A 56,591-nucleotide genomic window follows, 5' to 3' on the forward strand; every position below is an offset into this window, starting at 1 on the left:
AACCCAACCAGCGGCACGACAACCAACCTCGCACCAGCCGCTTGACATAGGAGAAACCATGATCCGGGTACTGCTCGCCGATGACCAGGCGCTGGTGCGCGCCGGGTTCCGCTCGCTGCTGAACGCCGAGGACGACATCACCGTGATCGGTGAGGTGTCCGACGGCGCCGAGGCGGTCGCGGTCGCCCGGGCCGAGAAGCCGGACGTCGTGCTGATGGACATCCGGATGCCCGGCACCGACGGGCTGGAGGCGACTCGGCAGATCGGCGCCGACAAAACCCTCTGCGACGTCCACGTGGTGATCCTGACGACGTTCGACCTGGACGAGTACGTCTTCGAGGCGCTCCGGGTCGGCGCCAGTGGGTTCCTGGTGAAGGACACCGAGCCGGTCGAGTTGCTCCAGGCTGTGCGAGTGGTCGCGCGCGGTGATGCGCTGCTGTCGCCGGGAGTGACTCGGCGGCTGGTCGCCGAGTTCGCCAGCCGTAGCCGGCAACCGCATGCGAGCAACGAACTCGACGTGCTGACCGAGCGCGAGCGGGAGATCGTCGCGCTGGTCGGCGAGGGCCTGTCGAACGACGAGATCGCCGAGCGCCTCGTGCTCAGCCCCGCGACGGCCAAGACTCACGTCAGCCGCGCGATGGTGAAGCTCGGCGTCCGCGACCGCGCCCAACTGGTCGTCCTCGCCTACCAAACCGGCCTCGTCCGCCCAGGCTGGCTCGGCTGACCCACCCCGTACTCCGCCCGCCCGGGCTCGCTCGGCTGACCCACCCCGCACTCCGTCCGCCCAGGCTGGCTCGGCTGACCAACCCCGTACTACGCCCGCCCGGGCTGAGGTCGGCTCTACTCTCGTCGGCGGCGCACCTGGACGCAGGGGCCGCCCGGATACTCCCCTGGCGGTAGCCCGGGTCACTCCCCCGAGCCGACGCGGTGAGGGGGGCCCAGGCGGCAAGGTCTGGGGTATGAACCGAACTGCTGCCCCGCTGGTCGAGGTCACCGGCCTGACCAAACGCTATGGCGACACCCTGGCTGTCGACGGTGTCGATCTGATGGTCCAGCCCGGTGAGGTCTACGGGTTCCTCGGGCCGAACGGAGCCGGCAAGACCACCACGCTGAGGATCCTGACCGGCCTGATCGCGCCGACCAGCGGCACCGTTCGCGTGCTCGGTGGAGCACCCGGCCAGGCGCAGGTGCTGGCCCGGACCGGTTCGATGATCGAGTCGCCGGCCTTCTACCCGTACCTGTCCGGTCTGGACAACCTGCGGCTGCTCGCGGAGTACGCCGAGGTGCCGCGCGCGCGGATCCAGCAGGTTCTCGAGCTGGTGGATCTCGCCGACCGCGCGCGGGACCGCTTCTCGACGTACTCGCTGGGCATGAAGCAGCGGCTCGGGGTCGCGGCGGCGTTGCTGAAGGATCCCGAGCTGGTGATCCTCGACGAGCCGACCAACGGGCTGGACCCGGCCGGCATGCGGGACATGCGACGGCTGATCCGCGAGCTCGGGGCCGACGGCCGGACGGTGTTGCTGTCCAGCCACCTGCTCGGCGAGGTGCAGCAGATCTGCGACCGGGTCGGCATCATCAACGAAGGCAAGATGGTTGCCGAGCACAACGTCGACGAGTTGCGCGCCGAGCAGGAACTGGTGATCCGCGCGGTGCCACGAGAGAGCGCTCGCTCGGTGCTCCAGCAGGCGGTCGGCGCCGACGCCGTCCACCTGTACGACGACACGCTGCGGGTGAAGGCGGCACCCGACCGCGCGGCCGAACTGAACCGCCTGCTGGTCGAGGCGGGGATCGCGGTCTCCGAGCTGCACAGCACGGAACGGGCCTTGGAGGACGTCTTCTTCGAGCTCACCAGCACCGGAACGGAGAAGGCCGATGTTGGGTAGTTACCGCGCCGAGTTGCTCAAGCTCCGCAAGCGATCCGCCGTCTGGGTGCTGTTCGCAAGTGGGCTCGTGCTGAGCCTGATCTTCGGCTACCTGCTGCCCTATCTCGGCTATGCGACCGGCGACGGCAACCAGCAGACCGACGGCATCCCCCGCTCCGAAGTACTGCGTGGGCTGCTGCCGGAACGCGTGCTGGACAACACCATCGGCGGCTTCCCCGTGTTCGCGGGAGCGCTCGCTCTGGTGCTCGGCGCGATCGTGGTCGGCGGCGAGTACACCTGGGGAACGCTGAAGACGATCCTCACCCAGCGCCCCGGCCGCGCCGCCATCCTCGGCGCGCAACTGCTCGGCCTCTTCACGATGCTCGCCGTCTGGGTGATCGGAATCTTCGCCGCCTGCGCCGCGTCCAGCATCGCGATCGCCGCGGCCGAGAACGCCCCGATGAACTGGCCGGGACCGCTCGACCTGCTGACAGGCCTGGCCGGCGGCTGGCTCGTCCTGGCGATGTGGTGCCTGGCCGGCGCCGTACTGGCCGTTGCCTTCCGCAACGTCGCACTGCCGATCGGGCTGGGCGTCGTGTGGGTCCTCGGCATCGAGGCGCTGCTCGCCGGGGTCGTGAGCAGCCTGCTGCCCGACCTGGAGTTCCTGTCCGACGCGATGCCCGGCGCGAACGCGGGCGCGCTCGTCTTCAGCATCACCGGCATGACCGCGGCCGACGCCCCGCCCGGAGTACGCGACGCCGTCAGCGGAGATCGCGCTCTCCTGACGATGCTCGCCTACGCCCTGATCTTCGCCGTACTGGCCGCGGTCACCACCCGCCGCCGCGACGTCATCTGAGCGTGCGCCCCGCGTGGGCGAGGCAGAGTTCGCAGAACATCGCGTTGGCCCAGGAGAACCACTCGCGGGTGAAGACGGTCGGGTCGTCGGTGTGGAAGGACTCGTGCATCTGGCCGGTGCCGCCGGTCGTGTCCCGCAGCAGTTCGAGCAGGCGTTGCCGCTCCTCCGCCGAAGTACTGGTCAACCCCTGTACCGCGAGCGCGATCGGCCACACGTGGTCCGGCGGAGTATGCGGGCTCCCGATCCCTTCCGCGTGCGTGCCGCTGTAGTAGTACGGGTTCTCGGGGCTGAGCAGCAGCGAACGAGTCGCCAGGTACGTCGGGTCGTCGGCCGCGGCGAATCCGGTCATCGGCACGGACAGCAGGCTCGGCATGTTCGCGTCGTCCATCAGCAGCCGCTCTCCGGTGCCGTCCACCTCGTACGCGTAGACCTGCCCGAGCGTCGGGTGGCCGACCGTGCCGTACTGCGCGATGCCGTCCTCGATGCCGGCCTTCAACTCCTTGGCCCGGGCGGCCAGGGCCGCGTCGCCGAGCACCTCGGTGGCGATCGCCTCCAGGTAGCCGAGCACGACCGCGGCGAACATGTTGCCGGGCACGTTGAACCCGTGCTCGGTGGCGTCGTCGCTGGGCCGGAAAGCGCTCCACGACATCCCGGTCGGCCGGGTCAGCCGGCCCCGCCCGTCCCGGACCAGCGTGTCGGTCGGCGCCTCGCCATGCCGCTGGAACCGGTACTGCGACCGCGCCTCGTGGTCCAGTTCGGTGGTCCAGAGGTCGAGGATCGCCACCGCCGCGACCCGGAACCGGTCGTCGATCACGTCGGCGCGGCCGGTGATCCGCCAGAGCCGGTAGGCCAGCTCGACCGGGTAGCAGAGCGAGTCGATCTCGTACTTGCGCTCCCACACCCACGGCGACATCTCGGTCTCGTCGGTGGTGTGCCCGGCGCCGTTCGGCTCGCGGTTGAACGCGTTCGCGTACGGGTCGAGCGCGATGTACTCGAGCTGCCGGTGCAGGACGCCGATCAAGATGTCCTGCAGGGCAGGGTCCTCGGCGCAGAGCACCAGGTACGGCCGCAACTGCGCGGCCGAGTCGCGCAGCCACATCGCCGGGATGTCCCCGGTCAGCACGAAGGTGGTCCCGTCCGGCAACCGCTCCGCGACCGCGGGGAGGTTCTGCGCCATCGAGGCCTGGAACATGTCCGCGATCACCTGGTCGCCGGTCGCCCGCCGTACCTCGTCGGTGGCGCGGGCCAGCACCTCGGGATCAATTCCGGTCATCAGGACATCACCTTTCAGCAGACCCGGTCGCAGTCGCAGGGGCGCTCTCCGCGGGTCCGAGCAGGAGCACTGAGGGGTTGGGCGAGAAGGTGTGGTCGAGCACCAGGCTGGCGGCGCCGACCGCGCCGACGTCCGCGCCGAGCGCGGTACCGGCGACGACGAAGGGATGCACGGACCGGACCAGGAAGCGCTCTTCCAGCGCCGCTCTGACGGCCTCGTCGAAGAAGGGTGCCAGCTGGTCCCAGTGCGGGCCGCCGAAGACGACGCGTTCGAGGTCCAGCAGGTTCGCGATGTCCTCGACCACCTTGGCGATCCGCTCCGCCAGCGCGGTGACGATCCCGCGCGCGACACCGGGTCCGGCGGCCGCCTCCGCGCACAGTTGGGCGAAAGCGACGTCCACCGCGTGCCGGTCGTCGAGGTCGATGCCTTGAGCAACTACTCCGGCCTGGGCGGCCTGCTGGACCAGATAGCGCGGCTGGCTCGTCTCTCCCACGCAGCCGCGGCGTCCGCAGTAGCAGAGTGGGCCGTCCGGATCGACGATGACGTGACCGATCTCGCCGACGTTGCTGGACGAGCCGCGGACCACCTCGTCGCCGATCACCAGACCGGCGCCGACGCCGGTGCCGAGGTAGAAGAAGACGAAGCTGCCGCGTCCGTTCGGGCCGCCGGCCCACTTCTCCGCCGAGGCGGCCGCCGTCACGTCCTTGTCCAGGAGCACCGGCAGGCCGGTCCGCTCGCGCAAGGCGTCGCGCAGCGGAACCAGGTGCCAGGCGGTGAGGTTCGGAGGATCGACCACGACGCCACGGTCGACGTCGATCGGTCCCGGGGCGGCGATCCCGACGCCGACGACCCGCTCCCGCGGTGCGCCCGCCTCCTCGATGACCTGCTCGACTGTGGCAGCGATTCCCTCGATCAGGACGTCGGGGTCGTCCGAAGCCGGGGTCTCACTGCGCCGGCGCGCGACCACCTCGCCGGTCAGGTCGAGCACGACCACGGTGACGACAGCCGGGTCCAGGTGCACGCCCACGGCGTACTGGCCGGTGGGCTCGAGTTCGAGCAGCGTGCGGGGCTTGCCGAGACCGGCGCCCTTCTGCCGGCCGGCCTCGCGGACCAGGCCCGCGTCCAGCAGCCGGCGGGTGATGTTGGAGATGGCCTGACCCGACAGTCCGGTGGACGCGGCGATCTCGACCCGGCTCAGCCGCTGGTCGGCCCGCCTGATCGCGTCCAGCACCACGGTGTCGTTGAAGCCGCCGACCCGATCGAGATTAGTACCCCGGCGCACCACGGCCGGTGGCTGCTCGGTGCTCACCACTCCCCCTGTCCTCGCTGCCCGGACGATCGTCAGTCCGAGGCCGGGTCAGCGCCCCACGGCCGCGACCAGTCGTAGCGGACCGTCTCCGTGCCGGTACGCCAGACGGCCGGTGCCGTGGTCGCCAGCCAGTCCAGCGGCTCGATCCCACCATCCGCGGCGTCACCACCACTGAGCGCCAACCGTATACCGTGGCCAAGATCGCGATCCGACTGCTCCGTCCGGGCGGCGGGGTCGATCGAGACGAAGAGGGCGGTCCCTGACCGCGCCACCAGGTCGAGGAACTGCCGGTTGAGCTCCCACGGCGTCTGCGGGGTGCACGGCACGCAGTCCGCGTCGAGGGTGAAGAGCCGGTTGTGCTGCGGCAGCCGGAAGGCGAGTGAGTTGACGCCCATCTTCCGGGTCCGCTCCCAGTCGCGCCCGGACGTGTCGTCACCGGTCCGCTGGACGTCGACCAGGCCGGCTGCCAGGTGCCCGACGGTGTTGCACCCGATCAATACGACATCCTCGGCCGCCGCCCGGATCTCGGTGTAGAGCGCGAGCACGATCTCGGCCGTAGTACGGGTCGGGTCGTGGAACTGCCAGCCGGAGTCCGTCAGCCGGGCGCCCATCGCCGGGCCGAACCGGCCGAACACGTCGTACGTGCTGAAGTCGTGCTTGACCAGTTCGAAACCCCAGTCCTTGAAGCGATGCAGGTCTGCCCGGACCAGGTCGAGCACCTCCGGGTACGACAGGTCGAGGGCCTGGCCGTACCCGTCGGTCTGCCCGGCGTGACCCCAGGGACCGCTCTCTCGGGACAGCAACGGGCGGAACCACAGGCCCGGCCGGGCGCCGATCTCCTTGACCGCGGCGGCGGTGCCGGCCATGTCGTCGAACAGCCCGGGGATACCGCTGTCCCACGGACCTCCCGACGCGTTGCCACCGGGGTTCCAGCCGTCGTCGACGACGCTGAACGGCTTCACCGGATGACCATCGGCCAACTCGACCACGATCGCCGCGTCCTGGAGAACCGCCTTCTCGTCGAAGCCCTCGCCGTACGCGTAGTACCAGTTGTTCGCCCCGACTACCGGCGCGGGCTCAGGTCGCGCCGGTAGCCGGGAAGCCATTGCCTCGACCGCCGCGTGCAGCGTGAGCCACGGCGTACCGGCGTCCTCGAACCGCCGCACCACCGCGGCCGTCAGCCGACGTCCTCCGAGTTGCGTGGGGCCGCCGCCGTTGCGGAGATCGAGCCAGAGCGTGAAGCCTCCGGCATCGACGGTCCAGGAACAGAAAGCGCCAGGCTGTACGTCGACGCCTGCGCCGGTCGTCGTACCGGTCTTCGGGTCGTGCGCCAGCCAGTACCACGGCAGCAGCCGCTCGGGCTGAAGATGCCGCCACTGGAGATCGCCGTACGAGCGCTCCCAGGCGTCTCCAAGGATCAGGCTCTCGGCAGGAACGGCCTCATCCCATCGCAGCGCGACCCGCGAGACACCATCCGAGGCGGCGACGACCACCTCACCGCCAGCCGACCACTCCACGTCGATCCCGGCCGCGGTCCACCCGCTGCCGCCGGCTTGCGCGGGGCTCAGGGCATCCGTCGGACCTACCTGGACGAAGACCTTGCTGGGTTCTCTCACGCACTGGGCCCCTTCTCGGCTATTTACCCCACAGACTTTACTTAGTCGCTTCGCCCGCTAGCAAGACCCGTTGACGATGACTTCCGGCGTCCGGTAGACAGGTGCCCGGCAGATGTTGGAAAACGCTTCCCGTCCTGGAGGACCGATGCGACCGTACCGCGCTGTGATCGTAGGGACCGGCGGCATCGCCCACGCCCACGCCGAGGCCCTGACGAGTCTGGGCTCTTCGCGGGTGCAGTTGGTCGGGGCGGTCGACGTGGACGCCGGCCGGGCCGAGGAGTTCGCGAAGAAGTGGGAGATTCCGCAGGCGGCCACCGCGTTGGCGGACGTGCTGGCGGACGGCGTCGACCTGGTGCACGTCTGTACTCCGCCGGGATCCCACGTCGAACTGGCCACTCAGGCCCTGGAAGCCGGGGCCACGGTGGTGGTCGAGAAGCCGATCGCCGTATCCCTCGCGTCAGTGGACGAACTGCTGGCGGCTGAGGCTTCGTCGAGCGGATCGGTGGCCGTGGTGTCGCAGCACCGGTTCGGGTCGGGCGCGCGGAAACTGCGCGGGATCGTCGAGTCCGGCTCATTCGGGCGGCCGCTGATCGCGACGTGCCACACCCAGTGGTACCGGGACGCCGCGTACTTCACCGTGCCGTGGCGCGGCTCGTTCGAGATCGAGGGCGGCGGACCCACGATGGGCCACGGCATCCACCAGATGGACCTCCTGCTCGCCACTCTCGGCGAATGGGACCAGGTGACCGCTGTCGCCGCCCGCACCTCGCGCGACACCGACACGGAGGACGTGTCGATGGCACTCGTCACGTTCGATTCCGGCGTACTGGCGAGCGTGGTCAACTCGGTGGTCTCGCCGCGGCAGACGTCGACCCTTCGCTTCGACTTCGAGAACGCCACGGTCGACCTGGAACACCTCTACGGCTACACGGACGACGACTTCACGGTCACCGCCGCACCCGGTTTCGAGGACGAGGTCGCCGCCGCTTGGTCGAAGGGCCCGACCGGTCAGCCGAGCAATCACCTTGCCCAGTTGAGCGCAGTACTGGACGGGCTGGATGCCGGCACGACTCCTCCGGTTCCTCTGCGCACCGCCCGCGCCACGCTCGAACTGGTTGCCGCGATCTACAAGTCGGCCTTCCTGGCGCGACCGGTCCACCGCGGCGAGATCACTCCTCAGGACCCCTTCGCCAGCCGCATGAACGGCACCGGCGCTCCGTGGTCAGGAAGCTAGGCCTTCTACTGCCTCGAGGAGGCGGTTGATGTCGGAGCGGTTCGTGCACGGCGCGAGGCCTGCTCGGATCGCGCCGGCGTCGCCCAGGCCGAGGTGGCGAGATGCCTCCAGGGCGTAGAACGAGCCGGCTGGAGCGTTGACGCCTGCTTCTGCGAGCCTGGCCGCGACCGCGCGGGACTCCCAGCCCGCCACGGAGAACAGCAGCGTCGGCGTACGCCGCTGCGCGCGTCCGTACAAGGTGACGCCCGAGATCGCGGCGAGCCCTGATTCCAGCTCAGCGCGCAACTCGTCCTCGTAGCTCTCCAGCAGTTCCAGAGAGCTCAGCAAGCGCTCTCTCCGGCTCTCTCCCGTTCCGCCGAGACCGGCCAGGAAGTCCACCGTCGCCGTGGTTCCGGCGAGCAACTCGTACGGCAAGGTGCCGAACTCGAACCGCTCCGGTACCACATCAGTTGCTGGGAGCAACTTGTCCGGGTGGAGCCCATCGAGCAGCGCCGGTGACGCCGAGAGCACCCCGCAGTGCGGCCCGAAGAACTTGTACGGCGAACACGCGTAGAAGTCCGCGAACGACGCGTCCACCGGCGCGTGCGGCGTCAGGTGGACGCCATCGACGTACAGGAGCGCGCCGGCCTCGTGAACGAGTGCGGCGATGCCTTCGAGGTCGGGCCGCGTCCCGATCAGGTTGGAAGCCCCGGTCACGGCCACCAGCCGAGTCCGCGCCGAGAGCAACGGCTGGATCTCGTCGAGTTCGGTCGTCGACGGGTCGAACGCGAGCCACCGCACGGTGGCGCCGACGGCCTCGGCGGCCTGCACCCACGGCCGCACGTTCGCGTCGTGATCCAGCCGGGTCACGATCACCTCGTCCCCCGGCCCCCAGCCCTTGGCCAGCGTGCGGGCGAAGTCATAGGTCAGTTGCGTCATGCTCCGGCCGAAGACGATCCCACCCGGGTCCGTCCCCAGCAGATCCGCCATCGCCTGCCGAGCCCCGACCACCACCTCATCGGCCCGCCGCTCGGCCGGCGTCAACTGCCCCCGGTTGGCCAACGCCGAGACCATCGTCCGCGCCACCGCATCGGCCACCACCTGCGGCGTCTGCGACCCACCCGGCCCGTCGAAGTGCGCGGCCCCCTCACCCAACGCCGGAAACTGCTTACGGACAGCATCAACCTCAAAGTCACCCATGTCGCCATCCTGCCCGGACAAACCTGGTCGGAGCAGAGGGGGCAGCGTGTTGAGGCGCCGGACTGCGCACGAGTGCCCAATTCCGGGCAGAAAGCGGAAAATGTCCGGGCCATGCTGCAGGATGTCAGGAGTGAGCACCCTGACGACTCCTGACAAGCCGGCGGTTCGGGCTTGGCTTCCGACCATGCTGGTCCTCGCTGCGATCTGGGGATGCAGCTTCTTGTTCATCTCGATCGGGGTGCGGGAGTTGCATCCGGCGTACCTGGCCCTCGGGCGGGTGATCGCCGGGTCGCTGGTGCTGGTCGCGATCCTGGTGATCAAGCGGGAGTCGTTGCCCCGCTCGCCGCGGATCTGGGCGCACAACTTCGTCGCCGGGGCGATCGGATCGGCGGTGCCCTGGACACTGTTCGGGTACGGCGAGCAGCGGATCCCCTCGCTGCTGGCCGGGATCTGGAACGGGATCACCCCGCTGGTGGTTCTTCCGGTCGCGGTCCTGGTCTTCCGGACCGAGAAGTTCACCCTGCAGCGGGTGGTCGGGCTGACGATCGGCTTCCTCGGCATGATGGTCGTGCTCGGCGCCTGGCAGTTGCAGGGCGGCGCTGACCTGGTCGGTCAACTGTTCTGCATGGCAGCGGCGCTGGCCTACGGCATCGCCATCCCGTACCAGAAGCGATTCATCGCGGGCAGCAAGCTGTCCGGTACCGCGCTGTCGGCGACCCTGCTGCTCTGCGCCAGCGTGCAACTCGCGGTCATCGCCCCGATCCTCGCGGGCCACGCGCCGCCCGCACCGTGGTCACTGTCGATCGAGGTGATCGCCAGCGTGCTCGCCCTGGGCGCCCTCGGCAGCGGGCTGGCCTTCGTGCTCAACCTGCGGGTGATCCGGCTGATCGGCGCCAGCATGACCGCGACGGTCACCTACATCATGCCGATCTTCGCGATCATCGTCGGCGTCCTGGTGCTGGACGAGCACCTCACCTGGTACCAGCCGGTCGGCGCACTCGTCGTCCTCACCGGCGTCGCGGTGTCCCAGGGCCTGATCCGGATCGTCCGCCGCCGGAACGACTCAGTTCTTCCTGAGGTTGGGGAGGGACGCGACCACGACGGCGACGAGAGCCAGTACGGTGCCGGCGACGACCGGGAGCGTCACCTCCTGGTCGGAGGCCGGTACGAACAGGTCGATGAAGAGGCTGGCGATCAACTGGCCGGCGATCGTGCCGAGCCCCAGGACGAACACGCCCACGACCCGGACCACCGAGGCCGCCGCGCTGATGAAGATCACGCCGCACGCACCCCCGAAGTACAGCCAGGGGTCTGAGGGCAGGCTGTTCGGCGTACCGCGGAGGAGCAGGTCGATGGCGAATGCGACCACTAGCGCGCTTGTGCCGATCAGGAAATTGACTACGCCGGCTGCGACGGCGCCGTAGGCGTCCGGCGACGCAGTACGGGCTACTCGTCCATTGATGGCTTGCTGCACCGCCGTACCGACTCCGCCCAGCGCAGGCAGTAGCGCGAGCAGCAGGCCGGACGGGTGGTTCAGCCGATCAGACACAGCCAGTACTACGGCCACCAGCGCCACCACGGCGCCCACTACCCGCAGCGGCGTGTACGGCTGCGGACCAGCCGGCCCGAAGCCAAGGCGGTCCACCACCAAGCTGCTGACGGCCTGTCCGGCGACTACTGCGACGGTGAACACAGCTACACCGATCACTGCGACGGTGGTCGACTGTGTGACGACCAGGAACGCACCGGCGAGACCACCGACGCACTGCCACCATCTGAGTCCACCGGAAGGGCTCCGGATCGTCTGCCAGACCCGTGCGAGCGACCTGCGGATGCGCGGCACCGCAGCACACCCGATCAGCAGAAGGACCAGACCTGACCCGAAGGACACCAGCGCGGCCGCGATCCCGTCGTCGAGGCGATGGCCGAGCTCGCCGTTCAGGCGGGACTGGACGGCGACCAGCATGCCGATCCCGAACGCCGCCGACAGGCCGATGAGCTGGTGCTGTTGTGCGCTGCGGGCCGGACGGGTCGGGCGGGTGTCGGTCGTTGTCACCCCTCCATCATGACCGTTCGACCCAACACACCTGACACCCGGTCCACCTGCTGACCATCAGGTGCGCCTGATCAGCGCCAGATACATCGCATCCGTCCCATGGAGGTGCGGCCACAGCTGCACGTCCGGGCCTCCGTCGAGCGACGGCACCCCGGGAAACAGCGGGCGCGCGTCCTCGAGCACGGCGTCACCGCGCTGAGCCAGTACTGTGTCGACCACCGCGCGCGTCTCCATCGGGTGCGGCGTACACGTCACATACGCGACCACGCCGCCCTTGCGGACAGAGGTGATCGCCGAGTCGAGCAACCGCTCCTGCAGCGGACGCAGCTCCTCCACGTCCTTCGCAGTACGGCGCCAGCGGGCCTCTGGTCGACGGCGCAACGCCCCTAGCCCGCTGCACGGCACATCGGCGAGCACCCGGTCGTACGAGCCCTCCGGCCACGTCGGCTTCGTACCGTCTCCGACCAGGACCCGGTGGTCGCCCGGTACTGCGCGCAGATTCGCCCGCACCAGTTCGGCGCGATGCGGTAGAGGCTCAACCGCCGTCAGGAGCGCGTCGCGTTGACTGCCGATCGCTGCCAGCAGGGCGGACTTGCCACCGGGTCCCGCGCACAGGTCGAGCCACTTGGCGTCCGTGCCCTCCAGTGGTGCCGTCGCGAGAGCAGTAGCAACCAGCTGCGACCCCTCGTCCTGTACTCCGGCCCGCCCCGAGGAGACGGCCGAGATTCGCCCGGGATCACCGCCACCCTGCAGGACAGCGGCGTACGGCGACCAGCGGGCGCGGGTGGCTCCGGCCTCGACCAGGTCGTCCACCTCGGCCAGACCCGGCCGCGCCACCAGCGTCACGCGCGGCGGCTCGTTGTCCGCGTCGAGCAGGTCGTCCAGCTCGTAGCCGTCGGTCTGAAGCGCGTCCGCGAAGGCCTCGACGATCCAGCGGGGATGCGCCTTCGCAATCGAGAGATAGCCGAACAGGTCATCGTCCGAGTGCGGTGCGACCGTGGTGATCCACTGGTCGAACGACTTCTGGCTGACCTTGCGGAGCACGGCGTTCACCAGTCCGCTGCGGCTCTGGCCGACCTCCGAGCGGGTCAGTGTCACCATCTCGTTCACCGCGGCGTACGAGTCGACGCGCATCCGGAGCAGCTGATGGGCTCCCAGGCGCAGGAGGTCGAGCAGCTCGGGGTCCAGGTCGGTCAGTGGGCGGGACACGCTGCGCGCGAGGATGGCGTCGTACGTGCCCTGCCAGCGGAGCGTGCCGTGCACGAGTTCGGTACAGAAGGCTGCGTCGCGGCCGCCGAGTCGCTGGTCGCGCAGGGCTTTGTTGAGGACGAGGTTCGCGTAGCCGTCCTCCGCCGTGACCTGCCGGATCACCTTGTAAGCAACCTGCCGCACCTTGTCCGGCCGCCGCTGCGGCGCCCGATTCCGAGGACTCCGATCGCTCACGCCGAGCTCGACTCTGCGCCGGCGCCGCCGGCGGGCTCGGCCTGGACGGCCTGCTCTGTCTGCGCGGTGGGCGACGCGTCCGGACCCAGGTGGTCCTCGGGGGTGAGGCGGATGCCACGGGCCCAGTCGGCGGCTGCCATCGGCTTTTTACCTTGGGGTTGGACGACTACGAGCCGGATCGCCGTGCTGCCGGTGCCGACTGTCACAGTCGACTTCGTCGCCTGTAGCTCGCCTGGCTTCAAATCCTCGTCGCTCAGCTCGACCTCGAGCACCTTCAGCCGCTCGCCACGGAACGTGGTCCATGCACCGGGCGCCGGGTTGCAGCCGCGGACAAGACGATCGACCCGCTGAGCCGGCGCGGTGAGATCCAACTCGGCGTCCTCGACGTTGATCTTCGGCGCGAGCGTGACCCCATCTGCCGGCTGCTCCCGTGCCTCGAGAACACCCGCCTCGATCCCGTCGAGCGTGTCCACCAGCAGCTTGGCGCCGGACGCCGCCAGCCGGGTGAGGAGATCCCCGGCCGTGTCCTTCGGCCCGATCGGCTCGGTCAGTACGCCGTACACCGGTCCCGCGTCGAGCGCCTTCACGATCCGGAACGTGCTCGCCCCCGTCACGTCGTCGCCGGAGATGATCGAGTGCTGCACCGGCGCGGCACCACGCCAGGCCGGGAGTACGGAGAAGTGCAGGTTGATCCAGCCGTGCGGCGGGATGTCGAGCGCGGCCTGCGGCAGCAATCCGCCGTACGCGACGACCGGGCAGCAGTCCGGCGCGATCTCGGTGAGCCGGGCCAGGAAGTCGGGATCGCGCGGCTTGACCGGCTTGAGCACCTCGACACCGAGCTCCTCGGCGTACTGCGCGACGGGCGACGCCACGAGCTTGCGGCCCCGGCCGGCCGGCGCATCGGGGCGAGTGACCACGGCGACCAACTCGTGGCCGCTGGCGACGATCGCCTCGAGCGCGATGACGGCCACCTCGGGGGTGCCGGCGAAGACGACTCTCACAGACCGAATCCGTTCGTCGGGTGGGGTGAGAGCTTGAGCTGCGGCGGGCCGCCGATCCAGTCCGACTCCCGGATCGCCTTCATCGCGGCCTTGCGGGTCTGGGTGTCCAGCCGATCCACGAACAACACCCCGTCGAGGTGGTCGGTCTCGTGCTGGATGCAGCGGGCCAGCAGGTCCGAGCCCTCGATCACCACCGGTTCGCCGTACATGTTGAAGCCCTTGGCGATCACCGACTGGGCGCGGAGGCAGTCGAAGGTGAGGCCGGGGATCGAGAGGCAGCCTTCGGGGCCGAACTGTTCTTCCGTCGACAGGGTCAGCTCGGGGTTGACCAGGTGGCCCAGCTCGTCCTCCACGAAGTACGTGAAGACGCGCAGGCCGACACCGATCTGCGGCGCGGCCAGGCCCGAACCGGGGGCCGCCTGCATGGTGTCGGTCAGGTCCGAGACCAGGCGGCGCAGCTCGGCGTCGAAGTCGACGACCGGGTCGGCCTTGGTGAGCAGGACGGGATCGCCGAACAGACGGATGGGTTGAACCGACACGCAAACTCCACAGCACTCACCGAAGGGGGGACCGGGCAAGTCTAGTGGGCACGGCGACGTACTGGGTTGTGGCGGTGTGCGTGCGGGCTCGGTGGCTCAGCGCGACGGCGGCACTCCACATTGTTGCCACTAGCACGTACTGTGGTCTCAGGCGTACCTACAGTCACTACCGTCACACGCCCAACGGGAGACCACCATGCCCACAGCGACACGGGGGGCAGCCGGACTGATCCTCCTCGGCGCCTTGCTCGCGCAGGCGCCGTTGGCCGCCGCTTACCGACCGAGCGACCCTGAGACCGCCGGCCGCGCCCGGCCTCAGACCGCCGCACCGACGACCGTATCGACAACCGCCCCAACCACGGCGCTGAGCACCGCGCCGAGCACGGCGCCGACTACTGCGCCGACCGAGACACCGACGATCGCTCCGGAGCCTGATCCGACCGCGCCGCCCGCGGCGCACTCCTGGAGTGAGTTGGTTCAGAACGTCATCGCGACCGCACCGAACTCGTCGATGCTGCGAGCAACCGCTCTCGCGGACCAGAGCAAGCAGGTGATGCGGTGCTTCAAGCTCGAGGCGGAGAACTACTGCCTCGGCCTGGGTTTCGTCGACCACCTGCCGACGGGCGCGGAGATCAGCGCCGCCGCGACGGCTCCTGAGGTCTCCGCCGAGAGCGGGACCGAAGCCGCCAACGGCGAGAGCGAGCAGGCGATCGCGACGGGCGCGCTGACGCCGGGCGAGTTCGTCACCGAGCGCTCGACGCTGTCGGACGGCGCCCGCCTGAAGGCAGAGCTCGACGAGATGCAGAGCGCCTGGGAGGGCCGAGCAAAGGCCAAGGCACTGCGCGAGCTCGATGCGACTCAGCCTTCAGAGCAGCAAGCGGCTCCGGACACCGGACAGACCGCCACCCCGTCGGCAACACCCAAGCCCTCGACCTCACCCAGTACACCGACCCCGCCGACCACCACCCCGCAGCCGCCTGCCTCACCCAAGCCCCCGACCGCGGCACCGGTGCGACTGCCGTCCTCGTCGTACATCATGAAGGGCTTCCAGACCTCGCAGGACCGCGGCTACTGGTGTGGTCCGGCGACCTTCCAGTCGATCGACTGGGCGGATGACAAGCAGAAGGACACCCAGGCGTCCTGGGCCAAGGACCTCGGCGCGACCACCTCCGGGACCGCGATCACCGCGATGGTGAAGCAGACCAACCTGAAGACCAACTGGGACCTGGCCGCCGGCACCTACATCGTGCAGAACGTCGGCCACTGGAACACCCAGAAGTTCTTCACCGTGCACCAGAACCACCTGGGCGACGGCAAGCCCGCGCCGATCATCGAGCACACCCAACTGCTGAAGCGGTACTTCCCGTACCTCGCCTTCAACCACAGCGGGCACTACCAGGTCGGCCGCGGCTACGACGCCAAGAAGGGCACGATCGCGATCTTCGAGGTGTTCAACGAGCGCCGCTTCAACAGCCGCGGCAACGTCACCGACGGCCCGAAGAACATCCCCGCCTCGGCACTGTTCAACGCCACCTTGGCCAACTCGTTCAAGAACATCGGTCTGTAGGTCCATGCGTCGCTCCTCCCTCGTCCTCCCGGTCGCGTCCGCCGCGACGATCGCGCTGCTGCTCAGCTCGTGCTCGTCCGGCGGCCCACCGGAGAGCGCTCCCTCCGCGACCGGCTCCGCACCCGGCTCCCCGTCCGGCTCTGCGTCCACGCCGACTCCCAGCGCCACACCCACCCCCGGTACGCCGACCACCAGTTCTCCGAACACCCCGGCCGGTCCCCCGACGCTGACCAAGATCCTGCGCCAGCCCGTCGACGGCCAGCACGTGGTCACCCAGCAGCGGAAGTACCTGGTCACGCGATCCAGTGACGAAGCCGGGACCACCACCATCACGAACCGCGCGAACCGGAAGATCGTCGTACGGCATGCTCCGCCGGCCGGATTCGTAGCCCAGTCCCCGGTCGTGATCGACGACAAGTGGGCGCTGATCGAGGACATCCGCTCGGACGGCCCGAACCCGGAGATCCGCGCCCTCCGCTACGACCTGACCACCGGCAAGGGCACCGACCTCGCCACGCAGAAAGCGCTCCCTCGCATCTCCGAGCCCGAGATCGGCGCCTACGACGGGACGTTCGCCTACAGCACGACCGATGCCTCCCGCAGGTCATGCCTGATCGTCGCGGACCTGGAAACGCTGAAGCCGCGCACGGTCGCCTGCGTCGCCGACCCGGGGTACATCGCGGACCCGGTGGTCTCGGCTGATTCGGTCACCTTCAGCGAGATCACCGCACCGCAGACCGCCCGCCGCTGCAAGCGGCTGCTGACCGCTGCTCTCAGCGGCGGGGCTGCCCAGCCGGTGAAGGCGGCGAAGAACTGCATCCAGTGGAGCGGCGCCTCCTTGCGCGGAGCAACGGTCTGGTCAGAGGTCGGCGCGTCCGACCCCGACCAGTACCAGAGCACCGGCTACGTCCGGGAGTCCGCCGCCGGGGCGGTTCGTTCGATCGGCCCGATCGTCACCGACACGATCGTGGCCTGCGGCAACTGGATCCACTGGGAGGTGCGCACCGTCACCGAAGGCGTCGAGGCGTACCAGCTCCAGCGCTGGCAACCAGGTCTGGCCCGCCCCCAACGGATCTACGCCACTCCCCCGGAAAGCGCCCTGACCGCACCCACCTGCCAGGACGACACCCTCATCGTGGAAGCAGCCCACCTCGGCGCCGGTTCGAAGTACACCGAGGCCATCGCCGTGACGACAGCCTGACCCTTCGACACGTCACGGACGGAGAGGCAGACCTCGCTCTCTGAGTTGCTTGCGGAGGGTGGCGGGATCCGTGAACTGCTCGGCGTCCAGGCCGACCGCGCGGGCGCCGTCGACGTTGTACTGCATGTCGTCGGTGTAGAAGGTGCGGGCCGGGTCGAGGTCGAAGCGTTCGATCAGGATCCGGAAGATCTTCTCGTGGGGCTTGACGGTCTGCTCGGCGCCGGAGACGACCTCGCCGTCGAACTGGGTCAGGATCGGGAACGACGCCTTCGCCACCTCCCACTTCTCCGCGGAGAAGTTCGTCAGCGCGTACGTCGGGACGCCGAGCTCGCGGAGTTCGGTGAGCACCGCCGCCGTGTCCTCGAAGATGCCCTTGGCCATCTGCAGCCAGCCGGTGTCGTACGCCTCGATCCACTCGGCGTGCTCGGGGTGCAGCGAGCTGAGCTCGGCGACCGCCTCGGCCCAGGTCCGGCCCGCGTCCTGTTGCTGGTTCCAGCTCGGCGTGGCGATCTTGGTGAGGAAGTGCTCTCGCTGCCCGGCGTCCGGGATCAGCTCGCGGTAAAGGTAGTCGGGGCTCCAGTCCAGCAGCACGCCCCCGATATCGAACACCACGACGTCAACGCTGCGCTCACTCATACCCGCAACCCTACGAAACCCCTGGGCGCTGTCCGGGCCGGCATCCGGCCAAGTGAGCATGATCACGACGCGGCGGGGACGGCCGTCTGGCTCTCGTTGGCGCTCGCCCGGGCCTTGAGCGCCGGCGACAACGCGAGCTGACCAGCGAACAAGAGCACTCCGAGCACCGCGCAACCCAGCCAGACGGTGGTAGGGCCGGCGTGTTCCAGCGTGTTGGTTCCCAGCAGCGGCCCGATCACACTGCCGAGCCCGAACGACATGCTCCCGGCCAGTCCCATGTAGCCGCCCCGCAGATCCACCGGCGCCAGGTCGGCGAACACGGCACCGATGACAGCCGCGAACCCGATCTCACCGATCGTCCACACCACCACGGACAGCCCATAGCCCCACCAACTGTGCACGACCGCTCCGAGACCGAACCCGAGACCGACGATCAGCATCGAACCGGCCAGCAGCTTGGGCCGGTCGAGCAGGGACAATCGCCGGTTGACGAACGGCTGCACCAGCACGATCACCACGCCGTTCAGCGCGATCACCAGCCCGTACGTCGACGACGGCAACCCGTCCGCCGCCATCGCCAGCGGCAGCGTCGAGTACCCCTGGAAGTAGATCGTCGCGTAGCCCACCTGGAGCAGGATCATCAGCAGGAACGTGGTGTCGCGCAGCGCCACCGGCAGCAACGGCCGTCGCGGTCCATCGTCGAGCACCGGCCGGGTCTCCGGCACCATCCGCCAGATCACCAACGCCGCGATCACCGACGTGCCGGCGTTGATCCAGAACAGCCAGTTGTAGCCGATGCTCGCGAGCACCCCCGCGCTCACCGTGGAGACCGAGAAGCCGAGGTTGATCGCCCAGAACAACAGCCCGTACGCGCGAACGCGCTCTCTGGGCTGGAGCAGATCGGCGACGGTCGCCTGCACCGCGGGCCGGAACAGGTCGCCCATCAGGCCGACCACGAACGCCGCCACCCAGATCGTCACCATCGAGCGCGCCGAGCCGAGCAGGATCAACGCCGCCGCGGTCCCGAAGAAGCCGAGCAGCATCGTCCGGCGCCGTCCGGTCCGGTCCGACAGCCAGCCGCCGGCCAGCTGGGAGACCACCGATCCGGCGCCGTCCGGTCCGGTCCGACAGCCAGCCGCCGGCCAGCTGGGAGACCACCGATCCGGCACCGACCGCAGCGGCCACGGCACCCGCGGTACCGGCGGACAGGTGGCGGTCCTGGGTCAGGTAGAGGACCAGGAAGGGCTGGACGAAGCTGCCGAGACGGTTGACCAACTGGCAGACCCACAGAGCCCAGAAGGCCCTTGGAAGGCGGGGAGTCTCGTTCATGCCTCTACTGTCGAGGCGTCCGACGGGCCTGTCGAACATTAGGCCCAGGGCTAATCGTCTGCCGGCGGGTTAGAGTGCTGAGGTGATCACTCTCAGGCTGAGCACCGACGACGTGAGCCGGATCAGGTTCGCGTTCTCGCCGGTCTGGGAGACCGTGACCAGCATCCGGGCGCTGAGCAACAGTACGGCGAGCAGCGTGCACGGACCGTGGCTGCGCAGAGTCCGTCCGGTGATCGAGAACGAGGACCTGACGTTGCTGAGGGCATTGATCCCGCCGGTCAGCTACATCCCGGACTTCATCACGCCGGCCCCACCGCGGCGCTCCACCAGCTTCGAGTCCGGCCTCGCCGCCGTCGCGGCCACCCCGCACCACCTCGTCGTCGACGAACTGGCCCAGCTGCACAGCGAGACGCCCCACCCGTTGCTTCCCGAGCTGATCGCCGATCCGGCCGAGGCACTCGACCGAATCACCTCCGCACTGGACCGCTACTGGCGGCTGGCGATCGAGCCCGACTGGCGCCGGATGCGGGCGCTGTTGCAGGAGGACCTCGCGTTCCGGCTGGACGAGTTGGCGAGTGGCGGAGTGGACCGGCTGCTCCGCAACCTGCACCCGTCGGTTCACTTCCGCGGCGACCGGATCGAGATCGACCGACCGTTCAGCTGCGACGGCGAACCCCTGCCGGGTCAGGGCTTGCTGCTCGTCCCCTGCGTCTTCACGTGGCCCGCCGCGCTGCCGGTGACGGCCTCACCCCACGTGCCGACGATCACCTATCCGCCGCGTGGGCTCGGGCGCCTCTGGGAGAGCCAGGAAGACGTCAGCGAATCCCCGCTCGCCGAACTGGTCGGCCGGACCCGCGCCGCGATCGTGAGCCACCTCGACCTGCCGATGTCGACCACCCGCCTGGCCAACCAACTGAGTGTTTCGGCACCGACCCTGAGCGTGCACCTGAGCATCCTCCGTGCGGCCGGCGTCGTCGACTCCCGCCGCGACGGTCGCACCGTGCTGTACTCCCGCACCTCCCTCGGCAACCACCTGCTGGTCGCCTCCCGCCCAGCCGCGCTGGCCTCCGCCTAACCGAAGGACGCCGGGTCGACCTGGACCCGCACGGCTCCGACCAGCTTCTTGGTACTGCGGGCCGCCTGCCCTTCCTTCAACGCCCGAGCAAGACTGGTCCCGGCCGAGCGTGGCGTGCGCACGACCGCCCGCGCTGTCTCGTCATCCACCGCCACCGGCCCGAGAACCTCCAACCCCGCTTGAGGATCCACCAACTCCCGCACCCGAGCCACCAAGTCGGCGACCGCATCCGTCGGCCCGGTGAGCTCGGCCAGTTTCGCCGCCGGAGCCAGCCGCGCCGTCCGCCGTTCCTCCAGTTCGCGCGACGCGAATCCCTCCGGACTCCACCGGACCACCGCCTGCAACGGTGTGGCCGACGGCTCCCCCACCATGATCACGGCGCCACCTTCACGAGCAGGCCGAACCAGCGCCGCCGCGTTGAACCACCGCCGCACCGCTTCCTCCGGCGCCCGCAGATCCGGCCGAGCCAGCAACAACCAGGTGTCCAGCAAGAGCGCCGCGCTGTAACCAACTTCGGCGACGGGTTCAGCTCCCGGCGTGGTGACGATCAACGCCGGCTGATCCGGCACGAAGTCGAGCATGCTGTCGCCACCCGAAGTACGAACCAGTACTCCGGGGAAGGCGCGGCCGAGTTCCTCTGCGGTACGGCGGGCTCCGACGACGGCTGCGCGCATCCGGGTGTCACCGCACTCCGGGCACCGGTGGTCCGCCGCGGGCCGGCCGCAGACGCTGCAACTCGGCGGCCCGGAACCACCAGTACGGCGTAGCGTCCCGCCGCAGGTCGAGCACCGCGATGGCGCCCGGCAGGTCTGGCAGACCAGGCTCGGCAGATACCCGGCACGCGGGACCTGGACCAGTACCGGCCCTGTCTTCAGGCCCTCGCGAGCCACCTCGAATGCCCGGTGTGGAAGCCGAGCGGCCCGCGCCGCAGGGTCCCGTGCCAGATCGGTGTCGGACTCCCCCGCGATGTGCACGGCCGGAGCCGCCGCGCGAATCACCGTGCGATCCGCGATCAACTCCCCCGCCCAGCCGGACTCGAGCAGCGCGGCCGTCTCCGCGGAGCGCGCGAACCCACCCAGCAAGGCGGCGCACTTCTGCCGATGCGCGCGCAGCAGGAGCACCTCTCGGGCATGCGGATACGGCGCGCGCGGCTCGGCGTACGAGTCGTCGCCGTCGTCCCACAGCGCGACGAGCCCCAGGTCGGCCACCGGGGCGAACGCCGCGGCACGTGTCCCGATCACTACTCGCGCGCAACCCCGCAAGGCAGCCAGGAAGGCGCGGTAGCGGGCGGTCGGCCCGAGATCCGCGGAGAGCGTGACGAAGCCGTCGGGCCCGAGGACCGCAGTACAAGCGGCCGCGAGTCGGTCCAGATCACGCGCGTCCGCAGCGAGTAGCAACGCACCACGGCCGGCGGCGGCGCAGACAGCCGCGGCCTGAGCGAAGGCCAGTGCCCAATCAGCCCCCGGTACTGCGGTCCAGATGGCGCGCGGCGCCTCCGAACGGGTCAAAGCGTTCAAGAATCCCCCGGCCAGCGGGTACGGCGCCCACTCGGACCGGGAGGTGGACGCCACCGGTTGGACGGGCTGCGAGCACTTCAGGCCCTCGGCTTCGACCTTGGCGTGGCGAGGTGGCACCGCTAAACGCGTCACGTCGGCGAAGACCCCGGCGTACCGGTCAGCGACCGCTCGGCAGAGATCGGCAACCTCGGGCGTCAGCACCTGCTCGGGCGACACCACCTTGCGGATCCGCGAGAGCTTGCCCTCGTGCTCGGAGGACTCCATCCGCGCCAGCACGAACCCGTCCAGGTCCTTGCCTGCGAACCGCACCTTCACTCGCGTGCCTGGCTGCGCCGCCTCGGCAAGGTCGTCGGGCACCAGGTAGTCGAACGTCCGGTCGAGATGCGGCAGCGAGACGTCCACCGCGATCCGGGCGATCGGCACCGATGAGGTGATCCCGGCCGGCTCCTTGGTCCGCGAACGCCGAACGGTCTCGCGGAGCAACGTCAGCTGCTCAGGTGAGTCCCCGTTCTGTGCCACTGGGGAACTCTAGTCGGGTGGCACGACAACTGTCGGGAGGCCTGGGGACAACAAACCGCCCGCGACCTGCACAGGTCACGGGCGGCTGTGGAGAAACTGCTGAGAACTACTTCGAGACGGCGGCCTTCAGCGCCTCGACCCGGTCGAGGCGCTCCCAGGTGAAGTCCTCGCCGGTACGGCCGAAGTGGCCGTTGCGGGCGGTCTGGGCGTAGATCGGCCGGAGCAGGTCCAGGTCGCGGATGATCGCGGCCGGCCGCAGGTCGAAGACCTCGAGCACCGCGTCGCTGATCTTGTCCACCGGCACGGTCTCGGTGCCGAACGTGTCGACGTAGAAGCCGACCGGAGCGGCCTTGCCGATCGCGTAGGCCACCTGGCACTCGGCCCGCTTCGCCAGCCCCGCGGCGACGATGTTCTTCGCCACCCAGCGCATCGCGTACGCCGCCGAGCGGTCCACCTTCGACGGGTCCTTGCCGGAGAAGGCGCCGCCACCGTGGCGGGCCATGCCGCCGTAGGTGTCGATGATGATCTTGCGACCGGTCACGCCGGCGTCACCCATCGGGCCGCCGATCTCGAACCGGCCGGTCGGGTTCACCAGCAACTGGTAGTCGGCCGAGTCGATCTCGAACTGCTCGAGCACCGGGTCGACGACGTGCTTCTTCACGTCCGGCGTCAGCATCGAGTCCAGGCTGATGTCGGCGGCGTGCTGGCTCGACACCACCACGGTGTGGATCCGGACCGCCCGGTCGCCGTCGTACTCGACCGTGACCTGGGTCTTGCCGTCGGGGCGCAGGTAGGCCATCGTGCCGTCTTTGCGGACCTCGGACAGCCGCGCGGACAGCCGGTGCGCGATGGTGATCGGCAGCGGCATCAGTTCGGGCGTCTCGTCCGAGGCGTAGCCGAACATCAGGCCCTGGTCGCCGGCGCCCTGCAGGTCGAGCGCGTCCGACGAGGCGTCGGCGCGGGTCTCGTAGGCGGTGTTGACGCCCTGGGCGATATCGGGCGACTGGCTCCCGATCGCGACCGTGACGCCGCAGGAGGCCCCGTCGAAGCCCTTCAGCGACGAGTCGTAGCCGATCTCGAGGATCCGGTCCCGGACGATGCCCGGGATGTCCACGTACGCCGTGGTGGTGACCTCGCCGGCGACGACGACCAGGCCGGTCGTCACCAGGGTCTCCACCGCGACGCGGCTCTTGGGGTCCTCGGCCAGCAGGGCATCGAGGATCGAGTCGCTGATCTGGTCAGCGATCTTGTCCGGGTGACCCTCGGTCACCGACTCGGACGTGAACAGGCGCCGTGCCACGGGTTCTCCCTCGATATTTCCTCGTCTGCCGCACGAGTGGAGAAGATCTCCCCCGCCCGTGCACCGCCCCACGCGATGCTGATGGAAGTATGCCAGCAGTTCTGGTCAGGATCTCGGAGGCGAGCCAATACTGACCAATTGGCGAGACGGCCAGCTCATATCCTGGACAGTGAGGCGTAGGCGACCAGGGTAACCCTCACCACATTTAACTAAGGCTGCCCTAACCAACTTGACCCAGGCGAGCACCTGGATGCCGCCGGTTCCCGTTGAGGCTAGGCGTGGGCGCCGACGGTGACCTCGCCGATGGTCAGGTCGGGCTTCGCGTCCAGGATCTCGCCGAGCCTGCTCACCTCGTCGTCGAGCGCGCGCCGGCGGGACTGGTTGAGCTTGCCCAGCGGCTCGACCGTCACCTGGACCTTGCGACCGGACCTCCGCTGGTGCCAGACGCCGCCCACGATCCCGTCGATCAGCAGCAGCGGGAAATTGCCCGCCTGTCCCCTGGCCAGAGCGCGATCCCAGGCCTTGCCCGGGAAGACCATCTCGCGGGGATGGCTGCCGACGCCGTACGCGTCGAAGTACGGGAGAAGGCGTACTCCGCGCGCCGGCTCGTCGGGGAGGTCGGTGTCGCCGCGGAGCAGCCAGGCGGGCTTGCCGTCGAGCGACACTTCCTCCAACTCGTCCGCCAACGACGTGAAGAGCCTCGCTCCGAAGGTCGGCGTGACGTTGAACCACCGCGCGAACTGCTGCGGGGTGGCCGGTCCGTAGGAATGCAGATACTGCTTCAGCACCACAGAGAGCGCGATCTCGGCGCTCTCCGGCTTGAACGGTGTGAACCGGTGCGGGTTGGAGTACGTCACGTTGCGGCCGCGGTTGGCTCCGTAGCAGAGCACGCCCGCGTTCGCCGCGGCCGGGATCAGTTGACGCCAGCGCGGCCAGTAGGTCTGGAACGCGGGCATCACCAGATCTCCCGCCCACGAACCGGTCCGCGCGACAACCTCGTCGGTGAGTTCGTCCACGGTCAGGTCGTTCTCGGCCAGCGCGTCCCCGATCGCGGCGATCACCTGATCGATCTGCTCCGGCGTCATCCGCATGTACTCCGGTACCGCGCCGGGCGTCGTCGGCAGCGCGGACAGAGCGCCGACCCAACTCGCCAGATCCACGGCGGGCAGCAGATGAACGGTCCCCCGCGGCCCGAGGGTCTTCACCAGACTCCGGTCCTCCCACAAGGCGCGCTGCACATCAACCCGCGTCGCACCCTCGATCCGCAGCGCGACGGAAACCTCAGCGGCCGACAGCACCTGCGCATGCGCCCCACACATCGCCCGCACCACGTCCGCCGTCTCACCTGCCGCCGGATCACCCGTCGCCGGCGCGGCCAGTTGATGCCGCGCCATCCGGCGCGCGACGACAGCCTGCCAGGACACCTCGCGAAGACTCATACCCAGAGGCTAGAAGCAGAAGCGGCCAGGACCTGGCCTCTACTGGAAGCTAGTGCCAGCGGTTGGCGACGAGGTTCCAGATGACGCCGGCGAGGGCGTCCTTGCTGCCGGAGGGGACGGGGAGCGCGCCGCCGTCGCGGTCGAGGATGACGGCCTCGTTGGTGTCGCTGCCGAAGACCTTGCCGCCGGACACGTCGTTCACGACCAGCAGGTCGCAGCCCTTGCGCTCGAGCTTGGTGCGGGCCAACTCGATCACGCTGTGCTCGGCGTCGCCCGTCTCCGCGGCGAAGCCGACGATGACCTGGTCCGCGCGGCCACGATCGTGCGAGATGGTGGCCAGGATGTCCGGATTCTGCACCAGGCTCACCGCCGGGACGGCACCGTCGGCGGTCTTCTTGATCTTGTGCTCGGCCACGTCGGCCGGGCGGAAGTCCGCGGGCGCCGCCGCCATCACGATCGCGTCCGCATCCGCCGCACGACCGGTGATCTCGTCGTACAGATCGCGAGTACTGGTGACCGGGACGACCTGGACGCCGGCCGGATCGGCGAGTTCGGAGTTGGCCGCGACCAGCGTGACCTTCGCGCCCCGGGCGGCTGCGATGCGCGCCAGCGCGTAGCCCTGCTTGCCGGAGGAGGAATTGCCCAGGTATCGAACCGGATCGAGGTGTTCGCGAGTGCCGCCGGCGCTGACCAGGACATGCTTGCCTGTCAGATCCGCGACGGACTGGCCCGCGGCACGAGCGGCCTCGTCGGCCAGCATCAACTGGCTGATCGCGAAGATCTCCGACGGCTCGGGCAACCGGCCGCGGCCGGTGTCGGTACCGGTGAGGCGACCGACCGCGGGGTCCAGCACGGTGATACCGCGCGACCGCAGCGTGGCCACGTTCGCCTGGGTGGCCGGGTGCTCCCACATCTCGGTGTGCATCGCGGCCGCGAACAGGATCGGGCAGCGGGCCGTCAGCAACGTGTTGGTGAGCAGGTCGTCGGCCAGCCCGTGGGCGGCCTTCGCGATCAGATTCGCGGTCGCGGGCGCGACGACGACCAGATCGGCGCTTTTGCCGATCCGGACATGTGGCACCTCGTGCACGTCGTCGAACGGATCGGCGGTGACCGGCTGACCCGACAGCGCCGCCCAGGTGGCGGCGCCGACGAACTCCAGGGCGGCCGCGGTCGGCACCACCCGGACACTGTGCCCGGACTCGGTCAACCGGCGGAGCAGATCACAGACCTTGTAAGCCGCGATCCCGCCGCCGACGCCCAGAACTACCGACGGCCGCTGCCCTGTCGCTGTCATCGACGGGTGGTTACTCGGACTTCTCCGCGGCGGCAGCGGCGGCTTCCGCCTCGGCCTCGGGGTCGATGTCGGTGCAGGTCAGGACGCCCTCGTTGATCTCACGCATGGCGATCGAGAGGGGCTTCTCCTGGACGTGGGTCTCGACCAGCGGTCCGACGTACTCCAGCAGGCCCTCGCCGAGCTGGGAGTAGTAGGCGTTGATCTGCCGCGCCCGCTTGGCCGAGTACAGCACCAGCTTGTACTTCGAGTCGGTGCGGGTGAGCAGGTCGTCGATCGGCGGCGAGGTGATGCCGATGGCGACGGGCTGGTTGGCAGACAAGTTCAGCTCTTTCCAGAGATGTTGGGTGATCGAATCAACTTTACCAACTGATCGGCCGCTTCCCGAACCGACGCGTTCACGATCGTGACGTCGAACTCCTTCTCGGCGGCCAGCTCCAGGGTAGCCGTCTCGAGCCGGCGCTCCCGTTCCTCGGCCGTTTCGGTCCCCCGGCCGACCAGCCGGCGGACCAGTTCGTCCCAGCTCGGCGGGGCCAGGAAGACGAAATGCGCCTCCGGCATCGTCTCGCGGACCTGCCGCGCGCCCTGCAGGTCGATCTCCAGCAGCGCGGGGCGTCCCTCGGCCAGCTTGTCCAGCACCGGCTGCCGGGGGGTGCCGTAGCGGGCCGCCTTGTGCACGACGGCCCACTCGAGCAGCTCGTCGGCGGCGATCATCCGGTCGAACTCCTCGTCGGAGACGAACAGGTAGTGGACACCGTGCTCCTCCCCCGGCCGGGCCTTCCGGGTGGTCGCCGAGACCGAGATCCAGATGTCCGGATAGTTCTCCCGGATCTGGGCCGCGACCGTTCCCTTGCCGACCGCGGTCGGGCCGGCCAGTACGGTCAGCCGGGCTCCGCCGGCACCGCCCCGGGTGCCGTCAGCGGAACCGTTCCCCGTGTCCACGCCTGTCTCCAGCTCAGTCGGCATCAGCTCGGTCATGGTCGTCGTCACTCGGCGAACTCGCGCTCGAGCGCGGCGATCTGGTTGCTGCCCAGACCGCGCACCCGGCGGGTCTCCGAGATGCCCGCCCGCTCCATGATCTGCTGCGCGCGAACCTTGCCGACGCCCGGGATGCACTGCAGCAGCGCGCTGACCCGCATCTTGCCGATCACGTCGTTGGTCTGCCCCTCGTGCAGGACCTCCGTAGGAGAAGCCCCCGAGTGCCTGATCCGGTTCTTGATCTCCGCACGCTCACGCCGTGCGGCTGCGGCCTTGTCCAGAGCAGCCGCGCGCTGCTCCGGTGTCAAAGAAGGAAGTGGCACCGTCTCACCTGTCCCGTTGTGTGTCTTCGCAGGTGAACCTACTTAACGACCTGCGTGAACAGCAAACAACCCCCAAACGCTGCGTGGCGGTGGGGGTTGTCTGTACTGCACGAGGTGGTTTGCCGTGGCGCTGTGTAGCGGTTGGGCAACCAGGTGGAGCGTTGCTACTCGACCATTGGCACGTCGACCTTGCAACTGTCCTTGGCGTGGGTGGCGATCGCCTTGTACGCCGTCGTGACGCCGGCTGTCTGCTGGCTCAGCCGGGCCAGCTCGACCCGGTCACTGCCCGCCTTCTGCGCCTTCTCGGCGAACGCCACCACGACGCCCCAGTCGTCCTTCACCTCGGCCGGCGCGGTCTCCTGGACCTTCTTCGCGTCCTGAAGGATCTTCGCGTAGTCGGCCGGCTTCTGCGGGTCCACGTTCACGGCTGAGGCTGCATAGCCGGCCAGATCGACGCAGTACGCCTGCTCCTCGGTGCAGGCGGTCAATCCGGCGGCCGCGGCGATCATCGTCGCGGTCATCAGCACTGTGCGCATCAGGTTCTCATCCTCGGAGGGCCTCGGGGGTCTAGACGGACAAGCTACCGGCCGTGATCAAACGGACCGGAAACCGGCCTTTTCAGCTGCCTTCGACGGTCACCTTGCAGGTGTCCTTGGCGTGCTTGCCGATCGCGGACGACGCGGTGCCCATCTTCTCGCCGTCCTTCTTGTTCAGCTCGGTCAGCTTGCCGGTGTCGCCGTCGGCCTTCTTCGCGTTCTCGATGTAGTCGAGCACGACCTTGTAGTCGTCCTTCAGGTCGTCCGGCGCCGACTTGGACAGCTTCTTGGCCTCGCCCTGCAGTTTGTCGACCGATGCCTTGTCCTTGAGGTCGGCGTTCTTGACCGCCTCGGCGTAGTTCTTCAGCTCGCCGCAGTAGTCGCCGCCGCCCGAGCACGCCGTCAGGGTGCCGACGCTCATTGTCACTACCGCCGCGAGGGCCGCAAGCTTGCGCATTCCAGTCCGATCTGTTGCTCGCGGGAAGGCCGTCCCTCCCCGTCACCGCAACCCTGGCGAACAGTGGGGTCAACGACGGCCATGGCACGCCGTGAGGAAGCTCCCACCGGCCGACTGGAACCGCGCTGTGATCTGCCGCGTCGGCCGGCCGCCGCGGCCGTGACGGCGTTCGCGGCCACGATCACCGTGATGGCGAACCAGGCCGGCCGGTCCAGCCGCTGATCGAGCACGACCAGGCCGACCAGCGCGGCCAGGACCGGGTTCACACTCATGAAGATGCCGAAGAACCGCGCCGGAACCTTGCGCAGGGCAAGCAAATCGACCAGGAACGGTACTGCGGACGACAGCACCCCGGCGGCGAGCGCGTACCAGATCGCGGCGACCGTCGGCGGGTGGTGCCACAACACGAAGACGCCCACCGGCACGTAAGCCAGGCCGGAGACCGCGGCGGCCGCGGCCGTGCCCTGGGCGCCGGGGATCCTGCTGCCCACCGTGCGGTTCAGCAGGATGTAGCACGCCCAGCACGCGGCCGCGAGCAAGGCGAGTCCGACCCCGAGGTAGTCGGTCGACGCCTGCGGCCGAGTCAGTACGACGACCGCCGGCCCCGCCGCGAGCGCACAGATCACGTCCACCTTCCGCCGCGAACCGGCCAGCGCGACCGCCAACGGACCGAGGAACTCCAACGTCACCGCCAGGCCGAGCCCGATCCGATCGATCGCCGTATACAGCGACAGGTTCATCGTCGCGAACACCGCGGCAAGGGCCAGCACCGGCAACCACTGCTGCCGAGTGAACGACCGCAGCCGCGGACGCCCTACCGCCAGCAGGACCACCCCAGCCACCCACTGCCGGACCGCGACAACCCCGACCGGACCGATCACCGGGAAGGCCATCGCACCGAGGGACGCGCCGACCTGGGTGGAGAGCCCGCTGCCGAGCATCATCGCCACCCCGACCGACTGGCCCGGCTTCTTCGCTTCCTCACTCATAGACCGAGATTGCTGCCGCCGCAGCGGTCCGCAAAATGCATCGACGCGGGGATCTATACGCTGGAGTCATGGATCTCGAGTTGCGCCAGTTGCGTTGCCTGGTCGCCATCGTGGACTCCGGCACGTTCACCGACGCGGCGATCGAGCTCGGCATCTCCCAGGCGGCCGTCTCACGAACGTTGCTGAGCCTCGAACAGGTGCTGGGCGTCCGCCTGCTGCATCGGACCAGCCGGACCGTCAGCCCGACCACGGCCGGAGTACAGGTGCTCGCGCGGGCCCGGCATCTGCTCGCCGAGGCGGACGATCTGGTGCGCGAGGCAACAACGGGCCACACCCGGCTGCGGATCGGCCATGCCTGGTCGGCGATGGGCACGCACACCGCCGAGTTCCAGCGGCGCTGGGCCACCCGCTACCCCGACGTCGAACTCCACCTGATCCGGACCAACACGCCGACCGGCGGGCTGGCCGAGGGACTCTGCGATCTGGCGGTGGTCCGGACCGCCATCGACGGCAATCGCTTCGGCTCCGTCACGGTCGCGCAGGAGCGACGGTTCTGCGCGATGGCGGCGGACGATTCGTGGGCGCGGCGCCGCTCGATCACGATGGCCGAACTGGGCACCCGGGTCGTGCTCGTCGATCGCCGGACCGGCACGACCACGAGCGAGCTGTGGACCGAGGACGCCCAGCCCCGGCTGGAGTACACCAATGACATCGACGACTGGCTCGCGGCCATCGCCACCGGGCGGTGCGTCGGACTGACTCCGCAAGCCACCGTCACGCAGTACCGGCGGGACGGGATCGTGTATCGGCCTGTCCGGGACGCACCGCCGGTGGTGGTCCAGTTGGCCTGGCGGCGCCACGACCCCCACCCGGCCACTCAGGCAGCAGTCGGCCTGCTGTCCGAGCTCTACGACGCTCACTAGCCCAGCACGGTCCGGAAGGCGTCGTTCGCGCGGGCAGCGGCGTCCTGGAGTGAGACCGCGTCCGGCCCGGCGCCGAGGATCTCGCGAGAGCTCGACGGTACGACGTTGCGTACTGCGGACCCGAACACCTCGGCGAGGCCGGCGGCGGTACCACCCTGGGCGCCCAGGCCAGGGGCAAGCAGCGGCCCCTTGATGTCGAGGTCCTCCCCGGTCGACTTGATGGTCGCGCCCACCACGGCACCGAAGGAGCCCAGGTCGTCGACCCCGGCGTTGAGCTCACGCAGGCCGTCGAGGACCGCACCCGCGACGGTCGGCCCGTCGGTGGTCCGCGCGGACTGGAACTGCGGGCCTTCCGGATTCGACGTCAGAGCCAGGACGAACAACCCGGCCCCGGCCGCACGCGCCTCGTCGATCGCCGGCTGGAGCGAACCGAAGCCGAGGTACGGGCTGACGGTGAGGGCGTCGCAGGCGAGCGGGCCCTTCTCCGCGAGATAGGCGGACGCGTAACCGGCCATCGTCGAACCGATGTCGCCGCGCTTGGCGTCGATGATCACCAGCGCGCCGGCTTCGCGGAGCCGGATCGTGGCCTGCTCCAGCACCGCGATTCCCGCCGAACCGAAGCGCTCGAAGAAGGCCGACTGCGGCTTGAAGACCGCGACCCGGTCGGCCAGGGCGTCAACGACGCCGTACGTGAAGGTCGCGAGGCCGTCGGCGTCGTCCGGCAGGCCCCAGGAGTCCAGGAGGTGGGCGTGCGGGTCGATGCCGACGCAGAGCGGACCGCGGTCGTTCATCGCGGCGCGGAGGCGGGCTCCGAAGGGCTGGCTGCTCATGGGACGTTCTCGCTCTCTCATCTGATTCCTGCCTGCGCGAGGTGACGGTTGGTGCGGCGGACCAGGCCCGGGCCGCGGTAGATCAGGCCGGTGTAGATCTGGACCAGGCTCGCGCCGGCGTCGACCAGCCGGGCCGCGTCGTCCGGATCGAGGATGCCGCCGACACCGATGATCGGCAGCGCTCCCCCGGTCTCGGCGTGGATGTGGGCAACGGTCTTGGCCGAGGTCTCGGTCAGCGGGCGGCCGGACAGTCCACCCGCCTCCCCCGCCAGCCGCTCGTCGACCGGCGCGAGACCGGACCGGCCGATCGTCGTGTTGGTGGCGATGATCCCGGCCACGCCGACGTCGGTGCAGACGCCGAGCAACTCGTCGATCGCCTGCTCGGTCAGGTCCGGCGCGATCTTGACCAGGATCGGCTTCGGTCCGCGGCCGCCCATGCTGAGCGCCTTCGCCTCGGTGTGCAGGGCGGTCAGCAGTTCGCGCAGGTGGCCCGAGTCCTGCAGCGAGCGCAGTCCCGGGGTGTTCGGCGAGCTCACGTTGACGGCGAAGTAGTCGCCGAAGCGGTAGAGCCGCTGCAGCGAGGTGACGTAGTCGGCGACCGCGTCCTCGAGTTCGGTCACCTTCGACTTTCCGATGCTGATGCCGAGCGGGTAGCCGAGGTCGCCGTACGACGACAGCTTGCCGGCCAGTGCGGCCGAGCCGAGGTTGTTGAAGCCCATCCGGTTGATCACGGCTTCGCTCTCGACCAGCCGGAACAGCCGCGGCTTCGGGTTGCCCGGCTGGGCGTGGGCCGTCACGGTGCCGACCTCGACGAACCCGAACCCGAGCGCCCGCCAGGCCGGCAGGGCGATCCCGTTCTTGTCCATCCCCGCGGCCAGCCCGACCGGGCTGGGGAAGCGCACCCCGAAGACGGTGCGCTCCAGCCCGGCGGGCAGCGAGCCGAAGGTCCGGGAGAGAGCGCTCACCGCACCGGGCACACGACTCAGCCGCCGCAACCCGTGCAACGTCTGCTCATGCGCGACCTCCGCGTCGCCGCGCCCCAGCCGGTAGAGCACCGGCCTGACCACCCGCCGGTACACAGAACTCAACCCTTCACCGGATCGGCGGTGCCGCGGATGCGGGAGGTCCAGTCCTGCAGGGAGCGCACTCCGATATCGCCGGCCTGCTGCGCCTCGATCCCCTGTACTGCGGCCGCGAGCCCCTGCACCGTGGTGATGCAGGGGATGTTGCGGGCGACGGCCGCGCTACGGATCTCGTAGCCGTCCAATCGCGGCGAACCGCCCTTGGTGATCCCGATCGGGGTGTTGACGATCAGGTTCAGGCCGCCGTCCTGGACCATCTGGACGATCGTGGGCTCGCCGTTCGGGCCGGGGCCCTGGCTGCTCTTGCGGACCGTGACCGCCTCCACGCCGTTGCGGCGCAGTACGTCGGCGGTGCCCTCGGTCGCGAAGATCTCGAAGCCCAGATCCGCCAGCCGCTTGACCGGGAAGATCATGTGCCGCTTGTCCCGGTTCGCGACCGAGACGAACACCTTGCCGGCCCCGGGCAACGGCTGGGAGGCGCCGGCCTGGGACTTGGCGAACGCCGTACCGAAGGTGTCGTCGATGCCCATCACCTCGCCGGTGGAGCGCATCTCCGGCCCGAGCACCGTGTCGACCGACGAGCCGTCGATGGTGCGGAACCGGTTGAACGGCATCACGGCCTCCTTCACCGCGATCGGCGCCGTCGGCGGCAGCGTCCCGCCGTCACCGACGGCCGGCAGCATGCCCTCGGCGCGCAGTTCCGCGATCGTCGCTCCGAGCATCACCCGGGCCGCGGCCTTGGCCAGCGGCGTCGCCGTCGCCTTGGACACGAACGGCACCGTCCGCGAGGCCCGCGGGTTCGCCTCGAGCACGTAGAGCACGTCGCCGGCCAGCGCGTACTGCACGTTCAGCAGACCCCGTACTCCGACGCCGCGCGCGATCGCCTCGGTCGACTCGCGGATCTTCTCGATGTCGGCGTTGCCCAGCGTTATCGGCGGCAGCGCGCAGGACGAGTCGCCCGAGTGCACGCCGGCCTCCTCGATGTGCTCCATCACGCCGCCGAGGAACAACTCGTCGCCGTCGAACAGTCCGTCCACGTCGATCTCGACCGCGTCGTCCAGGAACCGGTCGATCAGCACCGGGTGCTCCCAGTCCGCCGCCAGCGCGTCGCCGCTGAGCCGCTGCAGCGCGGCCGTCAACTCGGCCTCGCTGTAGACGATCTCCATCCCGCGACCGCCCAGCACGTACGACGGCCGGACGAGCACCGGGAACCCGATCTCCGCGGCGATCAACTGGGCCTCGTCGAACGACATCGCCGTACCGTGCTTGGGCGCCGGCAGGTTCGCGTCGGACAGCACCTTGCCGAAGGCGCCGCGCTCCTCGGCGAGGTGGATCGCCTCGGGCGAGGTACCGACGATCGGGACGCCCGCGTTGGCCAGCCGCTGGGCCAGGCCGAGCGGAGTCTGCCCGCCGAGTTGCACGATGACGCCGGCGATCGGGCCGGCCTGCATCTCGGCGTACACGATCTCCAGGACGTCCTCGCAGGTGAGCGGCTCGAAGTACAGCCGGTCGGAGGTGTCGTAGTCGGTCGAGACCGTCTCCGGGTTGCAGTTGACCATCACGGTGCAGTACCCGGCCTCGCGCAGCGCCATCGACGCGTGCACACAGGAGTAGTCGAACTCGATCCCCTGCCCGATCCGGTTCGGTCCCGACCCGAGGATCAGTACCGCTGGCTCGGTCCGCGGCGCGACCTCGGTCTCCTCGTCGTACGACGAGTAGTGGTACGGCGTGGCGGCCGCGAACTCGGCGGCGCAGGTGTCCACGGTCTTGAACACCGGCCGGATCCCCAGCGCCTGCCGGACACCCCGGACGACGTCCTCCGTCAGCCCGCGGATCTCCGCCAACTGCAGGTCGGAGAACCCGTGGCGCTTCGCGAGCCTCAGGATCTCCGGGGTCAGCCGCGGCGCCGCCGCGACCTGGCCGGCGGTCTCGTGGATCAGGTACATCTGGTCCACGAACCACGGGTCGATCTTGGTCGCGTCGAAGATCTGCTCCGGGGTGGCCCCCGCGCGGATCGCGTCCATGATCGTCCGCAGCCGCCCGTCGTGCGGCGTCTTGATGGCCTCCAGCAACGGCTCCAGCTCGGTCGACGGCGCGCCGAGCCAGGAGAACCGGGCCTCCGGCTTCTCCAGCGAGCGCAGCGCCTTCTGCAGCGCCTCGGTGTAGTTGCGGCCGATCGCCATCGCCTCGCCGACGCTCTTCATGTGCGTGGTCAGCGTGGCGTCCGCGGCCGGGAACTTCTCGAACGCGAACCGCGGCACCTTCACCACGACGTAGTCCAGCGTCGGCTCGAAGCTGGCCGGGGTCTGCTTGGTGATGTCGTTCGGGATCTCGTCCAGGGTGTAGCCGATCGCGACCTTCGCGGCGATCTTCGCGATCGGGAAGCCGGTCGCCTTCGAGGCCAGCGCCGAGGAGCGCGACACCCGCGGGTTCATCTCGATCACGATCAGCCGGCCGTCGGCCGGGTTCACCGCGAACTGGATGTTGCAGCCGCCGGTGTCCACGCCGACCTCGCGGATGATGCCGATGGCGAGGTCGCGCATCACCTGGTACTCGCGGTCGGTCAGCGTCATCGCCGGGGCGACCGTGACCGAGTCGCCGGTGTGCACGCCCATCGGGTCGACGTTCTCGATCGAGCAGATGATCACCACGTTGTCGGCCTTGTCGCGCATCACCTCCAGCTCGTACTCCTTCCAGCCGACGATGGACTCCTCGATCAGGACCTCCGTCGTCGGGCTGGCGGTCAGGCCGGCCCCGGCGATCCGGCGCAGGTCCGGTTCGTCGTAGGCCATTCCGGAGCCGACGCCGCCCATCGTGAAGGACGGCCGGACCACCAACGGGTAGCCCATCTCGGCGGCCGCGCCGAGCACGTCGTCGATCGTGTGGCAGACCACCGAGCGGGCCACCTCGGCGCCCAGCTTCTCCACGATCGCCTTGAACGACTCGCGGTTCTCGCCGCGCTGGATCGCGTCCACCGAGGCGCCGATCAGCTCGACGCCGTACTTTTCCAGCACGCCGTTCTCGTGCAGCGAGATCGCCGCGTTCAGCGCGGTCTGGCCGCCCAGGGTGGCGAGCAGGACGTTCGGGCGCTCCTTCTCGATCACCTTCTCGACGAACTCCGGCGTGATCGGCTCGACGTAGGTGGCGTCGGCGAACTCCGGGTCCGTCATGATCGTGGCCGGGTTGGAGTTCACCAGGATGACCCGGAAACCCTCTTCCTTGAGCACCCGGCAGGCCTGGGTGCCGGAGTAGTCGAACTCGCAGGCCTGGCCGATCACGATCGGGCCGGAGCCGATCACCAGCACCGAGTCGATGTCTGTACGGCGGGGCATCAGTTGGCCCTCTCAGAAGTCGAAGCCATCAGTTCTACGAAGCGGTCGAAGAGGTAGGCCGAGTCGTGCGGACCCGCGGCTGCCTCGGGGTGGTACTGGACCGAGAAGGCCAGCACCCGGCCGTCCTTGCCGGTCAGGCGGAGCCCTTCGACCACGTTGTCGTTGAGCGAGACATGGCTGACCTCGGCGGTGCCGTACGGCGTCTCGATCCTCTCCTCGATCGGCGCGTCCACCGCACTGTGCTGATTTTCGCTGCCCGGCCAAGCGACAGCGAAGCCGTGGTTCTGCGAGGTGATCTCCACCTTGCCGGTGGCCCGGTCGAGCACCGGCTGGTTGATGCCGCGGTGCCCGTACTTCAGCTTGAAGGTGCCCAGTCCCAGCGCCCGGCCGAAGACCTGGTTGCCGAAGCAGATGCCGAAGTACGGCTTGTTCTGCTCGAGGAGTTGTTTGAGCAGGGTGGTCGGGTGCTCGGTGGTCTCGGGGTCGCCGGGGCCGTTGCTCATGAAGATGCCGTCCGGGTTGACCGCCAGCACCTCCTCCAGCGTGGCGGTCGCGGGCAGCACGTGCACCTCGATGCCGCGCTCGGCCATCCGCTTCGGCGTCATCGACTTGATCCCGAGGTCGAGCGCGACCACGGTGAACCGCTTGTCCCCCTCGGCCGGTACGACGTACGCCTCGGCGGCGGTGACCTCGGCGGCCAGGTCGGCACCGGCCATCCTCGGCTGCTCGAGGACCTTCTCCAGCAGTTCGGCCGGGTCGAGGATCTCGGTCGAGATGCCGGCCCGCATCGCCCCGCGCTCGCGCAGGTGGCGGGTCAGGGCGCGGGTGTCGATGCCGGAGATCCCGACGATGCCCTGGCCCTTCAACTGCTCGTCCAGGCTTCGCTTGGCGCGCCAGTTGGACGGCACCCGGGCGGGGTCGCGGACGACGTACCCGGCGACCCAGATCCGCTGCGACTCGTCGTCCTCGTCGTTCACCCCGGTGTTGCCGATGTGCGGCGCGGTCTGGGTGACGATCTGGCGGTGGTACGACGGGTCGGTCAGCGTCTCCTGGTAGCCGGTCATGCCGGTGGTGAACACCGCCTCGCCGAAGGTCTCGCCGGTCGCCCCGTACGACGTACCGGCGAACGCGCGGCCGTCTTCCAGCACCAGTAGTGCAGCCTTGCTCATTTACTCGGCTCCGATCAGGGTCGAGATGGAATCGGTCAAGGGGGCGGTGTCGGCCTTGCGGCGGGGCCGGAACCCGGTGTCGAGTTCGCGACCGTCGTGGTTCCAGGTGACGACGACCAGGCCGGAGGCCTCGGCGGTCACCTTGCCCGCGATGCCGCGGTCGGTCCGGACGCCGGTCAGACGATCCGCGGGGATGAACACATCCGCCGCCCCTTGCCGGTGGAAGATCAGGCCGGCCTCACTGACGGCCAGGTCCGCGGTACTGCGGACTCCGAGTTCGTGCACGGCGATCCGGTCCATCCAGTCGCCGGCCGTGGTCGTGGCGACGTACACGCCCTCTGTCGACTTGCCTTGCACGTTTTCGGGCACGACCGGGAGCGGCGCGAGATCGGCCTGCCGGTGCTGGCGGTTGCGCCAGCCCCGGTACATGCCGAACCAGCCGGCGCCGATCACCAGCAGCGTGCCGATGATGCCCAGGACGGCTTTCACTTGGTGAGCTTCCCGTCCAGCACGGTCGGTTCGCCGCGCAGGAAGGTCGCGACCACCCGGCCGGGCAACGTCATCCCGTCGAACGGCGTGTTCCGCGACAGCGAAGCCGTCTCACTCGGTACGACGGTGCGCCGGCTCTCCGGGTCGACCAGGGTGAGGTTCGCGGGAGCGCCTACCGCCAGCGGCTGACCGTGCTCGCTGACCTGGCCGATCGCCGCCGGGCGGTAGCTCATCCGGTCGGCGACCTCGGCCCACGTCATCAGCTTGGTGTCCACCATCGCGTGCTGGACCACCGAGAGAGCGGTCTCCAGCCCGGTCATGCCGAACGCGGCCGCGCTCCACTCGCAGTCCTTGTCCTCCACCGGGTGTGGCGCGTGGTCGGTGGCGACGATGTCGATGGTGCCGTCGGCCAGCCCCTCGCGGACCGCCTCGACGTCCTCCTTGGTCCGCAGCGGCGGGTTCACCTTGTAGACCGGGTTGTACGACGCCGCCAGGTCCTCGGTCAGCAGCAGGTGGTGCGGCGTCACCTCGGCGGTGACCTCCAGGCCCCTGCGCTTGGCGGCGCGGACGATCTCGACCGAGCCCTTGGTGGACAGGTGGCAGATGTGCAGCTTCGAGCCGACGTGCGCGTTCAGCAGGATGTCGCGGGCGATGATCGACTCCTCGGCCACGCTCGGCCAGCCGGTCAGACCGAGGACGCCGGAGAGCGCTCCCTCGTTCATCTGCGCGCCCTGCGTCAGCCGCGGCTCCTGCGCGTGCTGCGCGATGGTGCCTCCGAAGGCCTTCACGTACTCGAGTGCGCGCCGCATCAGGGCGGCGTCCCAGACGCAGTCGCCGTCGTCGGAGAACACCCGCACCCGGGCCGCCGAGTCCGCCATCGCGCCCAGTTCCGCGAGTTGCGTTCCCTGCCGGCCGACCGTGACCGCGCCGATCGGGTACACGTCGCAGTACCCGGCTTCGCGGCCCAGCCGCCAGACCTGCTCGACGACACCCGCGGTGTCGGCGACCGGGTCGGTGTTGGCCATCGCGAACACTGCGGTGAACCCGCCCATGGCCGCGGCCCGGGTGCCGGTCAGCACCGTCTCGGCGTCCTCGCGGCCCGGCTCGCGCAGGTGGGTGTGCAGGTCGACCAGGCCGGGGAGCGCGAGCTTGCCGCTGCCGTCGATCGTGGTGACGTCGGCGGGTGCGGTCAGCTCGTTGCCGATGGCCACGATCTCACCGTTGTCGATCAGCAGGTCCGCGACCTCACCGCCGACGATGCTGGCTCCGGTGATCAGGTACGCGCTCACGCGGTGGTCTCCTCGGTTGATGGTGTTTCGGAACTTCCTGAGAGCAGCAGATAGAGCACGGCCATCCGGATCGCCACGCCGTTGGTGACCTGTTCGACGATCACCGACCGGGTGGAGTCGGCGACGTCGGCGCTGATCTCCATGCCGCGGTTCATCGGGCCGGGGTGCAGCACGATCGCCTCGTCGGGCAACTGGGCCATCCGGTGCACGTCCAGGCCGTAGCGCCGGGTGTACTCGCGGGCGCTGGGGAAGAACGCGTCGTTCATCCGCTCGCGCTGCACTCGCAGCATCATCACCGCGTCGCTCTTGGCCAGCGCGCCGTCCAGGTCGTACGACGTCTGGCAGGGCCAGGTGGTCATGTCGACGGGCAGCAGCGTGGGCGGAGCCACCACGGTGACCTCGGCGCCCAGCGTCGACAGCAGCAGCACGTTCGACCGGGCCACCCGGCTGTGCAGGACGTCGCCGACGAGGGTGATCCGGCGGCCGTCGAGCGAGCCGAGGTGTCGGCGCATCGTGAAGGCGTCCAGCAGGGCCTGGGTCGGGTGCTCGTGGGTGCCGTCGCCGGCGTTGATGACGGAACCGTTCAGCCAGCCGGAGTTGGCCAGCAGGTGCGGCGCACCGGAGGCTCCATGGCGGCAGACGACCCCGTCCGCGCCCATCGCCTGCAGGGTGAGCGCGGTGTCCTTGAGGCTCTCCCCCTTGCTGACGCTCGAGCCCTTGGCGGAGAAGTTGATCACGTCGGCGGACAACCGCTTGGCGGCCGCCTCGAACGAGATCCTGGTCCGGGTGGAGTCCTCGAAGAACAGGTTCACCACCGTGCGGCCGCGCAGCGCGGGCAGCTTCTTGATCGGCCGGTCCGCCAGCGAGCGCATCTCCTCGGCGGTGTCCAGGATCAGGGTGGCGTCGTCGCGGCTCAGGTCGCCCGCGCTCAGCAGATGCCGCATCACGCGGAGACTCCCGTCTTGTCGGCGATCAGTACGGCGTCGGCGCCGTCGTACTCGGTGAGGTGGACGGTGACCCGTTCGACCAGCGAGGTGGGCAGGTTTTTGCCGACGTAGTCCGCGCGGATCGGGAGTTCGCGGTGGCCGCGGTCGACCAGGACCGCGAGCTGGACCGCCTTCGGCCGGCCGATGTCGCCGATCGCGTCGAGCGCGGCGCGGATGGTGCGGCCGGAGAACAGCACGTCGTCGACCAGCACGACCACCTTGCCGTCGATTCCGCCCGGCGGGATGTCGGTGTGCTCCAGCGCGCGGGCCGGCTTCAGGCCGATGTCGTCGCGGTACATGGTCACATCGAGTGACCCTGTCGGCACGCTCTGCCCCTCGACCGCCGCGATCCGGTCGGAGATGCGGCGCGCCAGTCCCACCCCGCGGGTGGGGATGCCGAGCAGGACGACGGGGTCGGCACCCCGGTTGCGCTCGAGGATCTCGTGCGCGATCCGGGTCAGTGCCCGGGAAATGTCGGAAGCATCCAGCACTGTGCGCGGTACGGCCTTCGCGACCGAGGCAAACTCTTCCTCGGGCGCCGACCCTGGTACCAAGGCAGGGCTCATCGCTACCGTTCCTCCTTTCCCGCCTCTCTGGACGGGTCTTTAAAGGACGTTCGGACCACTTGACATGCTATCGGAAGTGACACGCCGTCTTGACGCTGGCCTCGCGACCAGAATATTGTTACTCTGTGTAACCGTGGGGGGTTTCACCGAACGGCCCACCCAAATCCGGGCCAAACCTATCCGGGACAACCGGGTACCTGACCAAAAGTCGGAGGGAAGAACCAGCGTGCCTAGCGAATACGCGAAGACACTGGGCGGCAAGTTGCGCGCCATCCGCCAGCAGCAGGGTTTGTCGCTGCATGGCGTGGAAGAGAAGTCCAAGGGTCGCTGGAAGGCGGTCGTCGTCGGCTCGTACGAGCGTGGCGATCGAGCCGTCACGGTGCAGAAGCTCGCGGAGCTCGCCGATTTCTACGGCGTGCCGATCCGTGAACTGCTGCCCGGTTCCGCCAGCGCGGCCGCCGCGGCAGCCGCTCCGCCCAGGTTGATCCTCGACCTGGAGGCCCTGCAGCACCTCGACGCGAGCGAGGCCGGTCCGCTGACGCGGTACGCGGCCACGATCCAGGCTCAGCGCGGGGACTACAACGGCAAGGTGCTGTCGATCCGGCAGGACGACATGCGCACCCTTGCGGTGATCTACGACGAGTCGCCGACGACTCTGACCGAGCGTTTCATCTCCTGGGGCGTACTGAACCCAGAGGCGAAGGGCGACGTCGAGGAGACCGAAGCAGCCGGCTGACGAGGCCGGCTCGCGATGGCGAGACAAGACGGTCGGGGCTCGTAGCAGCTTGCCCACGGCCGCCTGCCCGCCCTCCTTCACGAGGACGGGCCCCACGGAGCCACTGAGGCGCCACGCTCCACCGCAGTACCAGGCCGGGGCCGTTCCCCCCGCGCCGATGAACGGGGACGCTGAGAGGGCCCGGCACCGCACCGTGGCGGTACCGGGCCTGTCGAGCTCCGGGAGGTCTGTCAGACCCCGAGTGTCGGTTTCAGCTGCAACAGCCGGGCCAGCAGCCCGTTGACGAAGGCCGGGGACTCGTCGGTCGACAGGTCCCGGGCCATCGAGACGGCCTCGCTGACCGCGACCACGTCCGGCACCTGCTCGTCGAACAGCAACTCGTAGACGCCGATCCGCAGGATGTTGCGGTCGACGGCCGGCATCCGGTCCAGCGACCAGCCGACCGAGTGCGTGCTGAGTAGGTCGTCGATCGAGTCGATGTGGTCGGAGACACCCTCGACCAGCGCCACGGTGAACTCGTTCACCGGCGGGTCGTTGTCGGCTACCCGGTCGGCCAGGGTGCCGCCGACGGGCAGCCCTCTGACCTCCGACTCGTAGAGCACGTCGAGGGCGCGCTTGCGGGCCTTGCTACGGGCAGACATGTTCTGTTGTCAGCTTTCGGGGCTCAGGACGTGACGCGGCCGAGGTAGTCCCCGGTCCGGGTGTCCACCTTGACCTTCTCGCCGGTGGTCAGGAACAGCGGGACGTTGATCGTGTAGCCGGTCTCCAGCTTGGCCGGCTTGGTGCCACCGGTCGAGCGGTCGCCCTGCAGGCCGGGCTCGGTGTACTCGACGGTGAGCTCGACCGAGGCCGGGAGCTCGACGTACAGCGGTAGGTCGTTGTGCACCGCGACGATGGCGTCCTGGTTCTCCAGCAGGAAGTGCGACGCGTCTCCGACCACCTCGGGGGTGATGCTGACCTGCTCGTAGGTCGAGCTGTCCATGAAGACGTAGGAGCCGCCATCGTTGTACAGGTACGTCATGTCGCGCTTGTCGACGTTGGCCACCTCGACCTTGACGTCGGCGTTGAAGGTCTTGTCGACGACCTTGCCCGACAGCACGTTCTTCAGCTTGGTCCGCATCACGGCACCGCCCTTGCCGGGCTTGTGGTGCTGGAACCAGACGACGGACCACAGCTGCCCATCCAGGTTGAGCACCATGCCGTTCTTGAGGTCGTTCGTCGATGCCACGCGGGGAAACCCTTCGAAAGTGATCAGCGGTACGCCGAATTGTAGCGGTCGCTGTGCGGTTCGACCGATTCGTGGGCAGGCGCGGTGCGAGGCGGTGGTCTGCCGGGGCTTTACGCTGAGGGTCCGGCCCAGCACCTGGAGGTAGCGATGACGACGGTGTTCATCATCTTCGTGGTCTTCATGCTCATCTTCGGGTTCTCCAAGAAGATGGCGAAGATCGACCCGAACAAGCCGAACCCGCGGATGCAGAAGGTGCTGGAGCGACTCGAGGCCCAGCAGGCGGCGAACCGGCCACCGCAGGTCCAGGGGCAGTACACGCAGCCCACGTCGGGTCAGCCGCAGGTGCAGCCGACCGGGCGGGCGCAGACCAGCGCACAGCTTGCGGGGATGCTGCAGCAGCTCCTCCAGGCCGGGCAGCAGCCTGGTCCGGGGCAGTACCCGTCGCCGGGGCAGTACGCGTCACCCGCGCATCAACCGCAGTACGGGGCGCCTGGGCCGTATCCGGCGCCGCAGACCGGGTATGCGCCGGCTGGGCAGTTCCAGCCGGCTCAGCATCCGCCAGCGCAGTACCAGCCGCAGCCGTACCAGCCGCAGTACCAGGCGCAGCCGGTTCAGGGGCAGTTCCAGCAGCCGCCGCAGCACCGGCCGCAGCAGAACCACCTCCCCACCCCTGGGGGCGAGATCGAGAAGCGCGTCCGCGAACTGATGACGACAGGCCACGAGGTCGCCGCGATCCGGCTGCTCTGCGACGAGCAGGACATGGGCATCATCGAGGCCCAGGAGTACGCCCGCGGCCTGGTCGCTCCGGTCGGCAAACCCCGGCAGGGCGAGCAGTCAGAGAGCGCTCCCCACTCCGCGCCCGCCGAGGATGAGACCCGGTACGTCGGTTCGGCCGCCTTCGCAGAGTCCGTCTTCGACCTCGACAAGGACGAGAACGTCTGGGCCAGCGGCTGGGTCGACAAGCCGGAGCCCGAGGACCGCTCGGACATGAACGAGCTCTGGCAGACCGTCCGCAACAACGGCCGCCCCTCCAGCTAATCCACCGGCCAGGTGATGGTGATGATGCTGTGGCGCCGGCGGATGTGGAAGCCCTCGGGCAGCTGATCGGGCGCGGCCTCGGCGGGGTGGATCGTCAGTACCGGATCCGGGCCGTAGCGGTGCTTCTCGTGCCACTGCCAGGTCTGCTCTGCCAGTCGCCCCGTGAACTCTGCGGCCGACAGCCCATGTCCGACCGCTCCGAGCTCGACGAAGTCCGGCTCGGGTGCCGGGCGTGCGGTCACGTAGGCGATCGTGCCGTCCTCGACCATCGCCGAGGCACCCCAGCGCGGAGCAGGTGAGACCAGCTTCTTCTTCAGCGCGGACCGCTCGGCGCGGAGTACGCAGTACCCGGGCAGGGTGGACGCCAGCCACAGGTCCAGGTCGGAGAGCGGCTCCTCGATGTTCACCAGCACCCCGGACCAGGCCACGACCGCCGGCTCCTTCAGTACTCCGTTCAGCGGGTGCGGCTCGTCCAGTTGATCCTCGTCGAAGCTCAGGCTGACCTTGTCCCCGTGCACCGGCAGGAATCGTTCGTAGTTGGCGCCCGCGCCCTGCATGGAGACGAACCCGCACACCGCCATCGACCTGCTCCGCAGTACGCCGTCGACGAGATCGAAGGCGATGGACCTGGTCTGAGACCGCATTCTGAGCGGTACGACGATGCGCCCGCCCTCGGCGAGCTGCTCCAGCCAGGCGGGGGCGATGTCCCAGGCGGTGACCGTGACGACCACCCGGTCGTAGGGAGCGCTCTCCGGCCAGCCGAACTCCCCGTCGGTCTGCACGACCTGGACCTCCGGATACCCCGCGGCCACCAGCCGCCGACGGGCGCGATCGGTGACGTCCGCGTCGATGTCGATCGTGGTGACCTCGCCGTCCGGTCCGACCAACTCCTTGAGCAGGGCCGCGTTGTAGCCGCCCGAGCCGATCTCGAGGACACGGTGGCCGGGCTCGATGCCGGCCTGCTCGAGCATCAGCGCGACCACCGTCGGCTGCGACACCGTACTGATGGCGACCCCGGACTCGTTCGTCTTCATCAGCACGACGTCGTCGGTGTAGGCGACCTCGAGCGACACGTTCGGCACGAACACATGCCGGGCGACGGACCGGAAGGCCGCTTCCACCCGGTGGTCATGGATCACGCCCTGGGTGACCAGCAGATCAGCCAACGCCGACCGCAACACCGGCGCGTACCTGGGCTCGCGCCTGACCCTGGACCAGGGCTCTTGCCCAGGTTCTCGACCGGGCTCTCGCGGGGGTTCGCGGCCGGGCTCTCGCCTGGGCTCTTGCCTTGCTTCTCCCCTGGGCTCTTGCCTCGGCTCGTGTCCGGGGTCGTTGCTCGGGGCGCCCATGTCGTCAGTCCGTCTTGTCGCCGAGCGATTCGAGCAGGGTCCGCAGCGTGTCCGCCAGCGCCTCGCGCTCAGCGCCGGACAGCGCCTCCAGCAGCCGATTCTCCGTCGCCAGATGCGTCGGCAGCACCGCGTCGATCAACTCCAGCCCGGTCGGCGTCAGCGTCACCAGTACACCGCGCCCATCCGTCTCGCTCGGCCGCCGACTCACCAGCCCGCGCGCTTCCAGCCGATCCAGCCGCTGGGTGATCGCCCCGGAGGTGACCATCGACGACCGCATCAGCCCGGCCGGAGTCAGGCTGTGCTCCGGATTGCTGCGGCGCAGCGTCGCGAGAACGTCGAACGAGGCCGAGTCGAGGTCATGGGCGGCGAAGTTCCGGCGGAGCTCGCCGTCGACGACCTGCGCCAGCCGCTTGAGGCGGCCCAGCACCGCCATCGGCGACGCGTCCAGGTCGGGGCGTCGCTCGCTCCACTGCTCGAGCACCAGATCGACATGGTCGGCCATCTCTCCAGCGTAGCCGATCTCTTAGCGGTGAGATAAAGCCTTTGAAGGTTGCTTAGCACTGAGATACATTGTCTTAGTGCTAAGCAACCGAGTCGCCTTGATCCTCACCACAGCCATCGCACCCGCGCTGTGGGGAACCACCTATCTGGTGACCACCGAACTGCTCCCGCCGGACCGCCCGCTGCTGGCCGGTGTCGTCCGCGCGCTCCCGGCCGGACTCCTCCTCGTCGCGATCACCCGGCGGCTACCGCGAGGGATCTGGTGGTGGCGCGCCTTCGTACTCGGCGCACTCAACATCGGGGCGTTCTTCGCGCTGCTCTTCGTCGCGGCGTACCGGTTGCCTGGTGGGGTTGCCGCCACGGTGGGAGCGTTGCAGCCGCTGCTGGTCGCAGTACTGTCCACTGGTCTGCTCGGCGAGAAGATGACGACGCGCACCACGGTTGCCGCCTTCTCTGGCGTCGCCGGCGTCAGTCTCCTCGTACTGCGGGCGGATGCGCGGCTGGATGGCTGGGGTATCGCCGCGGCCCTGGGCGGCGCGATGGTGATGGCGACGGGCGTAGTACTGAGCAAGCGCTGGGCTTCTCCGGCTCCGCTGCTGGCAACGACCGGCTGGCAGTTGGTCGCCGGCGGGCTGCTCCTGCTGCCTACCGCGTGGATCGTCGAGGGAACGCTTCCTGCGTCCTTGACCGCCGCGAACCTGGCCGGCTACGCCTACCTGACGATCATCGGCTCGGCTCTGGCCTACGCGCTGTGGTTCCGCGGGCTGCGCAGCCTCTCCCCCACGAACGTCACCTTCCTCGGCCTGCTGAGCCCGGTGGTAGCGACCCTGCTCGGCTGGCTGGTCGTCGATCAGCGCCTGACCACGGCTCAGGTACTCGGCGGCCTGATCGTCCTCGCCGCACTGATCACCGCCCAGACCAGGAAGAAGAACAACGCCAGTACGCCTCCGCCGCTTGTTCCCGTCGAAAGGGCTGGCCAACGCCCCTGTGTAGCTGCTAGCCGTTGACTAGTGTCCTTAGACGGTGGCCGCTACCGGAGTAGGAGAACGAGATGACGACCATGGGAGAACTGCCGCAGGTGGTGTCACCCGACGAGTGGCTCGCGGCGCGCAAGGAACTGCTGGCCAAGGAGAAGGAGCTCACCCATGCTCGCGACCAGCTGAACGCCGACCGGCGACGGCTGCCGATGGTTCGCATCGACAAGCCGTACACCTTCGAGGGCCCGTCCGGCACGGTGAGCCTGCTCGACCTGTTCGAAGGCCGGCCACAGTTGGTGATGCACCACTTCATGTACGGCCCAGACTGGGACGAGGGCTGTTCGAGCTGCTCGTCTGCCGCCGACGGGATCGGCAACCTGCGACAGTTGCACGTGCGCAACACCACGCTCGTGGCCGTTTCGCGGGCGCCTTACGAGAAGCTCGCCGCCTACCGCGAGCGGATGGGCTGGACGTTCCCCTGGTACTCCTCGTACGGCAGCGATTTCAACTACGACTTCCACGCCACGCTCGACGACCGGGTCGCGCCGGTGCTCCTCTTCCTCCGTTCCGAGGACGAGCTCGCGGCGGCAGGAACACCGTGGACGGAGAGCATGCGCGGCGACGAACTGCCGGGCATCAGCACGTTCCTTCGGGTGGGTGAGGAGGTCTTCCACACCTACTCCACGTACGGCCGCGGCATCGAGGAGTTCCACAACGGCTATCACTACCTCGACCTCACCGCGCTCGGCCGCCAAGAGGCGTGGGAAGAACCGAAGGGCCGCGCCACACCGCTCGGCCTGCAGGTAGGCGGGCCGAACATGCGCCTGCCCGACGAATACGACATCTGACGACGTCGTGCCGTGACCGCGAGGTCAGATCGCCCGAACGAGTTCTCCGGTGGCCAGCGACAGAGGATCGGCATCGCCCGGGCGCTCGCGGTGAGGTCCGGCGCGACATCTCCATGGTCCGCGCGCCTCTTCAGCCGGCCTCCGGCTTCCGGCAGGGTCAGCTGAGGGTGGTGAGGGCGCGAAGGGCCAGCCGGTACGAGTCGAGGCCGAAGCCGGCGATCGTGCCTGTCGCGACGGCGGCGACGACGCTGGTGTGGCGGAACTCCTCGCGGGCGGCCGGGTTGCTGATGTGGATCTCGATCAGCGGGGCGGTCCGCTGGGCGCACGCGTCGCGCAGCGCGTACGAGTAGTGGGTGAAGGCCGCCGGGTTCAGCACCACGGGCGTCTTCGTGTCCGCGGCCTCGTGCAGCCAGCCGACCAGTTCGGCCTCGTCATCGGTCTGCCGGACCTCGACCTCGAGCCCGAGTTCGGCGCCGGTCTTCTCGCAGTCCGCGACCAGATCCGCGAACGTCGTCGCGCCGTACACATCCGGCTCCCGGGAGCCGAGCCGCCCCAGATTCGGGCCGTTCAGCACCAATACCCGCCGCCCACCAGCAACATCAGTCACAACCCCACCCTAGTGCCGCACCACTCGGAACCGGCTGCAGCCCGGGCTGGTTCAGGTTCGGGTCAAGCGGCGGTAGGCGAGCTTCGCCTCGGCGACCGCTGTCGGGTACTGCGCGTCGGCGGTGATGCCGGCGGTCAGAGCGGCGAAGTTCCGGCGGGAGAGGACCTGCTGGGTGGAGATCAGGTCGGCGGCTTGCAACTCCCCCGCCAGGCCGTTGCCCAGGGCCTCGGCCAGTGCAGCCTGATCCGCGGCGATGAACTGATGCAGCCGGGTCGCGAGCGCCGGAGTACCGAAGACTAGGCGGTAGAACGCCAGTACTTCGGGGTGGTCGTTCAGGCCGGTGACCGGGTCACGGCGCTTCAGGCCGGCGAGGAAGTGGTCGCGGAGGGCCTCCACGGGATCGGCCGACGAGGCCAGGACGACGCGGGCCGCTTCCTGCGCGTGGTCGGCGAACCGGTGCAGGGCCAGGTCCTGCTTGGTCGCGAAGTACTTGAACAACGTCGGCTTGGAGACGTCCGCGGCCGCCGCGATGTCCGCCACCGACACCTCGTCGAAACCCCGCTCCAGAAACAACGCGATCGCCGCCTCGGAGAGAGCGTCATGCGTCTGCTGCTTCTTGCGATCCCGCAGTCCGGCCATGCGCCGACGATAGTTGCCCACCCGCCCCGAACTGCAGCAGGCGCCGCTGCACCTGAACCCGCAGAACGCGTGGACAAAGCTGGTTCACCAAGCAGTACGACTGCCGTAGTCTTTGCCGGCCGGGCCGCAGTGGGCCGGCTGGGGAGGGACAGTGAACGACACGCACCCGGCAAGCACCACACCGGAGCGGCCAGCAGGCAGCACACCGGGGGCACCAGCAGGCACGACGCCGGAGGAGCCGACGGATACCGCGCCGCAGGCGCCAGCACGCAGCACGCCCGAGGCACCGGCAGGCACCGCTCCGGAGGCGCCGGCAGGCGGCACACCGGAGCCGCCCGCGGACACCACACCCGAGACGCCCGCCGACACCACACCCGAGATGCCCCTGGGCACCACGCCGGATGCGCCGGCAGGCAGCACGCCCGAGGCGACGGCGGGCAGCGCGCCCGAAGAACTGGCGGACACCACGCCGGACGCACCAGTAGGCAGCACACCGGAGACGCCAGCGCACACCACACCCGAGACGCCAGTAGGCAGCGCGCCCGAAGGGCTGGCGGACACCACGCCGGAGGGACCAGTAGCCACCACGCCGGAGACGCCAGCGCACACCACACCCGAGGGGCCAGTAGGCAGCGCGCCCGAAGGGGTGGCGGACACTACGGCGGAGGCACCAGTAGGCACCACGCCCGAGGCGGCAGCGGGTCGATGGGTGGAGGGGGCGGCGGGAATTGCGCCGGTGACGGTGGCGGGGGGCTCGCCGCGGAGGCCGGGGCGGCGGCTGGTGTTGTTGACCGCGGGGGTTGTTGTGCTCGCGGTTGGAGCGGGGGCGGTGGCGTGGTCTGTGGTGGGGCGGCAGGACACGAGTGCGGCGATGGGCGAGGTGCGCGCGTCGAGTGCGCCCTCGGCGACGGCGTCCGCGCCGCCTGCGGAAGATCGGCTGCATGCTCAGGTCGACGCTGTGCTGAAGGTCCGCGCCTCGGCCGTGCTGGCCGGGAAATTGCCGCAGTTCCTGGCGACCGTCGACCCCCGGAACAAGAAGCTGCGCCAACAGCAGCAGGTGCTGTTCGGGAATCTGCGGAAGATCGGCCTCCGGAAGCTGACCTACGAGCGAGAGCCCAAGTGGGCGCCGGAGCCGCAACCGCAGCACGGGCCCAGCGCTCACGCGTTCCGGGTCCAGATGATGGTGCAGATCGCCGGAATCGACCCGGCACCCCGCGCCGTCCAGCTCGGCTACACCTTCGTCGAACGCGGCGGTCGCCTGCTCCTGGTGGATGACGACGACCTCAACGGCTCGTACGGCCGCGGCACCTACCTCGAACCCTGGGACCTTGGAGCAATCGAGGCGATCCGCAAGCCCGGCGTACTCGTCGTCGTTCCGGCCGGCGAGCGTGCCAATGGTGAGCGGCTCGCCCGGGAGGCCCGGGCGGCAGCACCTGGGGTGCGGGCGGCGACCCGGCGAGCGCAGGCGGCCATCCTGGTCATCGCGATGGCCGACCGCCGCTCGATGGATCCGGAGTGGCAGTCCGGCGGGCATCCGGCTGCCGCCGTGGCCGCGTACAACCTGGCTCCGATCGCCGAGGACCCGCGCGACATGAAGGTCGTCGGCAGCAGGGTGGTGATCCACCCGGACCAGCGCAAGAAGGCCGGCCGGCTGCTGCTGGCGCACGAGTTCACGCACGCCGCGATGGCGCCGCTGGGCTTCAGCGCTCCGACCTGGCTGGTGGAGGGACTCGCCATGTACGCCGAGATGCAGCTCGCCGAGCAGCGCGGGTACGACGTCTCGGAACCACGCGACGAACTTCTGGACGAGGCGATCCCGCAGCTGGACGTCCTGCCGATCGACGGCGTCTTCCACGGCGAGTACGACGAGGACAGCTACGGCGTCAGCTGGATCCTGGTCGAGTTCCTGATGGACAAGTACGGCCAGAAGAAGGTGAACGCGCTGTACGCCGACCTCGCCCAGGCTCCCGAGGACCCCACCCTCCGCGAGCAACTGCTCCGCAAGCACCTGAAGCTCTCGGAAACGGCCTTCGTCGCGGCGGTGAAGAAGTACGACGGACCGTCCTGACCATCGCCTGCTCCCGAACCAATTGACCTGATACCCGAACCGAGGCGGACCTGCCGGACTCTCCCAGGTATCAGCACACGAACAGCCACGCTGGGGGTGCCGCGGGTGCGAGGAGAGTTGAGACAGATCCAGTTGGCCGGACCTGATCACGAGGTCTGGGAGCTGCTCCGGACCGGCGACGAAACCGCTCTGGCCGAGATCTTCTACCGCCATAGCGACGCCGTCTACAACTTCGCGTTCCGCCGTACTTCGTCCTGGGCCGCCGCCGAGGACGTCGTCCAGGCGACGTTCCTGGCCGTCTGGCGACGAGCCCGCGACGGCCGGATCGACGCAATCACTCTCGAATCCGCGCGGCCGTTGCTGCTGGTGATGGCCGGCTACGAGTGCGGCAATGTCCTGCGTGCCGCCCGGCGGCAGAAGGCGCTGCGAGACCGGATCGAGCTGATCGACCAGACCGGCACCGTTCCGGACCATGCCGGCGTCGCCGCCTCCAAGGTGGACGACGAGCGGGCCATGAGCGACATCCGCAGGATCCTCGACAAGATCCCGGCGAAACAGCGCGAGGTGGTCGAGTTGGTCATCTGGGCGGAGTGCTCGCTCGCCGACGCCGCCCGGGCGCTCGGCATCCCCGAAGGCACAGTCAAATCCCGGTTGGCCAGGGCACGCGGCAGCCTGGCCGGCTTACTCGACCTCAGTGGTACGGAGGCTCAGGCATGATCACGAAACCCCCGGCGGAGCGCCCGCTCCCCCACAAGCAAGACATCCTCGAGCGCGTCTTGGCCGGTGAGACCCCGCAGACGCGTACCAGGACCTGGCTCATCCCGGTAGCAGCAGCCGCCTCGATCGCGGTGGTCGCCGGTGGACTGGTTGCCGCGACCTCGGGCCACGAGAACCAGCCGGCTCCCGGGCCGGCGGCCGGTCCCACCCCGACGAAATCCGGCAAGCCGTCGGCCAAGAGCACACCCGCGGGGCCGGCCGATGTACGGGTGAATGTTGGGCCACTGAAGGCTGCTGAAGCGTCGGCGCTGGCTGAGGCCTGTGTGTCGCCCGCCGAGGGGCATCAGGGTGAGGTCGGGGAGATCAGTCACGCGTTCACGGTGCGGAGTTGGGTTGATCCGCGCAAGACGGAGAACAGTGTGGTGGTGCTCGACAAGTCCAATGGGCTGATCTACGGCTGCGTGGGCTTCCCGACCGCCAAGACACCGACCGGCGAGGTCGTCGACGGATTCGAGGCCGGGCTGGTCGGTGGGGACCCAGTCGAGGCGCGTAAGGGGAAGTCGGTGATCAACCCGACCGACGCGACCCATCCCGCTGTTCCGACCGACAGCGGCGGTAGCCGGTACTTCATCGACTTCGATCGCTCACCGGACAGGTTGATGACGGACGCCTGGTACCGCGTCGACGAGCGGGTCGCCGAGATGCGGCAGCGCTATGTCATCAAGGGCAAGCCCGGTCCGTGGTTCGTGGGCGACGCCGTCGACGGGACTGTGTTCCTGCGCGCCTGGGACGAGTCGACCGCGCTGCAGAAGGGCGACGAAGTACGGATCGAGACGCAGGTCCTCGACCGCAACGGCAAGCTGCTCGACGCCCCGGCCGACCAGAAAGGCGGCGGCGGCCTCACCCCCAGCCCCGGCACCACCCGCGTCGACATCGGCAAGGTAGGCCTCGACCCCGGCGGCCACGCAGGCTGGCTCAACTTCCCCAACCGCTGACCGCGCGTCAGCTGGCCCGAGCGCTTGCTCTCGGGTCAGCTGACTTCGGCGTACGCGGCGATCAGCAGGCTGGGGTCCGGGGCCTCGAGGATCGACGGCTTGGCTAGTCCGTCCAGGATGACGAAGCGAAGACGGTCGGCGCGGGTCTTCTTGTCCAGCTTCATCGCGTCCTGCAGGTGCGGCCAGGCGTCGGCGCGGTACTTCACCGGCAGGCCCAGGGACTCCAGTACTGCGCGGTGCCGGTCCGCCGTGGCGTCGTCGAGCTTGCCGGCCGCTCGGGCGAGCTCGGCCACGAACACCATCCCGATGCTGATCGCGGCGCCGTGACGCCACTTGTACCGCTCGACCCGCTCGATCGCGTGCCCCAGCGTGTGCCCGTAGTTCAGCGCCTCCCGCCCGATCGCTCCACCTAGCTTGGTGGTCTTCTCCCGCAGATCGGCGCCGACCGTGTCAGCCTTCACCTGGATGGCCCGGGCAATCAGCTCCTCGGTGTGCCCGTACGCCGGTCCGCTCGCGCCGTCGGGGTCCTTCTCCACCAGGTCGAGGATCACCGGGTCGGCGATGAACCCGCACTTCACCACTTCGGCCAGGCCGCTCACATAGTCGTTGCGCGGCAGGGTCTCCAGCGCGGCCAGGTCGCACAGCACCCCGGCGGGCTCCCAGAACGCGCCGACCAGGTTCTTGCCCTCGGCCGTGTTGATCCCGGTCTTCCCACCGACGGCCGCGTCCACCATGCCGAGCAGCGTGGTCGGGATGTGCACGACCCGGACACCACGCAGCCAGGTCGCCGCGACGAATCCGGCCAGGTCGGTCGTCGTACCGCCGCCGATCGACACGATCGCGTCGGACCGGGTGAATCCCGCCTGGCCGAGAACCGACCAGCAGTAGGCCAGTACCTCGGCGGACTTGGCTTCCTCGGCGTCCGGGATCTCGATCGCGTGCGCGGTGAACCCGCCCGCGGTCAGGTCGTCCCGGATCGCGTCGCCACTGGTCCGCAGCGCCCGCGGGTGGATCACGGCGACCCGGCGGACCTCGTCGCCCAGCAACGCCGGCAGCTCACCGAGCAGATTGTTGCCAATGACAACGTCGTACGGCGCCGCCGCGTCCACCCGAATCCGCCGCGCCCCGCTGGAGCCCTCCGCACCGCTGGAGCCGTCAGCTCCGCTGGCGCCGTCGGCAGCGCTGGAGCCGTCAGCTCCGCTGGCGCCGTCGGCAGCGCTGGAGCCGTCAGCTCCGCTGTTGGCGTCCGCAGCGCTGGAGCCGTCAGCTCCGCTGTTGCCGCCGGCTCGCGCTTCCGGCGCCTGAGTTTCTTCCCCACCCGCTTCGCCGGTCGCGTTCTGATCGGTCATCCGAGTTGCTCCGCGATCTCGTCCGCGATCTCCTCCGGAGTCCGGTTGTCCGTGGTCACGGTGACCTTCGCGACCTCGGCGTACAGGGGGCGGCGGGCGTCCATCAGGTTCTTCAGTTGCGTGCGCACGTTGCCGAGCAGCAGCGGGCGAGCCACGCCGAGGCCGACGCGCTTGGCTGCTTCGCCGAGCGATACGTCCAGGAAGACGACGTTGTGGCCGACCAGGTCCGCGCGGGTGTCGGCGTCGAGGATCGCGCCGCCGCCCAGGGACAGTACTGCGCCCTCGTCCTGCAGCGCGGCGACGATCGCAGCCCGCTCGAGGGCCCGGAAGGCCACCTCGCCGGAGTCCACGAAGATGTCCGAGATCGGCTTGCCCGCCTCGTTCTCGACGTCGGTGTCCGTGTCGCGGTGGGTCTTGCCGAGCCGAGCCGCCAGCAAGGCAGCCACCGTCGACTTGCCCGAACCGGGCGGGCCGACCAGCACGACGATCGGGCTGCCGGAGGCGGCGCCAGAGCCAGAGCCGGTACCAGTGCCGGCACCAGAGCCAGAGCCGGTGCCGGTGCCGGTGCCGGTGCCGGTGCCGGTGCCGGGAGCAGCGTCGCTCACTCTGCACTCCACTCGCGGGGGTTGATCGTGTTCGGCAGGTTCGCCAGGTAGGACTGGTGGTTGCGGGACGTCTCGGTCACCGAGTCGCCGCCGAACTTCTCCACCGACGCGTCCGCGATTACCAGCGCCACCATCGCCTCGGCGACGATGCCCGCCGCCGGTACCGCGCAGACGTCGGAGCGCTGGTGATGCGCCGCCGCCGCCTCGCCGGTGACCGTGTCGATCGTGCGCAGCGCCCGCGGCACCGTGGCGATCGGCTTCATCGCGGCCCGCACGCGCAGGGTCTCGCCCGTGCTCATGCCGCCCTCGGTGCCACCCGAGCGACCGCTGGTACGGCGTACCTCGCCGTTGTCCGCGACGATCTCGTCGTGCGCCTTCGACCCCGGAGTACGGGCGAGTTCGAAGCCGTCACCGAGTTCGACGCCCTTGATCGCCTGGATGCCCATCAGCGCGCCGGCCAACTTCGCGTCCAGCCGCCGGTCCCAGTGCACGTAGCTGCCGAGGCCCGGCGGGAGACCGTCGACGACGACCTCGACGACACCGCCGAGGGTGTCGCCGGCCTTCTGCGCCTGGTCGATCTCGGCGACCATCTGCTTGCTCGCGTCCGGGTCGAGGCAGCGGACCGGGTCCTCGTCCAGCCGGGCGACGTCACCGGCCGACGGGATCACGCCGTACGGCGCCTTCACGGTGCCGAGTTCGACCACGTGGCTGACGATGGTGATCCCGTACGCCTGCTTCAGGAAGCGCGCGGCGACCTCGCCGAGCGCGACCCGGGCCGCGGTCTCCCGGGCACTCGCGCGTTCCAGCACCGGGCGGGCCTCGTCGAAGCCGTACTTCTGCATGCCTGCGAGGTCCGCGTGGCCCGGGCGGGGGCGGGTCAGCGGCGCGTTCCGGGCGAGGTCGGCGAGCACGTCCGGGTCGACCGGGTCGGCCGACATCACCTGCTCCCACTTCGGCCACTCGGTGTTGCCGACCTGGATGGCGACCGGGCTGCCGAGTGACACCCCGTGCCGGAATCCGCCGATGAACGTCACCTCGTCCCGCTCGAACTTCATCCGGGCGCCGCGGCCGTAACCGAGACGACGACGAGCCAGGGCGTCGGCCACATCATCCGTGGTGACCTGGACGCCTGCGGGAAGACCTTCGAGTACGGCGACGAGCGCTTGTCCGTGCGACTCGCCGGCGGTGAGCCAGCGCAGCATGCCGTAATCCTCCCATGTCGGCTCGATCGCTCGGCGGGCAGTCTCGCCGAGCGGGCGGGCGGGCGGGCGGCACAACCCGATCCCGGTCGGCCGCGCGGGGCTATGGCAGGTCTTCCGCCTCAGGCAGATGCCGGCTGAGCTCGCGAGCAAGCTCGCAGGTGTGGTTGAGGGTGCTTGGCCGGGTAGTCCTTGGCCGGGGTAGAGGGGCAAGCGCGGGTGCAGGCGGTCGGTGGGTCAGCAGGTGGGGGTGTGGTCAGGGTCCAAGACGCTGCGGACGGACAGGGCTACGTCGAGGGCGCGGGCTATCGGGTTGGACGCGCAGGTCGATACCTGGCCGTTGGGGCTGGGGAGGGCGGCCGAAGCGCCCGCTACGGCGGCGCCGACGATCGTGAGAGTGGCCAGACCGGCTGCGGCCACGCGACGGGCGAATCGGCGTGCCGGGCGGCCCGCGAGTCGGCTCGGCGGGGTGGGCATGGGGGCTCCTGAGGGCTGGACGGCTGGTTCTTCGACGCTTGTGTCCTGAGTCGGAAGTTCGTGCTTCAGCTGCCTGGGCGCCGGAGATGTGCACAAACTTCCGACTCAGGACACTAGGTGGGGCCGGCGGTGGGCGAACTGGCCTGGGGGCCCGCATGAGGGTGGTGTTGGCACTACCCCCGGTTAGTCTCTTGCGACTGCTCAACGACCGGGAGGCGTGGATGACACGGGTGGCTGATGAGGCGTATCGATCTCGTGTCCGGGGGTGCTTGCTGGGTGGCGCGATCGGGGATGCGCTCGGTGGGCCGGTGGAGTTCGACGACGGGCGGGCGATCGTTGCCGCCCACCCCGATCGACTCAGGAGCTTTGTTGCCGGTGGCACCGACTGGCCGGCCGGCACGGTTACCGATGACACTCAGATGACGTTGTTCACGGTCGAGGGGCTGATCCGGGCGGGGGTGCGGACGGATCGCGGGATCGGGTTCACTGTCGCTGTCGTGCACCATGCCTATGACCGGTGGCTCGACACCCAACTCCTGCCTGGACCGAGCGGCAAGCGGGACGGCTGGCTGCAAGAAGAGCAGTGGCTGTATGCCCGCCGCGCCCCGGGCAACACCTGTCTGTCCGCGCTGACGACCGCGCGTAAGGGCGACGACAGCATCCCCCAGTTCGGAGGCCAGGCGACGAACGACTCGAAGGGCTGCGGTGGCGTGATGCGCGCGGCGCCGTTCGGGTTGGTGCCGTTCAGTGCTGAGTGGGCCTTCAACTCCGCCGCCGAGGCGGCCGGTTACACGCACGGCCACGTCACCGGCAAGCTCGCCTCCGGCGCTCTCGCTGTCATCGTCTACGAGATCTGCCAAGGCGCCGACCTCGACGCCGCTCTCGACAAAGCCCAAGCGCAACTCGCCCAGCACCACGGCCACGAGGAAACCAGTACTGCGCTGGCCGCCGCCCGCGACCTGGCCGCGAGCGACCTCGGCGCAGGCCCGGCAACGGTCGAGCGGCTCGGTGGCGGCTGGATCGCCGAGGAAGCCCTCGCCATCGGCGTGTACTGCGCCCTGAAATTC

Annotated in this window: 55 protein-coding genes and 2 pseudogenes (1 of these 57 running past the window's edge); 17 read left to right on the forward strand and 40 right to left on the reverse strand. The window is 69.4% G+C overall.

The annotated features are described in order from the left end of the window. Positions 1–58: 58 nt before the first annotated feature. The 3 genes from ABD255_RS16560 to ABD255_RS16570 all read left to right on the forward strand — a co-directional run bounded on the left by ABD255_RS16560 (position 59) and on the right by ABD255_RS16570 (position 2,718). Positions 59–724, forward strand: coding sequence for a response regulator (locus ABD255_RS16560; RefSeq protein WP_344214742.1), 666 nt, complete (start codon positions 59–61; stop codon positions 722–724). Between the two features lie 235 nt (positions 725–959). Beyond that, positions 960–1,883, forward strand: a complete 924-nt coding sequence (locus tag ABD255_RS16565) for an ABC transporter ATP-binding protein (protein WP_344214744.1) — start codon at positions 960–962, stop codon at positions 1,881–1,883. Further along, positions 1,873–2,718: an ABC transporter permease gene (locus tag ABD255_RS16570; protein WP_344214746.1), complete on the forward strand. Its 846-nt coding sequence runs from the start codon at positions 1,873–1,875 to the stop codon at positions 2,716–2,718. The genes ABD255_RS16565 and ABD255_RS16570 overlap by 11 nt, the downstream gene beginning before the upstream one ends. Here the strand turns inward: ABD255_RS16570 and ABD255_RS16575 are convergent. Genes ABD255_RS16575 through ABD255_RS16585 form a run of 3 tightly spaced genes read right to left on the reverse strand, consistent with a single transcriptional unit; the run spans position 2,711 to position 6,916 of the window. Then, positions 2,711–3,991 carry a glycoside hydrolase family 125 protein gene (locus ABD255_RS16575; protein ID WP_344214748.1) on the reverse strand — a complete coding sequence of 427 codons (1,281 nt, stop codon included), beginning with the start codon at positions 3,989–3,991 and terminating at the stop codon, positions 2,711–2,713. The two genes, ABD255_RS16570 and ABD255_RS16575, sit on opposite strands and share 8 nt — an antisense overlap. Before the next feature lie 7 nt (positions 3,992–3,998). Further along, positions 3,999–5,300, reverse strand: coding sequence for an ROK family transcriptional regulator (locus ABD255_RS16580; RefSeq protein WP_344214750.1), 1,302 nt, complete (start codon positions 5,298–5,300; stop codon positions 3,999–4,001). 32 nt (positions 5,301–5,332) lie between these two features. Next, the gene (locus ABD255_RS16585) at positions 5,333–6,916 is read right to left on the reverse strand and encodes an alpha-amylase family protein (protein ID WP_344214752.1); all 1,584 of its coding nucleotides are present in this window, start codon (positions 6,914–6,916) and stop codon (positions 5,333–5,335) included. A 163-nt stretch (positions 6,917–7,079) separates the two neighbouring features. On the opposite strand from ABD255_RS16585, the gene ABD255_RS16590 reads away from it, so the two are divergent. Then, a complete protein-coding gene (locus ABD255_RS16590) occupies positions 7,080–8,150 on the forward strand; it encodes a Gfo/Idh/MocA family protein (protein WP_344214754.1) in 1,071 nt (356 codons plus the stop codon). Here the strand turns inward: ABD255_RS16590 and ABD255_RS16595 are convergent. Beyond that, complete coding sequence (locus tag ABD255_RS16595) at positions 8,139–9,329, reverse strand: cysteine desulfurase-like protein (protein ID WP_344214756.1); 1,191 nt, start codon at positions 9,327–9,329, stop codon at positions 8,139–8,141. The genes ABD255_RS16590 and ABD255_RS16595 overlap by 12 nt on opposite strands. A 184-nt stretch (positions 9,330–9,513) precedes the next feature. Here ABD255_RS16595 and ABD255_RS16600 point away from each other — a divergent pair. Continuing rightward, positions 9,514–10,341: pseudogene (locus tag ABD255_RS16600) on the forward strand (DMT family transporter); the annotation flags it as partial. A gap of 51 nt (positions 10,342–10,392) precedes the next feature. On the opposite strand, the gene ABD255_RS16605 reads toward ABD255_RS16600, so the two are convergent. From ABD255_RS16605 to def, 4 genes are read right to left on the reverse strand one after another with little or no spacing between them, the layout of a single operon-like run. Further along, positions 10,393–11,385 (reverse strand): DMT family transporter, encoded by a 993-nt coding sequence (locus tag ABD255_RS16605; RefSeq protein ID WP_344214758.1) that lies wholly within the window; start codon positions 11,383–11,385, stop codon positions 10,393–10,395. Between the two features lie 57 nt (positions 11,386–11,442). Next, complete coding sequence (locus ABD255_RS16610; RefSeq protein WP_344214760.1) at positions 11,443–12,828, reverse strand: RsmB/NOP family class I SAM-dependent RNA methyltransferase; 1,386 nt, start codon at positions 12,826–12,828, stop codon at positions 11,443–11,445. After that, positions 12,825–13,829, reverse strand: coding sequence for a methionyl-tRNA formyltransferase (gene fmt / locus ABD255_RS16615; RefSeq protein ID WP_344214762.1), 1,005 nt, complete (start codon positions 13,827–13,829; stop codon positions 12,825–12,827). The genes ABD255_RS16610 and fmt overlap by 4 nt, the downstream gene beginning before the upstream one ends. Next, the gene (gene def / locus ABD255_RS16620; RefSeq protein ID WP_344214764.1) at positions 13,826–14,368 is read right to left on the reverse strand and encodes a peptide deformylase; all 543 of its coding nucleotides are present in this window, start codon (positions 14,366–14,368) and stop codon (positions 13,826–13,828) included. The genes fmt and def overlap by 4 nt, the downstream gene beginning before the upstream one ends. Positions 14,369–14,564: 196 nt before the next feature. Here def and ABD255_RS16625 point away from each other — a divergent pair, with 196 nt between their 5' ends. Both ABD255_RS16625 and ABD255_RS16630 read left to right on the forward strand, forming a co-directional pair. Beyond that, complete coding sequence (locus tag ABD255_RS16625; RefSeq protein WP_344214766.1) at positions 14,565–15,935, forward strand: C39 family peptidase; 1,371 nt, start codon at positions 14,565–14,567, stop codon at positions 15,933–15,935. Between the two features lie 4 nt (positions 15,936–15,939). Further along, positions 15,940–17,136: a hypothetical protein gene (locus ABD255_RS16630; RefSeq protein WP_344214768.1), complete on the forward strand. Its 1,197-nt coding sequence runs from the start codon at positions 15,940–15,942 to the stop codon at positions 17,134–17,136. Between the two features lie 12 nt (positions 17,137–17,148). Here ABD255_RS16630 and ABD255_RS16635 read toward each other — a convergent pair whose 3' ends face one another. From ABD255_RS16635 to ABD255_RS16645, 3 genes and pseudogenes are all read right to left on the reverse strand, one after another. Then, positions 17,149–17,772, reverse strand: a complete 624-nt coding sequence (locus tag ABD255_RS16635) for an HAD family hydrolase (protein WP_344214770.1) — start codon at positions 17,770–17,772, stop codon at positions 17,149–17,151. A gap of 62 nt (positions 17,773–17,834) precedes the next feature. Further along, a complete protein-coding gene (locus tag ABD255_RS16640; protein ID WP_344214772.1) occupies positions 17,835–18,872 on the reverse strand; it encodes an MFS transporter in 1,038 nt (345 codons plus the stop codon). A 61-nt stretch (positions 18,873–18,933) separates the two neighbouring features. Beyond that, a pseudogene (locus tag ABD255_RS16645) lies at positions 18,934–19,140 on the reverse strand (hypothetical protein); the annotation flags it as partial. 43 nt (positions 19,141–19,183) lie between these two features. On the opposite strand from ABD255_RS16645, the gene ABD255_RS16650 reads away from it, so the two are divergent. Continuing rightward, positions 19,184–20,176: an ArsR/SmtB family transcription factor gene (locus ABD255_RS16650; RefSeq protein ID WP_344214774.1), complete on the forward strand. Its 993-nt coding sequence runs from the start codon at positions 19,184–19,186 to the stop codon at positions 20,174–20,176. Here the strand turns inward: ABD255_RS16650 and ABD255_RS16655 are convergent. From ABD255_RS16655 to ABD255_RS16700, 10 genes are all read right to left on the reverse strand, one after another. Beyond that, positions 20,173–22,212, reverse strand: coding sequence for a primosomal protein N' (locus tag ABD255_RS16655; protein ID WP_344214776.1), 2,040 nt, complete (start codon positions 22,210–22,212; stop codon positions 20,173–20,175). The two genes, ABD255_RS16650 and ABD255_RS16655, sit on opposite strands and share 4 nt — an antisense overlap. Before the next feature lie 106 nt (positions 22,213–22,318). Beyond that, positions 22,319–23,512 carry a methionine adenosyltransferase gene (metK, locus tag ABD255_RS16660; protein WP_344214778.1) on the reverse strand — a complete coding sequence of 398 codons (1,194 nt, stop codon included), beginning with the start codon at positions 23,510–23,512 and terminating at the stop codon, positions 22,319–22,321. 272 nt (positions 23,513–23,784) lie between these two features. Beyond that, entirely contained in the window at positions 23,785–24,951 is a 1,167-nt protein-coding gene (locus ABD255_RS16665; protein WP_344214780.1) for a winged helix DNA-binding domain-containing protein, read from the reverse strand. Between the two features lie 49 nt (positions 24,952–25,000). Next, positions 25,001–26,245 (reverse strand): bifunctional phosphopantothenoylcysteine decarboxylase/phosphopantothenate--cysteine ligase CoaBC, encoded by a 1,245-nt coding sequence (gene coaBC / locus ABD255_RS16670; protein WP_344214782.1) that lies wholly within the window; start codon positions 26,243–26,245, stop codon positions 25,001–25,003. A 10-nt stretch (positions 26,246–26,255) separates the two neighbouring features. Then, positions 26,256–26,564, reverse strand: coding sequence for a DNA-directed RNA polymerase subunit omega (gene rpoZ, locus ABD255_RS16675; protein ID WP_344214784.1), 309 nt, complete (start codon positions 26,562–26,564; stop codon positions 26,256–26,258). Positions 26,565–26,566: 2 nt separating this feature from the next. Then, positions 26,567–27,220, reverse strand: a complete 654-nt coding sequence (gmk, locus tag ABD255_RS16680; protein WP_344214786.1) for a guanylate kinase — start codon at positions 27,218–27,220, stop codon at positions 26,567–26,569. An 8-nt stretch (positions 27,221–27,228) separates the two neighbouring features. After that, positions 27,229–27,543, reverse strand: coding sequence for an integration host factor, actinobacterial type (gene mihF / locus ABD255_RS16685; RefSeq protein ID WP_132320042.1), 315 nt, complete (start codon positions 27,541–27,543; stop codon positions 27,229–27,231). Between the two features lie 164 nt (positions 27,544–27,707). Next, complete coding sequence (locus tag ABD255_RS16690; RefSeq protein ID WP_344214791.1) at positions 27,708–28,079, reverse strand: hypothetical protein; 372 nt, start codon at positions 28,077–28,079, stop codon at positions 27,708–27,710. Between the two features lie 82 nt (positions 28,080–28,161). Continuing rightward, entirely contained in the window at positions 28,162–28,500 is a 339-nt protein-coding gene (locus ABD255_RS16695) for a hypothetical protein (RefSeq protein ID WP_344214792.1), read from the reverse strand. 5 nt (positions 28,501–28,505) lie between these two features. Then, positions 28,506–29,525 carry an EamA family transporter gene (locus ABD255_RS16700; protein WP_344214794.1) on the reverse strand — a complete coding sequence of 340 codons (1,020 nt, stop codon included), beginning with the start codon at positions 29,523–29,525 and terminating at the stop codon, positions 28,506–28,508. Positions 29,526–29,593: 68 nt separating this feature from the next. Between ABD255_RS16700 and ABD255_RS16705 the strand changes: the two genes are divergently transcribed. Then, positions 29,594–30,448, forward strand: coding sequence for a LysR family transcriptional regulator (locus ABD255_RS16705; RefSeq protein ID WP_344214795.1), 855 nt, complete (start codon positions 29,594–29,596; stop codon positions 30,446–30,448). Here ABD255_RS16705 and pyrF read toward each other — a convergent pair. Genes pyrF through pyrR form a run of 8 tightly spaced genes read right to left on the reverse strand, consistent with a single transcriptional unit; the run spans position 30,445 to position 40,191 of the window. Next, a complete protein-coding gene (pyrF, locus tag ABD255_RS16710; RefSeq protein WP_344214797.1) occupies positions 30,445–31,278 on the reverse strand; it encodes an orotidine-5'-phosphate decarboxylase in 834 nt (277 codons plus the stop codon). The two genes, ABD255_RS16705 and pyrF, sit on opposite strands and share 4 nt — an antisense overlap. A 17-nt stretch (positions 31,279–31,295) precedes the next feature. Then, positions 31,296–32,357, reverse strand: coding sequence for a quinone-dependent dihydroorotate dehydrogenase (locus ABD255_RS16715; protein ID WP_344215827.1), 1,062 nt, complete (start codon positions 32,355–32,357; stop codon positions 31,296–31,298). Between the two features lie 5 nt (positions 32,358–32,362). Further along, entirely contained in the window at positions 32,363–35,692 is a 3,330-nt protein-coding gene (gene carB / locus ABD255_RS16720) for a carbamoyl-phosphate synthase large subunit (RefSeq protein ID WP_344214799.1), read from the reverse strand. Further along, positions 35,692–36,861, reverse strand: coding sequence for a glutamine-hydrolyzing carbamoyl-phosphate synthase small subunit (gene carA, locus ABD255_RS16725; protein ID WP_344214800.1), 1,170 nt, complete (start codon positions 36,859–36,861; stop codon positions 35,692–35,694). Before carA ends, carB begins: the two co-directional genes overlap by 1 nt. Then, positions 36,862–37,350 (reverse strand): PH-like domain-containing protein, encoded by a 489-nt coding sequence (locus tag ABD255_RS16730; protein WP_344214802.1) that lies wholly within the window; start codon positions 37,348–37,350, stop codon positions 36,862–36,864. It lies immediately after the preceding gene. Next, complete coding sequence (locus ABD255_RS16735) at positions 37,347–38,639, reverse strand: dihydroorotase (protein WP_344214804.1); 1,293 nt, start codon at positions 38,637–38,639, stop codon at positions 37,347–37,349. The genes ABD255_RS16730 and ABD255_RS16735 overlap by 4 nt, the downstream gene beginning before the upstream one ends. Then, the gene (locus tag ABD255_RS16740; protein WP_344214806.1) at positions 38,636–39,583 is read right to left on the reverse strand and encodes an aspartate carbamoyltransferase catalytic subunit; all 948 of its coding nucleotides are present in this window, start codon (positions 39,581–39,583) and stop codon (positions 38,636–38,638) included. Before ABD255_RS16740 ends, ABD255_RS16735 begins: the two co-directional genes overlap by 4 nt. Next, positions 39,583–40,191 carry a bifunctional pyr operon transcriptional regulator/uracil phosphoribosyltransferase PyrR gene (pyrR, locus tag ABD255_RS16745; RefSeq protein ID WP_344214808.1) on the reverse strand — a complete coding sequence of 203 codons (609 nt, stop codon included), beginning with the start codon at positions 40,189–40,191 and terminating at the stop codon, positions 39,583–39,585. The genes ABD255_RS16740 and pyrR overlap by 1 nt, the downstream gene beginning before the upstream one ends. Before the next feature lie 226 nt (positions 40,192–40,417). Here pyrR and bldD point away from each other — a divergent pair, with 226 nt between their 5' ends. Further along, the gene (gene bldD / locus ABD255_RS16750; protein WP_344214810.1) at positions 40,418–40,927 is read left to right on the forward strand and encodes a transcriptional regulator BldD; all 510 of its coding nucleotides are present in this window, start codon (positions 40,418–40,420) and stop codon (positions 40,925–40,927) included. Between the two features lie 230 nt (positions 40,928–41,157). Here the strand turns inward: bldD and nusB are convergent, their stop codons facing one another. Both nusB and efp read right to left on the reverse strand, forming a co-directional pair. Further along, positions 41,158–41,568 carry a transcription antitermination factor NusB gene (gene nusB / locus ABD255_RS16755; protein WP_344214812.1) on the reverse strand — a complete coding sequence of 137 codons (411 nt, stop codon included), beginning with the start codon at positions 41,566–41,568 and terminating at the stop codon, positions 41,158–41,160. A 23-nt stretch (positions 41,569–41,591) separates the two neighbouring features. Then, positions 41,592–42,155, reverse strand: coding sequence for an elongation factor P (efp, locus tag ABD255_RS16760; protein ID WP_344214814.1), 564 nt, complete (start codon positions 42,153–42,155; stop codon positions 41,592–41,594). A gap of 147 nt (positions 42,156–42,302) precedes the next feature. Between efp and ABD255_RS16765 the strand changes: the two genes are divergently transcribed. Next, positions 42,303–43,193 (forward strand): hypothetical protein, encoded by an 891-nt coding sequence (locus ABD255_RS16765; protein ID WP_344214816.1) that lies wholly within the window; start codon positions 42,303–42,305, stop codon positions 43,191–43,193. Here ABD255_RS16765 and fxlM read toward each other — a convergent pair. Further along, entirely contained in the window at positions 43,190–44,374 is a 1,185-nt protein-coding gene (gene fxlM / locus ABD255_RS16770; protein WP_344214818.1) for a methyltransferase, FxLD system, read from the reverse strand. The genes ABD255_RS16765 and fxlM overlap by 4 nt on opposite strands. A 172-nt stretch (positions 44,375–44,546) precedes the next feature. Then, complete coding sequence (locus tag ABD255_RS16775; RefSeq protein WP_344214820.1) at positions 44,547–45,044, reverse strand: MarR family winged helix-turn-helix transcriptional regulator; 498 nt, start codon at positions 45,042–45,044, stop codon at positions 44,547–44,549. Positions 45,045–45,120: 76 nt separating this feature from the next. On the opposite strand from ABD255_RS16775, the gene ABD255_RS16780 reads away from it, so the two are divergent. Continuing rightward, on the forward strand, positions 45,121–46,050 hold the full coding sequence (locus ABD255_RS16780; protein WP_344214822.1) for an EamA family transporter: 930 nt from the start codon (positions 45,121–45,123) through the stop codon (positions 46,048–46,050). A gap of 44 nt (positions 46,051–46,094) precedes the next feature. After that, entirely contained in the window at positions 46,095–46,868 is a 774-nt protein-coding gene (locus tag ABD255_RS16785; RefSeq protein WP_344214824.1) for a DUF899 domain-containing protein, read from the forward strand. Between the two features lie 157 nt (positions 46,869–47,025). Here the strand turns inward: ABD255_RS16785 and aroQ are convergent, their stop codons facing one another. From aroQ to ABD255_RS16800, 3 genes are all read right to left on the reverse strand, one after another. Beyond that, positions 47,026–47,475 (reverse strand): type II 3-dehydroquinate dehydratase, encoded by a 450-nt coding sequence (gene aroQ, locus ABD255_RS16790; RefSeq protein ID WP_344214826.1) that lies wholly within the window; start codon positions 47,473–47,475, stop codon positions 47,026–47,028. A gap of 51 nt (positions 47,476–47,526) precedes the next feature. Next, positions 47,527–48,114, reverse strand: a complete 588-nt coding sequence (locus ABD255_RS16795) for a TetR/AcrR family transcriptional regulator (RefSeq protein ID WP_344214828.1) — start codon at positions 48,112–48,114, stop codon at positions 47,527–47,529. An 84-nt stretch (positions 48,115–48,198) separates the two neighbouring features. Continuing rightward, positions 48,199–48,606, reverse strand: a complete 408-nt coding sequence (locus ABD255_RS16800) for a hypothetical protein (protein WP_344214830.1) — start codon at positions 48,604–48,606, stop codon at positions 48,199–48,201. Positions 48,607–48,943: 337 nt separating this feature from the next. Here ABD255_RS16800 and ABD255_RS16805 point away from each other — a divergent pair, with 337 nt between their 5' ends. The 3 genes from ABD255_RS16805 (at position 48,944) to ABD255_RS16815 (ending at position 51,894) form a co-directional block, all read left to right on the forward strand. Next, positions 48,944–50,182 (forward strand): peptidase MA family metallohydrolase, encoded by a 1,239-nt coding sequence (locus tag ABD255_RS16805; protein WP_344214832.1) that lies wholly within the window; start codon positions 48,944–48,946, stop codon positions 50,180–50,182. A gap of 117 nt (positions 50,183–50,299) precedes the next feature. Beyond that, positions 50,300–50,899, forward strand: a complete 600-nt coding sequence (locus ABD255_RS16810; protein ID WP_344214834.1) for an RNA polymerase sigma factor — start codon at positions 50,300–50,302, stop codon at positions 50,897–50,899. Next, the gene (locus ABD255_RS16815; protein WP_344214835.1) at positions 50,896–51,894 is read left to right on the forward strand and encodes a hypothetical protein; all 999 of its coding nucleotides are present in this window, start codon (positions 50,896–50,898) and stop codon (positions 51,892–51,894) included. Before ABD255_RS16810 ends, ABD255_RS16815 begins: the two co-directional genes overlap by 4 nt. A gap of 35 nt (positions 51,895–51,929) precedes the next feature. On the opposite strand, the gene aroB is transcribed toward ABD255_RS16815, so the two are convergent. From aroB to ABD255_RS16835, 4 genes are all read right to left on the reverse strand, one after another. Continuing rightward, positions 51,930–53,243 (reverse strand): 3-dehydroquinate synthase, encoded by a 1,314-nt coding sequence (aroB, locus tag ABD255_RS16820; RefSeq protein ID WP_344214837.1) that lies wholly within the window; start codon positions 53,241–53,243, stop codon positions 51,930–51,932. Then, entirely contained in the window at positions 53,240–53,731 is a 492-nt protein-coding gene (locus tag ABD255_RS16825; RefSeq protein WP_344215829.1) for a shikimate kinase, read from the reverse strand. The genes aroB and ABD255_RS16825 overlap by 4 nt, the downstream gene beginning before the upstream one ends. 113 nt (positions 53,732–53,844) lie before the next feature. Continuing rightward, complete coding sequence (gene aroC, locus ABD255_RS16830; RefSeq protein WP_344214839.1) at positions 53,845–55,050, reverse strand: chorismate synthase; 1,206 nt, start codon at positions 55,048–55,050, stop codon at positions 53,845–53,847. Between the two features lie 234 nt (positions 55,051–55,284). Further along, positions 55,285–55,524, reverse strand: a complete 240-nt coding sequence (locus ABD255_RS16835; protein ID WP_344214841.1) for a hypothetical protein — start codon at positions 55,522–55,524, stop codon at positions 55,285–55,287. 221 nt (positions 55,525–55,745) lie between these two features. On the opposite strand from ABD255_RS16835, the gene ABD255_RS16840 reads away from it, so the two are divergent. Further along, positions 55,746–56,591, forward strand: the 5' portion of a protein-coding gene (locus ABD255_RS16840) for an ADP-ribosylglycohydrolase family protein (RefSeq protein ID WP_344214842.1). The gene runs 267 nt beyond the window's last position; 846 of the gene's 1,113 nt are visible here — the first part of the coding sequence; it begins with the start codon at positions 55,746–55,748; its stop codon lies off the right edge, out of view.

The sequence above is a fragment of the Kribbella sancticallisti genome (assembly GCF_039530625.1).
Taxonomy (GTDB): domain Bacteria; phylum Actinomycetota; class Actinomycetes; order Propionibacteriales; family Kribbellaceae; genus Kribbella; species Kribbella sancticallisti.

Coding starts and splice junctions, on each gene's coding strand:
- ABD255_RS16560 (WP_344214742.1), top strand. CDS start 59: ATGATCCGGGTACTGCTCGCCGATGACCAGGCGCTGGTGCGCGCCGGG.
- ABD255_RS16565 (WP_344214744.1), top strand. CDS start 960: ATGAACCGAACTGCTGCCCCGCTGGTCGAGGTCACCGGCCTGACCAAA.
- ABD255_RS16570 (WP_344214746.1), top strand. CDS start 1,873: ATGTTGGGTAGTTACCGCGCCGAGTTGCTCAAGCTCCGCAAGCGATCC.
- ABD255_RS16575 (WP_344214748.1), bottom strand. CDS start 3,991: ATGACCGGAATTGATCCCGAGGTGCTGGCCCGCGCCACCGACGAGGTA.
- ABD255_RS16595 (WP_344214756.1), bottom strand. CDS start 9,329: ATGGGTGACTTTGAGGTTGATGCTGTCCGTAAGCAGTTTCCGGCGTTG.
- ABD255_RS16625 (WP_344214766.1), top strand. CDS start 14,565: ATGCCCACAGCGACACGGGGGGCAGCCGGACTGATCCTCCTCGGCGCC.
- ABD255_RS16630 (WP_344214768.1), top strand. CDS start 15,940: ATGCGTCGCTCCTCCCTCGTCCTCCCGGTCGCGTCCGCCGCGACGATC.
- ABD255_RS16635 (WP_344214770.1), bottom strand. CDS start 17,772: ATGAGTGAGCGCAGCGTTGACGTCGTGGTGTTCGATATCGGGGGCGTG.
- ABD255_RS16665 (WP_344214780.1), bottom strand. CDS start 24,951: ATGAGTCTTCGCGAGGTGTCCTGGCAGGCTGTCGTCGCGCGCCGGATG.
- coaBC (WP_344214782.1), bottom strand. CDS start 26,245: ATGACAGCGACAGGGCAGCGGCCGTCGGTAGTTCTGGGCGTCGGCGGC.
- gmk (WP_344214786.1), bottom strand. CDS start 27,220: ATGACCGAGCTGATGCCGACTGAGCTGGAGACAGGCGTGGACACGGGG.
- ABD255_RS16690 (WP_344214791.1), bottom strand. CDS start 28,079: ATGCGCACAGTGCTGATGACCGCGACGATGATCGCCGCGGCCGCCGGA.
- ABD255_RS16695 (WP_344214792.1), bottom strand. CDS start 28,500: ATGAGCGTCGGCACCCTGACGGCGTGCTCGGGCGGCGGCGACTACTGC.
- ABD255_RS16700 (WP_344214794.1), bottom strand. CDS start 29,525: ATGAGTGAGGAAGCGAAGAAGCCGGGCCAGTCGGTCGGGGTGGCGATG.
- ABD255_RS16705 (WP_344214795.1), top strand. CDS start 29,594: ATGGATCTCGAGTTGCGCCAGTTGCGTTGCCTGGTCGCCATCGTGGAC.
- pyrF (WP_344214797.1), bottom strand. CDS start 31,278: ATGAGCAGCCAGCCCTTCGGAGCCCGCCTCCGCGCCGCGATGAACGAC.
- carB (WP_344214799.1), bottom strand. CDS start 35,692: ATGCCCCGCCGTACAGACATCGACTCGGTGCTGGTGATCGGCTCCGGC.
- carA (WP_344214800.1), bottom strand. CDS start 36,861: ATGAGCAAGGCTGCACTACTGGTGCTGGAAGACGGCCGCGCGTTCGCC.
- ABD255_RS16740 (WP_344214806.1), bottom strand. CDS start 39,583: ATGCGGCATCTGCTGAGCGCGGGCGACCTGAGCCGCGACGACGCCACC.
- pyrR (WP_344214808.1), bottom strand. CDS start 40,191: ATGAGCCCTGCCTTGGTACCAGGGTCGGCGCCCGAGGAAGAGTTTGCC.
- nusB (WP_344214812.1), bottom strand. CDS start 41,568: ATGTCTGCCCGTAGCAAGGCCCGCAAGCGCGCCCTCGACGTGCTCTAC.
- ABD255_RS16765 (WP_344214816.1), top strand. CDS start 42,303: ATGACGACGGTGTTCATCATCTTCGTGGTCTTCATGCTCATCTTCGGG.
- ABD255_RS16775 (WP_344214820.1), bottom strand. CDS start 45,044: ATGGCCGACCATGTCGATCTGGTGCTCGAGCAGTGGAGCGAGCGACGC.
- ABD255_RS16785 (WP_344214824.1), top strand. CDS start 46,095: ATGACGACCATGGGAGAACTGCCGCAGGTGGTGTCACCCGACGAGTGG.
- ABD255_RS16795 (WP_344214828.1), bottom strand. CDS start 48,114: ATGGCCGGACTGCGGGATCGCAAGAAGCAGCAGACGCATGACGCTCTC.
- ABD255_RS16815 (WP_344214835.1), top strand. CDS start 50,896: ATGATCACGAAACCCCCGGCGGAGCGCCCGCTCCCCCACAAGCAAGAC.
- aroB (WP_344214837.1), bottom strand. CDS start 53,243: ATGACCGATCAGAACGCGACCGGCGAAGCGGGTGGGGAAGAAACTCAG.
- aroC (WP_344214839.1), bottom strand. CDS start 55,050: ATGCTGCGCTGGCTCACCGCCGGCGAGTCGCACGGACAAGCGCTCGTC.
- ABD255_RS16835 (WP_344214841.1), bottom strand. CDS start 55,524: ATGCCCACCCCGCCGAGCCGACTCGCGGGCCGCCCGGCACGCCGATTC.